Origin of the sequence: Streptomyces sp. ID05-39B (assembly GCF_033794725.1) — a bacterium.
In the GTDB taxonomy this organism is placed as follows: Bacteria; Actinomycetota; Actinomycetes; order Streptomycetales; family Streptomycetaceae; genus Streptomyces; species Streptomyces bobili.
Window position 1 is genome coordinate 1 of sequence record NZ_JARGEF010000038.1, and the last position, 44,882, is coordinate 44,882.

39 protein-coding genes are annotated in these 44,882 nt (G+C 73.1%); 18 read left to right on the plus strand and 21 right to left on the minus strand.

Annotation, left to right across the window (positions count from 1 at the left end; translation table 11 throughout):
• The first annotated feature begins 67 nt into the window (after window positions 1-67).
• Genes P1P75_RS11595 through P1P75_RS11605 form a run of 3 tightly spaced genes read left to right on the plus strand, consistent with a single transcriptional unit; the run spans window position 68 to window position 3,300 of the window.
• Complete coding sequence (locus tag P1P75_RS11595) at window positions 68-1,537, plus strand: APC family permease (RefSeq protein ID WP_319254322.1); 1,470 nt, start codon at window positions 68-70, stop codon at window positions 1,535-1,537.
• Window positions 1,538-1,548: 11 nt separating this feature from the next.
• Window positions 1,549-2,508 carry a hypothetical protein gene (locus P1P75_RS11600; RefSeq protein ID WP_319254253.1) on the plus strand — a complete coding sequence of 320 codons (960 nt, stop codon included), beginning with the start codon at window positions 1,549-1,551 and terminating at the stop codon, window positions 2,506-2,508.
• A 60-nt stretch (window positions 2,509-2,568) separates the two neighbouring features.
• Entirely contained in the window at window positions 2,569-3,300 is a 732-nt protein-coding gene (locus P1P75_RS11605) for a peptidase E (RefSeq protein WP_319254255.1), read from the plus strand.
• 9 nt (window positions 3,301-3,309) lie between these two features.
• Here P1P75_RS11605 and prcB read toward each other — a convergent pair whose 3' ends face one another.
• The 6 genes from prcB to P1P75_RS11635 all read right to left on the minus strand — a co-directional run bounded on the left by prcB (window position 3,310) and on the right by P1P75_RS11635 (window position 10,363).
• The gene (gene prcB, locus P1P75_RS11610) at window positions 3,310-4,164 is read right to left on the minus strand and encodes a proteasome subunit beta (protein WP_319254257.1); all 855 of its coding nucleotides are present in this window, start codon (window positions 4,162-4,164) and stop codon (window positions 3,310-3,312) included.
• A gap of 79 nt (window positions 4,165-4,243) precedes the next feature.
• Window positions 4,244-5,188 (minus strand): lysylphosphatidylglycerol synthase domain-containing protein, encoded by a 945-nt coding sequence (locus P1P75_RS11615; protein WP_319254259.1) that lies wholly within the window; start codon window positions 5,186-5,188, stop codon window positions 4,244-4,246.
• A complete protein-coding gene (locus tag P1P75_RS11620) occupies window positions 5,185-6,690 on the minus strand; it encodes a hypothetical protein (protein ID WP_319254261.1) in 1,506 nt (501 codons plus the stop codon). Before P1P75_RS11620 ends, P1P75_RS11615 begins: the two co-directional genes overlap by 4 nt.
• A gap of 106 nt (window positions 6,691-6,796) precedes the next feature.
• Complete coding sequence (locus P1P75_RS11625) at window positions 6,797-9,142, minus strand: glycosyl hydrolase family 65 protein (RefSeq protein WP_319254263.1); 2,346 nt, start codon at window positions 9,140-9,142, stop codon at window positions 6,797-6,799.
• A complete protein-coding gene (locus tag P1P75_RS11630; RefSeq protein WP_319254265.1) occupies window positions 9,139-9,900 on the minus strand; it encodes a beta-phosphoglucomutase family hydrolase in 762 nt (253 codons plus the stop codon). Before P1P75_RS11630 ends, P1P75_RS11625 begins: the two co-directional genes overlap by 4 nt.
• 67 nt (window positions 9,901-9,967) lie before the next feature.
• Window positions 9,968-10,363: an SgcJ/EcaC family oxidoreductase gene (locus P1P75_RS11635; protein WP_319254267.1), complete on the minus strand. Its 396-nt coding sequence runs from the start codon at window positions 10,361-10,363 to the stop codon at window positions 9,968-9,970.
• 58 nt (window positions 10,364-10,421) lie between these two features.
• Here P1P75_RS11635 and P1P75_RS11640 point away from each other — a divergent pair, with 58 nt between their 5' ends.
• Window positions 10,422-11,057: a nucleoside/nucleotide kinase family protein gene (locus tag P1P75_RS11640; RefSeq protein ID WP_319254269.1), complete on the plus strand. Its 636-nt coding sequence runs from the start codon at window positions 10,422-10,424 to the stop codon at window positions 11,055-11,057.
• Between the two features lie 33 nt (window positions 11,058-11,090).
• Here the strand turns inward: P1P75_RS11640 and P1P75_RS11645 are convergent, their stop codons facing one another.
• From P1P75_RS11645 to P1P75_RS11665, 5 genes are all read right to left on the minus strand, one after another.
• Complete coding sequence (locus tag P1P75_RS11645; RefSeq protein WP_319254271.1) at window positions 11,091-12,917, minus strand: hypothetical protein; 1,827 nt, start codon at window positions 12,915-12,917, stop codon at window positions 11,091-11,093.
• A gap of 6 nt (window positions 12,918-12,923) precedes the next feature.
• Window positions 12,924-13,802, minus strand: coding sequence for a carbohydrate ABC transporter permease (locus P1P75_RS11650; protein ID WP_319254273.1), 879 nt, complete (start codon window positions 13,800-13,802; stop codon window positions 12,924-12,926).
• A 33-nt stretch (window positions 13,803-13,835) separates the two neighbouring features.
• A complete protein-coding gene (locus P1P75_RS11655) occupies window positions 13,836-14,813 on the minus strand; it encodes a sugar ABC transporter permease (RefSeq protein WP_319254276.1) in 978 nt (325 codons plus the stop codon).
• A gap of 74 nt (window positions 14,814-14,887) precedes the next feature.
• Window positions 14,888-16,219, minus strand: a complete 1,332-nt coding sequence (locus tag P1P75_RS11660; RefSeq protein WP_319254278.1) for an extracellular solute-binding protein — start codon at window positions 16,217-16,219, stop codon at window positions 14,888-14,890.
• A gap of 270 nt (window positions 16,220-16,489) precedes the next feature.
• On the minus strand, window positions 16,490-17,623 hold the full coding sequence (locus P1P75_RS11665) for an ROK family protein (RefSeq protein ID WP_319254281.1): 1,134 nt from the start codon (window positions 17,621-17,623) through the stop codon (window positions 16,490-16,492).
• A 347-nt stretch (window positions 17,624-17,970) separates the two neighbouring features.
• Here P1P75_RS11665 and P1P75_RS11670 point away from each other — a divergent pair, with 347 nt between their 5' ends.
• The 5 genes from P1P75_RS11670 (at window position 17,971) to P1P75_RS11690 (ending at window position 25,568) form a co-directional block, all read left to right on the plus strand.
• Window positions 17,971-18,879, plus strand: coding sequence for a BadF/BadG/BcrA/BcrD ATPase family protein (locus P1P75_RS11670; RefSeq protein WP_319254283.1), 909 nt, complete (start codon window positions 17,971-17,973; stop codon window positions 18,877-18,879).
• 439 nt (window positions 18,880-19,318) lie between these two features.
• Entirely contained in the window at window positions 19,319-21,229 is a 1,911-nt protein-coding gene (locus tag P1P75_RS11675; protein WP_319254284.1) for a phosphatase PAP2 family protein, read from the plus strand.
• A 170-nt stretch (window positions 21,230-21,399) separates the two neighbouring features.
• Window positions 21,400-22,323, plus strand: coding sequence for a MurR/RpiR family transcriptional regulator (locus P1P75_RS11680; protein ID WP_319254286.1), 924 nt, complete (start codon window positions 21,400-21,402; stop codon window positions 22,321-22,323).
• A 316-nt stretch (window positions 22,324-22,639) separates the two neighbouring features.
• Entirely contained in the window at window positions 22,640-23,020 is a 381-nt protein-coding gene (locus tag P1P75_RS11685; protein ID WP_190046534.1) for a hypothetical protein, read from the plus strand.
• Window positions 23,021-23,120: 100 nt separating this feature from the next.
• On the plus strand, window positions 23,121-25,568 hold the full coding sequence (locus P1P75_RS11690; RefSeq protein WP_319254288.1) for a SpoIIE family protein phosphatase: 2,448 nt from the start codon (window positions 23,121-23,123) through the stop codon (window positions 25,566-25,568).
• A 13-nt stretch (window positions 25,569-25,581) separates the two neighbouring features.
• On the opposite strand, the gene P1P75_RS11695 is transcribed toward P1P75_RS11690, so the two are convergent.
• Together P1P75_RS11695 and P1P75_RS11700 are read right to left on the minus strand one after the other, a co-directional pair.
• A complete protein-coding gene (locus tag P1P75_RS11695) occupies window positions 25,582-26,217 on the minus strand; it encodes a peptidoglycan-binding domain-containing protein (protein ID WP_319254290.1) in 636 nt (211 codons plus the stop codon).
• Window positions 26,218-26,308: 91 nt separating this feature from the next.
• The gene (locus tag P1P75_RS11700) at window positions 26,309-27,136 is read right to left on the minus strand and encodes a hypothetical protein (RefSeq protein ID WP_319254292.1); all 828 of its coding nucleotides are present in this window, start codon (window positions 27,134-27,136) and stop codon (window positions 26,309-26,311) included.
• A 213-nt stretch (window positions 27,137-27,349) separates the two neighbouring features.
• On the opposite strand from P1P75_RS11700, the gene P1P75_RS11705 reads away from it, so the two are divergent.
• From P1P75_RS11705 to P1P75_RS11720, 4 genes are all read left to right on the plus strand, one after another.
• Window positions 27,350-28,198, plus strand: coding sequence for a bifunctional methylenetetrahydrofolate dehydrogenase/methenyltetrahydrofolate cyclohydrolase (locus P1P75_RS11705; protein ID WP_319254294.1), 849 nt, complete (start codon window positions 27,350-27,352; stop codon window positions 28,196-28,198).
• 87 nt (window positions 28,199-28,285) lie between these two features.
• Complete coding sequence (locus P1P75_RS11710; RefSeq protein ID WP_319254296.1) at window positions 28,286-29,029, plus strand: TetR family transcriptional regulator; 744 nt, start codon at window positions 28,286-28,288, stop codon at window positions 29,027-29,029.
• A 195-nt stretch (window positions 29,030-29,224) separates the two neighbouring features.
• Window positions 29,225-29,641, plus strand: a complete 417-nt coding sequence (locus P1P75_RS11715) for a zinc ribbon domain-containing protein (RefSeq protein ID WP_319254298.1) — start codon at window positions 29,225-29,227, stop codon at window positions 29,639-29,641.
• A 203-nt stretch (window positions 29,642-29,844) separates the two neighbouring features.
• Window positions 29,845-32,619: a hypothetical protein gene (locus P1P75_RS11720; protein ID WP_319254300.1), complete on the plus strand. Its 2,775-nt coding sequence runs from the start codon at window positions 29,845-29,847 to the stop codon at window positions 32,617-32,619.
• A 91-nt stretch (window positions 32,620-32,710) separates the two neighbouring features.
• On the opposite strand, the gene P1P75_RS11725 is transcribed toward P1P75_RS11720, so the two are convergent.
• A complete protein-coding gene (locus tag P1P75_RS11725; protein ID WP_086770292.1) occupies window positions 32,711-33,091 on the minus strand; it encodes a PPOX class F420-dependent oxidoreductase in 381 nt (126 codons plus the stop codon).
• A gap of 30 nt (window positions 33,092-33,121) precedes the next feature.
• Window positions 33,122-34,300: an aminotransferase class I/II-fold pyridoxal phosphate-dependent enzyme gene (locus P1P75_RS11730; protein WP_319254303.1), complete on the minus strand. Its 1,179-nt coding sequence runs from the start codon at window positions 34,298-34,300 to the stop codon at window positions 33,122-33,124.
• A 171-nt stretch (window positions 34,301-34,471) separates the two neighbouring features.
• Between P1P75_RS11730 and P1P75_RS11735 the strand changes: the two genes are divergently transcribed.
• Both P1P75_RS11735 and P1P75_RS11740 read left to right on the plus strand, forming a co-directional pair.
• On the plus strand, window positions 34,472-35,302 hold the full coding sequence (locus tag P1P75_RS11735) for an SAM-dependent methyltransferase (RefSeq protein ID WP_319254306.1): 831 nt from the start codon (window positions 34,472-34,474) through the stop codon (window positions 35,300-35,302).
• A gap of 118 nt (window positions 35,303-35,420) precedes the next feature.
• Window positions 35,421-36,830 carry a S1 family peptidase gene (locus tag P1P75_RS11740; RefSeq protein WP_319254308.1) on the plus strand — a complete coding sequence of 470 codons (1,410 nt, stop codon included), beginning with the start codon at window positions 35,421-35,423 and terminating at the stop codon, window positions 36,828-36,830.
• A 116-nt stretch (window positions 36,831-36,946) separates the two neighbouring features.
• Here P1P75_RS11740 and P1P75_RS11745 read toward each other — a convergent pair whose 3' ends face one another.
• From P1P75_RS11745 to P1P75_RS11765, 5 genes are all read right to left on the minus strand, one after another.
• Window positions 36,947-37,120, minus strand: a complete 174-nt coding sequence (locus P1P75_RS11745; RefSeq protein ID WP_086770288.1) for a hypothetical protein — start codon at window positions 37,118-37,120, stop codon at window positions 36,947-36,949.
• Window positions 37,121-37,239: 119 nt separating this feature from the next.
• Window positions 37,240-37,935, minus strand: coding sequence for a L,D-transpeptidase family protein (locus tag P1P75_RS11750; protein ID WP_319254324.1), 696 nt, complete (start codon window positions 37,933-37,935; stop codon window positions 37,240-37,242).
• 374 nt (window positions 37,936-38,309) lie between these two features.
• Window positions 38,310-39,242 (minus strand): SDR family oxidoreductase, encoded by a 933-nt coding sequence (locus P1P75_RS11755; protein ID WP_319254310.1) that lies wholly within the window; start codon window positions 39,240-39,242, stop codon window positions 38,310-38,312.
• Window positions 39,243-39,385: 143 nt separating this feature from the next.
• A complete protein-coding gene (locus tag P1P75_RS11760; RefSeq protein WP_319254312.1) occupies window positions 39,386-40,015 on the minus strand; it encodes an MBL fold metallo-hydrolase in 630 nt (209 codons plus the stop codon).
• Window positions 40,015-41,103, minus strand: a complete 1,089-nt coding sequence (locus P1P75_RS11765; RefSeq protein WP_319254314.1) for an S-(hydroxymethyl)mycothiol dehydrogenase — start codon at window positions 41,101-41,103, stop codon at window positions 40,015-40,017. The genes P1P75_RS11760 and P1P75_RS11765 overlap by 1 nt, the downstream gene beginning before the upstream one ends.
• Window positions 41,104-41,299: 196 nt before the next feature.
• Here P1P75_RS11765 and P1P75_RS11770 point away from each other — a divergent pair, with 196 nt between their 5' ends.
• Complete coding sequence (locus tag P1P75_RS11770; protein WP_319254316.1) at window positions 41,300-43,054, plus strand: ABC transporter ATP-binding protein; 1,755 nt, start codon at window positions 41,300-41,302, stop codon at window positions 43,052-43,054.
• A gap of 57 nt (window positions 43,055-43,111) precedes the next feature.
• On the opposite strand, the gene P1P75_RS11775 is transcribed toward P1P75_RS11770, so the two are convergent.
• Window positions 43,112-43,411 (minus strand): hypothetical protein, encoded by a 300-nt coding sequence (locus P1P75_RS11775; RefSeq protein WP_319254318.1) that lies wholly within the window; start codon window positions 43,409-43,411, stop codon window positions 43,112-43,114.
• A 171-nt stretch (window positions 43,412-43,582) separates the two neighbouring features.
• Here P1P75_RS11775 and P1P75_RS11780 point away from each other — a divergent pair, with 171 nt between their 5' ends.
• Together P1P75_RS11780 and P1P75_RS11785 are read left to right on the plus strand one after the other, a co-directional pair.
• Window positions 43,583-43,942: a nuclear transport factor 2 family protein gene (locus P1P75_RS11780; protein WP_319254320.1), complete on the plus strand. Its 360-nt coding sequence runs from the start codon at window positions 43,583-43,585 to the stop codon at window positions 43,940-43,942.
• Between the two features lie 114 nt (window positions 43,943-44,056).
• On the plus strand, window positions 44,057-44,882 hold an 826-nt coding region (locus P1P75_RS11785; protein ID WP_319254326.1), incomplete at its 3' end, for a glycosyltransferase.

Genomic DNA, 44,882 nt, shown 5'->3' on the forward strand with positions numbered 1-44,882 from the left:
CCACCCCCCTCTACGCCGGCGGGCCTCCCCTGCCCCGTCGGTGTGCACGACGGAAAGCGGCACGACCATGAACAACAACGGCAGAGGGCTTCAGGCGAACGCCCTCGGCATGTTCGACACGGTGGTGATGGCGGTCGCGGGCAGCGCACCCGCGTACTCGATCGCCGCCACCACCGCGGTGCTGGCCGGAGCGGTGGGGATGGCGGGTCCGGCGGCGCTGCTGTACTGCGCGATACCGATGCTGGGCATCGCGCTGGCGTTCCGCAATCTCGGCCGGATCGACGTCAACGCCGGGGCCGGCTACTCCTGGGTGGCCCGCACCCTCCACCCGTTCCTCGGCTTCGTCAGCGGCTGGGCGCTGGTGATGTCCACGACGATCTTCATGGTGGCGGGTTCGCTGCCGGCCGGGTCGATGACCCTTTCCCTGTTCGACGAGGGCCTGGCCGACGACACGGCGCTGTCCACGGTGGTGGGCGCCGCCTGGTTCCTGCTGATGCTGGGCGTGGTGCTGGGCGGCGCCCGGCTCACGGTGCGGGCGCAGCTGGTCATGTCGGGGGTGGAACTGGTGATCCTCGCGCTGTTCGCCGTCCTCGCGGTCTTCCACACCGACCACGCCCGCGCCTTCGACTGGTCCTGGCTGGGTCTCGGCCAGTTCGACGGCGTGTCAGGGTTCGCGTCGGGTGCCCTCGTGGCCGCCTTCTACTACTGGGGCTGGGACGTGACCAGCAACCTCAGCGAGGAGACCCGCGACAGCCGGCGCACTGCGGGGCTCGCGGGCCTGATCGGGGTGGGCGTCGTCTTCCTTCTCTTCGAGGTGTTCACCATCGCGGTGAACGTCATCCTCAGCGCCCGTCAGGTCGAGGAGAACGGCGCGAACGTGCTCGCGGTGCTCGGTGAGGAGGTGTGGCCTGGCTGGGGCGGCAAGCTGCTGGTCGTGGCCGTGCTGCTGTCCACCGTCGCCACGTTGGAGACGACCCTCATCCAGGTCACCCGCTCCCTGTTCGCGATGGGCCGCGACCGGACGATGCCGGCCGCGCTGGGCCGGGTGCACGGCACGTGGAACACACCGTGGGTGGCGATCGCCGTGGTCGGCGCGGTGGCGCTGGGCATGTTCGTCGCCTCCAACGCGCTGGGCTCGGTGGGCGACATCCTCTCCGACGCGATCTCGGCGATCGGGCTCCAGATCGCCGTCTACTACGGCCTGGCCGGGCTCGCGGCCGTCGTCGCCTACCGCAGGACGCTGCTCAAGTCGCCGTCCGCCTTCCTCTTCGGCGGGCTGTGGCCGCTGGGCGGCGCCCTGTTCATGTTCTGGATCTTCGTGGAGTCGCTGGGCGAGCTGAGCACGGCGGCGATCACGATCGGCCTCGGCGGGCTCGTGGCGGGCCTGGTGCCGATGCTGTGGTACTGGCGCAAGGGCAGCGACTACTACCGGCCGGCCCGGCTGGACGCCTCCCGGACCGTCCGCGCCGACTACCTGCCGGGAGGTACCGTGCCCGCGCACTCCGCCGCCCACGAGGGTCTCCCCACCGACTTCTAGAGGGGGACCCGATGGCGCGGATCCGTTTCGCTCCCGACTTCGACCCCGACTGCGGGGACACCGCCCTCTCCTCCGCCCGGCAGGACATCGTCATCGGACGCTGGCAGGGCCTGCGCGAACTCCTGCGGGTCACCGGCCCGCACTGGACGGCCCGCGGACACCGGATGCGGCTCCTCGCGCAGGCCTGCGCGGGGAGTTCGACGGTGGAGACCTGGCTGGCGGCCGAGCCGCACAGCGCGGACGCGCTGGTGCTGCGCGCGGCCACCGAGACCACCCGCGCGTTCAACGTGGCCATCGCGGCGGGCCGGGGGGTGCCGATCGGCCAGCACCGGGTGGACGCCGCGGTGCTGGCCTGCCTCGCGGCGGCCGAGGCCGCTCCGGACGATCCGACGCCGTGGATCTCGCTGATCTCGGTGGCGCGGCTGTACCCCTCGGGCGTACGACGGCAGGAACTGGCCCGCTGGTGGGACGAGTTGCACCGGCGCGACCCGCAGAGCATGGAGGGCCACCTCCAGGTGCTGCACTACTACTCGGCGCGCTGGCACGGCACGCACGGACTGATGTACGACTTCGCGCGGGACGCGGCGGGCGCGGCCCCGGCGGGCTGCGCGCTGCCGGTGCTGGTGCAGTACGCGCGCGTGGAGGAGTACCGGCACGCCGTCGACACGGCCGGCGACAGTTCCACGTCGGTGAGTCTGGGCCGGCACTGGAACCACGACGGCGCCCTCGGTGACGTCCGCCGCACCTGGGAGCGCTGGATCATGGCCCGCGCCGGTTCCGAGGTGGCCCCCGGCGAACTGCGCGACGTCAACTACCTGGCGCACGCTGCCTGTCTGGCGGGCGCTCAGGAGGTCGCGGACCCGCTCCTGCGGATGCTGGGCCGCCGCTTCACCCGCGCCCCGTGGTCGTACACCGGGGATCCGGTGCAGCAGATCGTGCGCCGGCGAGCGCAATGGACGCCGCACGCCTGAGCGACTCCACGGCCCACGGCCCACGAGTCACGAGTCACGGCCCGCGAGTCACACTGGACCATGCCCCTTTCCTCCGACGCACCCGTGTCCGACCTGCCCGGCGGCCCTCGCCGTATCGCCCTCCTCGGAGGCGGTTTCTCCACCGACGCCGACGCGGTGCTCGACACCTGGGTGCTGAGCCGTGCCCGCGCAACCCGCCCGAAGGTCTGCTTCGTGCCGACGGCGAGCGGCGACGCCGAGGGGTACGTCGACCGGTTCCTGACGGCGTTCGGCGCCCTCGACTGCGAGCCGTCCGTGCTGCGCCTGTTCCGCCGCGAGCCGGACGACGCGTCCCTGCGCGCGTTCCTCCTGCGGCAGGACGTCGTCTACGCGGGCGGGGGCAACACGGCGAACCTGCTGGCGGTGTGGCGCACGCACGGCGTGGACCGGCTGCTCACCGAGGCCTGCGACCGTGGCACGCTGCTCTGCGGCATCAGCGCCGGCGCCAACTGCTGGGCCGAGGGCTCCCACACCGACTCCTTCGGCCCGCTGACCCATCTCCCCGACGGCCTGGGCCTGCTGCCCGGTTCGGTCTGCCCGCACTACGACAGCGAGCCGGGCCGCCGCCCCTCCTACCGCCGGGCGGTGGCCTCGGGGGCCCTGCCCGCCGGCTGGGCCCTGGACGACGGTGCCGGCGCCCTGTTCACGGACGGCACACTGACGGAGACGGTCGGCCGGACGGCGGCCGCCCGCCTGTACCGGGTCGAGGCGGACGGCCGGGGCGGCACCACCGAAGTGCCCGTCACGGCCTGAGAGATCCGGTCACGGAGTCGTGCGGGGACCGTCCGGCAGGCTCTGCCGCTGCTCGATCATCTCGTGGCTGAGCGCCGCCGTCTCCGACTCGGGGAGGCGCTCGAAGCCGTCCTCGGTGATGACCGACACGATGGGGAAGATCCGCCGGTTGAGGTCCGGGCCGCCGGTAGCGGAGTCGTCGTCCGCCGCGTCGTACAGCGCCTGGAGGGCGGCCAGCGCGGCCTCGCGCCGGTCCATGCCCGGCCGGAACAGCTTCTTCAACGCGCCCCTGGCGTACGGTGATCCGGAGCCCTCGGCGTGGAAGTCCCGCTTCTCGTACAGGCCCCCCACGACGTCGTAGCTGAAGATGCGGCCCCTGCGGCCCTCGGGCGCCGAGGCGTCGAAGCCCGTGAGCAGCGGGACCACGGCGAGGCCCTGCATGGCCTGGCCGAGGTTTCCGCGGATCATGCCTGCCAGGCGGCGCGCCTTCGCGTTCAGCGTCATCGCGGTGCCCTCGATCTTCTCGAAGTGCGCCAGCTCGACCTGGTAGAGCTTCACCAGGTCCAGCGCGAGTCCGACGGTGCCGGCGAAGGCGACGGCCGTGTGGTCGTCGGCCGGGTGCACCTTCTCCAGGTCGCGCTGGGCGATGACGTTGCCCATGGTGGCCCGGCGGTCGCCGGCGATCAGGACGCCGTCGCGGAAGGTGAGCGCCAGCACGGTGGTGCCGTGCGGGACCTGGTCGGGCGCGGCGCGTACACCGTCCGGGAGGACGCTGCGGGTGCTGAGCAGTCCGGGGCGGTGGGCCGCCAGGAAGTCGGTGAAGGATGCGGTGCCGGGAGTGAAGAACTCCGCCCCCAGCCGTCCGCCGTCGTCGTTCCACGCCATGGCACTCCCCCTCGTCCGCCGGGCCGTCCCGCATCGGAGTCCTACCAGGTGCGGGCGCCCCAGAAACGTGCGAGGCCGGTCACAGGGTCCTGCGCCGCACCAGGACGCCGAGCACCAGCAGGCCGGGCAGGAGCGGCAGCCACAGCGTGAGGAGCCGGTAGCCGAGCACGGCGGAGGCGGCCCCCTCGGACGGTGCCCCGGCGGTGACCAGGGCGAGTCCGAGGGCCGCGTCGAGGGAGCCGATGCCGCCCGGTGTGGGCAGCAGGGCGGCGGCACCGCTCGCGGCGAGATAGAGCAGCGCCACCTCCGGCGCGGGCAGTGGCAGGGCCACGGCCCGGGTGACGGCGATCAGCACGCACGCGTGCAGCGCGGCGAACGCCAGCGAGCCGCCCCACAGGGCCGCGGCCCGGCGCGGAACGGCGTGCACGGCCCTGACATCGGCCCACACGGCCGTCAGGGCGGCCCGGCAGCGGGCGTGGTGGCGCAGGGCCGCGACGAGCGCCGCGCCGACGGCCACGACCGCGAGTGCGGCCCAGCCTCCCCAGCCCGACGGAAGCCGCAGCAGGCCCGGACAGGCCGCGGCGAGCACGGCGAGGAGGGCGGCACGCGCGAGCGCGGCGGCCGTGGCCTTGACGGCGACGGCGGTCGTCGCGCGCCCCGCGGTCAGTCCGCGGCGCATCAGGAAACGCACGTTGACGGCCCCCGCGCCCAGCCCGGCGGGCAGCAGGTGGTTGGCGGCGGACGCGGCGAACTGCGCGGCCACCAGCGGCCCGCGGGGCAACCGTGGGACGACGGAGCCCTGCTGGGCGACCGCCGCGCACAGCCAGGTCCCCGACGCCGCCACCGCCCCGGCGAGCAGCCAGCGCCGGTCGGCCCCGGCGAGCCGCACGGCTGCGGTGTGCAGGACGGGCCAGTGCCGGTGGGCGAGCCAGACGGCGGCGGCCAGGACGGCGAGGCTGAGCGCGGTCCGCCAGTAGGTGCCGTGCGCGCGGCCGGCCCTGACGGTGGTCCGCTCGGCCGTCATCGCGCCCTGTCCCCGGGCGGTGTCGGCGCGAGGTGCACGTCGAGCCCGGCGGACGGATGGGTCCGCCAGCCGCGGGCGTACGCCGGCGGCGGGGCGCCCGGCAGGGAGAGGGCGGCGGTCGGGACGCGGCCGGCGGTGCGCAGGATGCCCGCCTCGGTGATGTTGGCGTTGTGGCCGCGCGGGTTGGCCGAGGAGCAGCCGGCGTAGTAGGCGATGGGGATGGCCTCGGTGCCGGTGAGCAGACAGGGCGGGCGGACGCCGAGCCGGTGCAGGTCGGCGACGGTCCGGGTCCAGTCGCGGCGGTCGGCGGCGGTGCGGTCCACGGTGCGGTCGAGGACGACGTACTGCACCGCCAGATGTCCGGCGAGGCCGAGCGCGACCGCCGCGGCGGCGACCGGGCGCAGACGGCCGCGGGGCGCGGTGACCAGGCGGCACAGGGCGTCGGCGGCCGGGAGTGCGAGCAGCGCGTAGAAGGGGAGCAGGAAGCGGGGGGCGGCGTAGCCGATCAGGAAGAGGTACGGCACGGCGGCGGTCGCGGCGCAGGCCAGCGGCAGCAGCGTGGGCCTGGTGCGGCGGGCCCCGGCCGCCACCGCGAGGCCGGCGAGGGCCAGCAGCGGCAGCGCGAACCACCAGGCCACGATCACCGGGTGGGGCATCTCGGCGGTGCAGGGGCGGCACAGGGTGCGGCCCACCAGGCTGCGCAGCTGGTCGTCGACGGCGAGGTTCCAGCCGAGGCCGCCCTGGATGCGGGAGGCCTCGGAGAGCCGTTCGGCGAGGCCGCCGTGGCTGAGGTACGCCTCGATGATCCACTGGCCGCCGCCGGTCGCGAGGCCCGCCAGGAGGGCGAGGGCCAGCCGCAGGTTGCGGGCCGGGACCAGCAGGACGAGGAGGGGCAGCGTGGTCCAGACGGCGTCGGTGGGGCGCATCCAGGCCATGAGGGCGGCGCCCGCCGCGACGCCCCACAGGGCCGCCCGGTCGGCACGGTCGGCGCGGTCGGCGCGGACCCGCAGGAAGCAGCCGACGCAGATCAGGGCGCCGAGCGCGACCCAGTGGTTGGGCATGGCCGCCGGGCCGTAGAACAGCGTCATCCACAGGGAGGCGAAGAGGGCGCCTCCGGCGGCCAGGACGCGGGGCGGGAAGAAGGGGCGCCACACCCTCAGGGCCAGGTAGAGGCCGAGGCCGGACAGGACGGCCAGGTAGACGCGCAGCAGTTCGGTCGACGTCGACCAGGAGGTGACCGGCGCGACCAGCAGGGGCACCCCGCGGGCGCGCGGCGCGCTGAAGAAGGCGGGCGGGGCCTGGGCGGAGATCTGGCTGACGTACACGGTCTCGTCCCAGCCGAGGCCCAGGCCCGGTCCGACCAGGACGAGTTGTGCCACGGTGAAGGCGCCGGCGACGGCCGCGAGCAGCCAGGAGCCGGGCGCCCGCCAGGGTACGCCGGGCACGGTCGCCGGCTCGCCCCGCCGCGCGCCGGCGAGTGTCGCGTTCGTGCCCTCCGCCATGCTCCACCCCTTGCCCGTAAACGGAAAAACATGGCCAAACTAACGCGTGAGGGCCGGGCACGCAGGGTGATATACGGCCAGCTGTGCGGGCGGGTGCCCGCGGCGGTCAGCGGACGTGGGGCTTGCGGTGCCTCGGCTGCTCCGGTTCGGGGCGCACGGGTGCGGCCGGGACGGGCCGCACCGCGGGTCCGTCGCCGTTGAGGTGGACCGGCGTCCCGTGGTGAGCGATCGTCAGCGGCGGCCCGGAGAGCAGGGTGTACGTGGCCTTGTCGGGGCCGACCTCCACGTGCAGGCGGCGGCCGAGGAACTGGAGGGAGAAGGCGAGGCGGCTGAACGCCTCCGGCAGGCGGGGCGAGAAGTACAGGGTCCGGTCGCCGTCGCGGCGCAGCCCGCCGAACCCGGCGACCAGCGCCATCCAGGTGCCGGCCAGCGAGGCGATGTGCAGTCCGTCGCGGGTGTTCTGCTCCAGGTCGGCCAGGTCCATCAGGGCGGCCTCGGCCGTGTAGGCGTAGGCCAGCCGCAGATGGCCCGCCTGGGCGGCGACGACGGCCTGGCAGCACGCCGAGAGGGAGGAGTCGCGGACGGTGAGCGGCTCGTAGTAGGCGAAGTTGCGGGCGACCTGCTCCTCGTCGAAGAAGTCGCCGCAGGTGTACATCGCCAGCACCAGGTCGGCCTGTTTGACGACCTGTTTGCGGTAGAGGTCGAAGTAGGGGAAGTGCAGCAGCAGGGGGTACTGGCCGGGTCGGGTTCCGTCGAAGTCCCAGCGCTGGTAGCGGGTGAAGCCGGCGTGCTGTTCGTGCACTCCGAGTTCGTCGTTGTACGGAATGTGGACGGCCGCGGCGGCGTCCCGCCAGGCCGCGGACTCCTCCTCGTCGACGCCGAGCCGGGCGGCCTCCTCGGGGTGCCGCTCGACCGCCTCGGCGGCGGACAGGAAGTTCGCCCGTGCCATCAGGTTGGTGTACGTGTTGTCGTCGGCGACCGCGCTGTACTCGTCGGGGCCGGTGACGCCGTCGATGTGGAAGACGCCGTGCGCGTCGTGGTGGCCGAGGGAGCGCCACAGGCGGGCGGTCTCCACCAGCAGTTCGACGCCGGTGTCCCGCTCGAAGTCCGTGTCGCCGGTCGCCGCGACGTAGCGGACGACGGCGTCGGCGATGTCCGCGTTGACGTGGAACGCGGCGGTGCCGGCCGGCCAGTACGCCGACCCCTCCGAGCCCCCGATGGTGCGCCAGGGGAACGCGGCGCCGCTCAGTCCGAGCTGGGCGGCGCGCTCGCGGGCCGCGTCCAGGGTGGCCTGCCGCCAGCGCAGGGCCTCGGCCACGGCGCCGGGCGCGGTGTAGGTGAGGACGGGCAAAACGAAGGTCTCGGTGTCCCAGAAGGCGTGGCCGTCGTAGCCGGAGCCGGTGAGGCCCTTGGCGGGGATGGCACGCCGTTCGGCGCGGGCGCCGGCCTGCAGGACGTGGAAGAGGGCGAAGCGGACGGCCTGCTGGATCTCCTCGTCGCCGTCGACCTCCACGTCCGCGCCGGCCCAGAAGTCGTCGAGGTAGGCCCGCTGGTCGTCGAGGAGTCCCTGCCAGCCGCTGTGTCCGGCCGCCGCGAGAGCCGCCTCCACCTGGTCGCTCATCGCCGGCCGGGAGCGGGCGCCGGACCAGCCGTGCGCGACCAGCTTCTCCACCCGGAGCGTCTCGCCGGGCTCCAGCACGGAGGTGACGGTGAGGCGGGCCACGTCCACATTGCTCTCGCTGCCGGTGGTGGTGCGCTCGGGGCCGGTGACGGTGTGGTCGGCGGCGACGGCGACGCGCAGTCCGCTGCGCCGGGTGCGGTGCACGAGCCGCAGCCGCTGTCCGACGGCGACGTCCTCCTCCGGTTCCAGCGGCGACTTCAGCGCACGGGCGGCGCGCGGGTCGGTGTCGGGCTCGGGCAGGCTCTCGTTGGCGACGAGTTCGGACTGGATGACGACGCGGGAGCGGCTGCCGACGGCCTCCACCTCGTAGGCGATGGCGGCGACGGCGCGCTGGGTGAGGGAGACCAGCCGGGTGGAGCGGACCCGGACCGTCGAGCCGGCCGGCGAGGTCCACTCGCAGGTGCGTTCCAGGACTCCGCGGCGCAGGTCCAGGACGCGTTCGTGGGAGACGAGCCGGCCGTAGCGCAGGTCGAACGGCTCGTCGTCGACGAGCAGCCGCAGGATCTTGCCGTTGGTGACGTTGATGACGGTCTGGCCGGACTCCGGATAGCCGTACCCCGCTTCCGCGTAGGGCAGCGGGTGCAGTTCGTGGACGCCGTTGAGGTAGGTGCCGGGCAGGCCGTGGGGTTCGCCCTCATCGAGGTTGCCGCGCCAGCCGATGTGCCCGTTGGACAGGGCGAACACCGACTCGCTCTGGGCGAGGACGTCGAGGTTGAGGCGCGTCTCGCGCACGCACCAGGGCTCGACGGCGTAGGACCGGTCGGTGATCACTCGTGCTCCCCCAGGTCGGCCGGGTCGGCCAGTTCGGCCAGGTCGCTCACGACGACGTCCGCGCCGTGGGCGTACAGGGCGTCGCTCTGCCCCACCCGGTCAACGCCCACGACGTACCCGAAGTGCCCGGAGCGTCCCGCGTCCATGCCGGCCAGCGCGTCCTCGAAGACGGCGGCCCGCTCCGGTGCGACGCCGAGGTCGCGGGCGGCGGCGAGGAAGGTGTCGGGGTGCGGCTTGCCGGGCAGGCCGCGCTCGGCGGCCACCAGGCCGTCGACGCGTACCTCGAACAGGTCCTCGGCGCCGATCGACCGCAGCACGTCACGGGTGTTGGCGCTGGAGGAGACGACCGCCGTGCGCAGGCCCCGCGCGCGGACGGCCCGCAGATAGCCCAGGGTGCTGTCGTAGGCCTCGACGCCGTCGGTGCGGATCCTCGCCAGCAGCAGTTCGTTCTTGCGGTTGCCGAGTCCGTGGACCGTCGCCGCGTCCGGCGGGTCGTCCGGGCCGCCCTCGGGCAGGTGGATGCCGCGGGAGTCCAGGAAGGTGCGGACGCCGTCGGCGCGCGGGCGGCCGTCGACGTACTCGTCGTAGTCGTGGGAGGAGTCGAACGGCCGGTACCGCGCGCCGTCGCGTTCGCGCAGGAAGGCGTCGAACATCTCCTTCCAGGCGGCCGCGTGCACCACGGCCGTCCGGGTGACGACCCCGTCGAGGTCGAAGAGGCAGGCCTGGATCGTGTCCGGGAGACCGAGCGTCGTCGTCATACAGGACCCGTTCCCCGTCCGCCGGGTCCCCACCGGGTGGCGCGCGCCACATGGCGGCGGCGTGGGGTCAGTCGTGCGGGAACGAATGGTGCTCGTGGGTGATCAGCCAGTGGCCGCGCCGCTTGCGCAGGCCGAACGTCAGCCGCAGCCGCAGCGTGGGCCGCTCGGCCAGTTCCTCGGGCGTGCCGCAGCGCAGCAGGGCGTGCGCGAAGGCGACCTCCGGGCCGGAGGCGACGTCCAGGACGTCGATCTCGAACAGTGCGCCCTGCGCCTGCCACGCGAAGAACGGCGGCCAGAGCGCCCGGTAGGCGGCGAGGCCATGCAGCCCCTCGTGGGGCGGGGTCACGTAGTACAGCCGCAGGTCCTCGGCATGGTCGGCGAGGACGGCCTCCAGGTCGCCGCGGTGCACGGCGTCGGCCCAGCGCGTGATCAGCGCGCGGATCCGCCTCTCGTCCTCCGACACGTCGTGCCCTCCCTCTCTCGCCGTCCGGGTTCCCTTCAAGACTGCGACACTCTGCTGTGTGCTGACCTACGACGATCTGCTGCCCCGCGCGCGTGCCCTCGCGCGCGGGCGGAGCCGCGCGATCCTCGGCATCGCCGGCGCGCCGGGCGCGGGCAAGACGACGCTCGCGGAGCACCTGGTGCGGGAGCTGAACGGCGCCGGGGAGCCCTGGGTGGCGCGGGTGCCGATGGACGGCTTCCACCTCGCCGACGCCGAACTCGGCCGGCTGGGCCGCCGGGACCGCAAGGGCGCTCCCGACACCTTCGACGCGGCCGGGTACGCGGCCCTGCTGCGCCGGCTGCGGGAGGAGGCCGACGGCGACGACATCGTGTACGCGCCCGGTTTCGAGCGGGACCTGGAGCAGCCCCTCGCGGGCGCCGTCCCGGTGGCGCCGGCCGTCCGCCTCGTGGTGACGGAGGGCAACTACCTGCTGCTGGGCACGGGCGCGTGGGCACGCGTGCGGGCGGAGCTGGACGAGGTGTGGTTCTGCGAGGTCGACGAGGAGGAGCGGGTGCGCCGGCTCGTCGCCCGCCACGAGGAGTTCGGCAAGGATCACGCGGCGGCCAGGGCCTGGGTCCGGGGCACGGACCAGCACAACGCCGACCTGGTGGCGGCGACGCGGGACCGGGCGGACCTGGTGGTGCGAGGCCAATAGGGTGCGCGGCAGGGCGGCTGCCCCCGCGCGTGCTCAGGTCTCGCGCAGGGTCAGCTCCGGTTCCCCGTGCGCGTCGTCGCCGCCGAGTACGGCCGTGAAGGCGGCCGTGCTGATGACGAGGTCCGTTCCGTCCCGGGTGACGGACACCGTCAGCGGGTCCGGTGAGCCGTAGCGGACCGCGAAGACGTGCAGGTCGTCGGGGGCGTCCGGGACGGGGCCGGCCTCCAGGGCCGTGGAGCTGACCAGGTGGCGCCAGCCCTCGTCGGGGTCGCCGTAGCCGCGCGGGTCGGCGGCGAGGGCGAACGCGGCCTGCTGCTGGGTGAGTTCGGCGCGGGCGTCGAAGTGTTCCGCGCCCCCGGCCGCCGGATGGGTCAGGCGCAGGGTGCCGGCCGAGGCGGCCTCGCCGCGTGCCGTACGGCGCACCCGGTCGCCGTCGTCCTCGGCGTACGGCAGGCCCGCCAGCAGGTACGGCGTGCCGGCGAGGCGTTCGACGGCGACCGTCGTCCACAGCAGGGTGCCGTCGGTGACGTACAGGGAGCGCACGTGGCGCAGGACGTGGTCGCGGCCGACGACGGGTTTGGTGACGAGCTTGGCCGTCAGGGTGGCGGTGCCGAGGTCGCGGACACGGACCTCGCCCATGGGCCGGCAGAGCAGGAAGCCGTCGGTGACGGGGCCGAAGCCGTGCTGGCGGCTGACGGCGGCGGGCAGGTAGTAGGTGCCGCCCGCCTCGATCACCGAGGGGGTCATCCGGTCGTCGAAGGCCACCGAGACGGTGCCGGCGCGCAGTTGGTGGCGGGCCGGGTGTCCGGCGGGCGTGCGGTGCCAGCGGGTGGTGTCCTGGATCTGCCAGACCAGCATCCACGCGAAGTGGCCGTCGACGCCGCCGTCGGCCTTCACCGCGTGCCGGCCCCAGCGGGTGTCGCCCCGGTAGCGGCCGAGGTCGGAGCCGATCCGGTGGCCGAAGTAGCGCAGGCCGAGGACCGATTCGAAGCCGGAGTGCTGCTCGCTGTAGCGGGGGCCGCCCTGGTCGAAGCCTCCGTTGGTCAGCCGCGCGTCGATGTACCGGGCGAGCGCGTCGCCGTCGCGGGCGAAGACCTCCTCACCGCTGACGCGGTGGGCCTGGGCGAGGAAGGACAGGGAGATCGGGCCGTAGTTGTTGTCGTAGGCGCCGCCGTGCTCGGGGGGCAGGAGGGCGCCGCGGTCGCGCACGCGGTGGGCGCGGATCTCCTCCTCGTACAGGCTCATGGCCCGTGCGCGGACCGACTCGCCGTCGGGTCCCTGGAGCTGGCGGGCCAGCATCAGGCCGCCGACGACACAGCCGAGGGCCTGGTTGCCGGCCTCCTGCGGGTTGAAGAAGGTCGCCTCGGTCAGCCAGCGCCAGTAGCCGTGGGCGACCTGGAGCAGCTCGTGGCGCCGTTCGTCGTCGAGCAGACCGGTCGCGGCCGCGGTCACGTCGACCGTCTGGAGCAGCGCCCAGACCGTGCTCGGCCAGTCCCCGATCGGGTGCGCGCCCGGCGCGAGGGTGTAACGGGCGTACGGCAGACCGGAGTCGCGGAGGCGCAGGTTCGGGTAGCCGGGGTTGTCCTCACGGTAGACGCGCTCGCGCAGATGGAAGTCCACGCTGCGGCGTACGGCCTCCGGCAGGCGCGGGTCCCTGGAGCGCTCCCAGGCCAGGGCCAGCAGGGAGGTGATACCGAGGGAGGTGTCGCCGATGTCGTCGACGCAGTCGGGGTGTTCGAGGCTGCCCTCGGGCGTGAGCCGGGCGAGGGCCTGCTCTGTGACGTCGGCGAGGACGGCGTCGTAGGCGTCCGGGGTGTCCGCGAGGTCGTGCAGCGGGGCGCGCTGGTGCGGGAGGTACACGTCTGCTCAGCCCTTCATGCCGGAGGTCGCCAGGCCTTCGACCAGCCTCTTCTGGAAGATGAGGAAGCAGATGAGGGTGGGCAGGAGGGCGAGGGTCGACATGGCGAGCATGGGGCCGTAGGACGAGCCGCTGGTCTGGTCCATGAACAGCCTCAGGCCGAGGGGGACGGTGAACTTGTCGTTCTGCTGGAGGTAGACGAGCTGGTGCAGGAAGTCGTCGTAGGTCCAGATGAAGGTGAAGATGGTGGTGGTGATCAGCGCCGGCTTCATCAGCGGCAGGATGATCTTCCAGTAGATCTGCCAGGGGTTGGCGCCGTCCATCATGGCCGCGTGGTCCAGCTCGCGCGGGATGGAGCGGATGAACTGGACCATCAGGAAGATGAAGAAGGCGTCCACCGCGAAGAACTTGGGCACGATCAGCGGCAGGTAGGTGTTGATCCAGGTCAGGTTGTAGAAGATCGTGTACTGCGGGATGAGGACGGCCTGGGTGGGCAGCATCAGTGTGCCGAGCATCAGGCCGAACCAGATCTTCTTGCCGCGGAACTCGAAGCGCGCGAAGGCGTAGGCGGCCAGCGAGCAGGAGATGACGTTGCCGACGACCGCGCCGATCGTGACGATCAGCGAGTTGGTGATGTAGAGGGAGAAGGAGTTGCCGGAGCCGCTCCAGCCCTCGGAGTAGTTCTCCGGGCGCACCTCGTTCGGGATGAGTCCGGGGTGGGTGAAGATCTCGGTGTCGGGCTTGAGCGAGCTGCTCAGCATCCACAGCAGCGGGTACAGCATGACGACCGCGACGCCGATGAGCACGGTGTGGATGAAGATGCGGCGGGCGCCGGTGGCCGTGCGGAGCTTGTGCAACGGCGACGCGTTGGGGGTGATGGCGGACATGGTGGGAAGGACTCCTCGCTCGGACGTCAGGCGTCAGTCGTCGTAGTGGACCCAGTAACGGCTGGCGATGAAGTTGACCGCCGTGAAGCCTGCGATGACCAGGAACAGCACCCAGGCCATGGCCGAGGCGTAGCCCATCTCGAGGTCGGTGAAGCCCTTCTTGTACAGGTAGAGGGAGTACAGCATCGTCGAGTTGAGGGGCCCGCCGCTGCCGTTGCTGATGACGAAGGCGGGGGTGAAGGTCTTGAACGCGTCGATGATCTGCAGGATGACGTTGAAGAAGACGATCGGGGTCAGCAGCGGCAGGGTGATCTTGAAGAAGCGGGTGGCCGGGCCGGCGCCGTCGATGGCCGCCGCCTCGTACACGTCCCTGGGCAGCTGCTTGAGGCCGGCCAGGAAGATGACCATCGGGGTGCCGAACTGCCAGACGGCCAGCAGGATCAGCGTGTAGATCGCCGTGTCGGGGCTGGAGATCCAGTCCTGGCCCTTGATGCCGAACCAGCTCAGGAAGTCGTTGAACAGACCGTCCCCGCCGAAGACCTGGCGCCACACGATGGCGACGGCCACCGCCCCGCCGAGCAGCGAGGGCAGGTAGAAGGCGGCCCGGTACAGGCCGATGCCCTTGAGGTCCCGGTTGAGCAGCATCGCCACGCCGAGCGCGAGGGCGAGCTTCAGCGGGACGGACACGGCGACGTACAGGAGCGTGGCGTGCACCGAGTCCCAGAAGACCGGGTCCTCGGCGAACATGTGCTCGTAGTTCTTCGTGCCGACCCACTCCGGGGGCGTCAGCAGGTCGAAGTCGGTGAAGGACAGGTACAGCGAGTCGAGCATCGGATAGATCGTCAGGCCGGCCAGGCCGACGAACCAGGGGGCCAGGAAGACGTACGGCCACCAGCCTCCGCCCCGCTTTCTGGCGAGGCGGCGCCGCATGCGATCGCGCTCCCGCTGGTCGGGCGGGGTCGCCGCGGCCGGCGCCTCCTTCACGACCTCGTCGGTCTTCGCGGTGGTCATACTCATCTCCCTGGCCTCTCCCGGTGTTTCCACGTGCGCCGCTCGTGAGGGCCTGTCCGAACCGACAGGCCGCCCTACGCGGACAGAATTCCTGCCGCCTGGTCGAAGAACGCGCCGAGCTGCGCCTTGATGGACTTCTTGCCGAAGGCCACGGCGAGGTTGGACTGGAACAGCAGGTCCCAGACCTGGTCGGCGCCCTGCGGCGGGGGGACCGGGTTGGGCAGCGCGTTCGTCGCCTTGGCCACGCGCTGGGAGATGTAGTCGGCGTTGGCCATGTTCAGCTTGTCCGTCTCGGACAGGCCGGAGGAGATCAGGTTGCGGGCCTTGTCCGTCGGCGGGATGCCGCGCAGGAGCTGGAAGTCCTTGATCGCGCTGTCGTTCTGCGCGATGAACGAGATGATCTTGACGGAGTCCGCGATCCGCTTGCTCTTCTTCGTCGCGCTGAGCAGCACGCCGCCGTTGACGAAGTTGCCCTCGCGGGCTCCCGACCAGTCGCCCTGCGGGGTGGGCAGGAAGTCGAGCTGCGCGTCGGTGATCGAGCCGCCCGCGCCGTAGACGCCGGAGTCGAAGGTGAACAGCGACTTGCCGATGACGACCGCGTTCTTGGTGAGGTCGTTGTGCGCGGCGGAGGTGATGGCCGGCGGCGGGGAGGCGTTCAGCTTGCGCATCTCGGCCCAGTACTCCCACCACTCCTGGAGGGTGTCCGCGGTGAAGCCGACCTTCTTGCCGTCCTCGGAGAAGAAGGTCTGGCCCTTCTCCCGGGCGAAGATCTCGAAGCACTGGAGGGTGCCGCCGCCGCCGTCGTCGACGCCGTAGGTCTTGCCGCCGCTCTTCTTGTAGACCTCCTGGGCGATCGACTTGAGGTCGGTCCAGGTCCACTCGCGGTCGGGCAGCTTCAGGCCGAGGGCCTCCAGGCCGCTGCGGTTGACGGTGAGCTGGTTGACGCCGATGCCGGACGGGACTCCGTACAGCTTGCCGTCGACGGTGCCGTTCGCCAGGAGGGTCTTGGCGAAGCCGGTGAGGTCGAGGCTCTTGCCGACGTACTCGTCGAGCGGGGCGAGGACCCCCTTGCGGGCGTACTGGGCGACGAGCGCGGTGTCCATCTGCATGAGGTCGGGCGCGCTGCCGCCGGCGACGTTGGTGTTGAACTTGTCGAAGTACCCGTCGTAGCCGGAGTAGGTCGGCTGGACCTCGATCTTCGGGTTGTCCTTCGCGAAGGTCGCAAGCGCTTTCTTGTACGCCGCGTGACGCTCGTCGCTGCCCCACCAGGTCATGGTCAGCTTGCTGGTGCTGCTGCCCGCCCCGGTGCCGCCGGAGCAGGCCGCGAGCGAACTGCCGAGCGCGCCGGCTGCGGCGAGACCGCTCGCGGTGCGGAAGATGGTTCTGCGCGAGATGTGGTGACCCACCGGGTCCTCCCTGAGGTGCGTGACGGGTTTCCCGGCCGGTCGATGCGGCACGGGGATGCTGCTCTGGATGGCGCCTTCCGGTGGAGCGGCCTCGCCCGGCCGCGCCATCCTGACGGGTGCGTATCCCCGGCCGCCATGGCCGTCGTCACACGAGCACGCCCTCGTGCGGCTGCCGTACCTCGGGTACGGGCGGGACGCCTGCCCCAAGTCGACGTCCCGGCCGACTTAGAAAGCGCTTGTCCGGACATTGGCAGACCGAGTCCGAGGCCGTCAATCCTTCACCCGAGCCGCCTCGGTCACGGTTTGGACTCCCCGGGCCACCGCGAGCCGGGCCGCGCCGACGACCGTGCCCAGGTCACCGACGGTGCTGCTGACCACCTCGGTGGGCCAGCTCAGCCGCTCCACCTCGGCCCGCACACCCGGCAGCACCATCGGATCGGCGCCGGTGCTGCCGCCCAGCACGACCAGCCCCGGATCCAGTACGGCGATCACGGCGGCGGCGAGCCGGCCCACGTCCACGGCATGGCGGTCCAGGACGGCACGGGCCGGGGCGCTGCCCTTGCGGGCCAGGGCGAGCAGCCGGTCGGTGGTGCGCGGACAGGGCCCGTCGGCCTTCTGCCAGACCTCGGCGGCCCTGCGCAGCAGGGAGCGGGCCCCCATGTAGTCCTCCAGGGCCTCGTGCCCGGGCTCGCTGCCGTCCGCCCAGGGGTAGGGCAGCCGGGCCAGCTCTCCCGCGGCGCCGTTCGCCCCGCGCAGGACCCGCCCGCCGACGACGATGCCGAGGCCGATGCCCACGCCGATCCGCAGATAGCCGAAGGTGTGCCGGCCCCGCGCCGCGCCCTCGTGCAGCTCGGCCAGCGCGGCACAGTTCACGTTGTTCTCCAGGTGGACCGGCACCCCCGGCGGCAGCGCGACGGCCACGGCGTCGAAGACGGGACCGGCCTTGGCGGTCGCCGGGCGCATGCCGGTGCCCCGTTCCCCCTTCGCGGTGACGTCACCCACGGCGACCACGATGGTCCGCAGCGGGGCATCGGCGGGCAGCGCGACCAGCGCCTCCCGTACGACGTCGGCGGCGCCCGCCCGCGAGCCGGTGGCCTCGGCGAGCAGCGTGCCGTCCAGGGCGCAGCCGCGCACCCGGGTGAGGGCCGGGCCGAGATCGACGGCGAGTACGGACCCGGCGGCGGGACCGAGGCGGTAGACGGCCGCCGTCCGTCCCGTACCGCCGGAGGAGGTGCCAGAGTGGGCCGCGAGGCGGACGCCCTCCAGCTCCGCGACGGCGGAGGACACCGTCGGCTTGGACAGGCCCGCCAGGGTCGCGAGCTGCGGCCGGGTGGCACTGCCCGCCTCGGCCAGTACGGCGAACACCGCCCCCGCGCTCTCGGTCAGCCGGGGGGCTCTTGCCACGACGTGTTCCACGGTTCCCCCATTTCAGATCACGGGGCCGCACCCGCACGACGGCCGGCCGTGCCGGCCGGCTCCGCGGAGTACGGCGTCGGAAGAGGGCCGGCGTCAAGCGTTTCGCGCGCGTTCCCGGCCCGGCCGGAACGCACTCGTGGCCGAGTGCGCGACGACTCTTGACGCACTGTACTTCGTTAGTTAACTTCCTAACGAACATCACGGTACTCGCCTGCCGTGCTCCGTCAGAGGCCCGTCCCGGGGCTTCGTTCATCCCCTTCTCCTGTTCCCTCCTGTCCTTTCAGGAGCACGGTTCGCCCGCCGTCGCAGCCCAGCGCAACGACGAAAGAGGATCCGTGCAGGACTCCCCTCCCACGCGCCCCCTGCTGGTCGGCATCGACGTGGGCGGCACCAAGACGCACCTTCGCGCGCTCGCGGGGGGCGACCTCGTCACCGACCACGTCCGCGCCAGCGCCGGCTGGCGGCCGCACGACCCCGCTGCCGCCGCCGGCTGGCTGGCCGCGCTGGTGCGCGACGCGCTCCCCGCCGGGGCCCGCCCCCACGCCCTCGCCGTCGGCGCGCACGCCTGCGAGACCCCCCGCCAGGGTGCCGGGATCGGCTCCGCCGTCACCGCCCTCCTCGACATGCCCGCCCGGGTCGTGGGCGACGCCGAACTCCTCGTCCCCGCCGCCGGTCTCGTCCAGGGCGTCGGCCTGGTCGCCGGCACCGGCTCGGTGGCCGTGGGCCGGCTGCCCGACGGCACCACCGTCCAGGTGGGCGGCTGGGGCGCGGTCCTCGGCGACGAGGGCGGAGCCGCCGGTCTGGTCCGGGAGGCGGCCCGCGCCGTATGGGCCGCCCACGACCGCGGCGAGCGGCCCGACCGCCTCGCGCTCGGGCTGCTCGACTCGCTCGGGGTGCCCGAGGTGCCGGCCCTCGGCGCCGCCCTGGAAGGCGCCGGTGACCTCTCCGCCGAGTGGGGCCGGCACGCTCCCGCGGTCTTCGCGGCCGCCTCCGACGGTTCCCCGCTCGCCCGGACCGTGATCGCCGAGGCGGGCGAGGCGCTCGCCGCCCTCGTCACCCGGCTCGCCGTCCGCGGGGTCCCCGTGGACGACGTCGTCGTCGCGGGCGGCACCGTCCTCGCCCAGCCCGCGCTGTACGAGGCGTTCACCACGGCACTGGCGAAGACGCTGCCGGGAACACGGGCCAGGGCCCTGCGGGTCCCGCCGGTGCAGGGCGCGATCGCACTGGCACGGGGGCTGATGTGAACGGGCGCCCGCTCAGACCCTCACCGCGCCGCCCGCCGCCGCCCGCCGGGCCCGCGACTGCAGCGGCCGCGGCCGCCATGGTGTCCACGGCCGCGACGGTGACGCGGCACCCCGTCCCGGGCCGGCCCCTCCCCGGCCCGACCGTCCGTGGCCCGGCCTCACCGGCTCTCCCCGCCGCGACGCACCGGCACCCCGTTCACCCGCACGACATGTCCCGGTCGCCGCTCCCTCGCCGTGGGGACACGACACGGCCGTAGATCTTCGCACGTCGGCACTATTCGACTCACGGCTCGTCAGAACCGCTCAGAGTCGCACCCGGCCGCACCCAGCCGCAGACACTCGCATTCCGTCGCACCCAGCCGCAGTCACTCGCATTCCGTCGCACCCGATCGCACGACCTCCCCGGCCGCACGGCCGAACAACTCGAGAGAGGCACCTCATGCCGTCAACCGCCGTGAACCGACGAGGCTTCCTGAAGGCGTCCCTGGGCGGCTCCGCCGCGCTGGTCGCCGCGCCGACGCTGGTCTCCTGGCTGACCGCCGCCGACGCGAAGGCCGCCACGGCGGCCACCGCCCCGCTCGCGTTCGTCGACGACTACAAGACCAACGTCATGGCGAACCTCACGCCCGAGACCAACGCCGTGGTGCGCGTCCTCGGCGGCATGGCGCAGGTCTGGAAGACCGGCGCGGACTGGAACACCGGCACCGCGCTGCGGCCCGACGTGCTGCGTGCCAACATGCGGTACTGCGCCCGCGTCACCACCGCCCGTACGGAGGCGCAGGCCAGGGAGGCGTTCGTCCACGACCGCCAGCACCAGAGCTACGCGATGATCGGCGCCCTGGGCCCGCTCGCCGGCCTCTACCGCACCGGAGCCAAGGCGGTCACCTCGATCACCGCCGCCCCCGACACCACTCCCCCGACCACGGTCAGCGACGCCGTCCCGGCCGACGCCCCGGCCGGTTCCGCGCTCGGCGCCGGGTCGTACACCTCGGACCTCGGGCTGGTCGCCAAACTGGTCGACACCGTGCGCGGCCCGTTCGCGTCCGGCAACCCCGGCAAGTACGCGTTCCAGTACCCGCGGCCGTGGCGCATGAACGAGGACAGCGAGGTCGTCGACACGGGGCGCACCGACGCGCTCGGCTACCCGGTCTACGACTCCGAGGTGGTCGTCGTCACCCAGCTGCTGCGTCAGCGCAGCGCCTCCCCCGTCGACGACGGCGGCTTCCCCAGCGGGCACACCAACGCCTTCCACCTGGCGGCCCTGGCGTTCGCCCACGCGGTGCCCGAGCGGTTCCAGGAACTGGTGACGCGCGCCTTCGAACTGAGCCACACCCGGATCGTCTCCGGCATGCACTCCACCGTCGACGTCATGGGCGGGCGCGTCATGGCCACCGCCCTGGCCGCGGCGGCGCTGGCCGACCCGGCCAACGCCGAGCTGAAGAAGGCGGCGCGGGCGCAGGCCCTGGCCTACTTCACGGAGCACACCGGCACCACGGCCGACACCCTGAACGCCCACGCGCACTCCGACGCCGGCGACCGCTACGCCGACCGTCGCGCCAACTACCGTTCGGTCCGGCCCCGGTTGACCTATGTGCTCCGCCGCGAGGGCCGCGACGAGCCCCTCAGCGTGCCCAAGGGCGCCGAGGTGCTGCTGGAGACCCGGCTGCCGTACCTGAGCGCGGACCAGCGCCGGGAGGTACTGCGCACGACCGCGCTGCCCGCCGGATACGTCCTGCTGGACGGCTTCGAGCAGTGGGGCCGCCTCGACCTCTTCACGGCGGCCGACGGCTACGGCTCCTTCGCCTCGGACGTGACGGTCACGCTGGACGCGTCCGCCGGCGGCTTCCGGGCGGCCGACGCCTGGCGCAACGACATCGACGGGCGGGGCGCGCTGACGAAGAAGGGCACCGGCACCCTCACCCTGACCGGCCACAACCGCTACACCGGCGGGACCGTCGTGGAGGACGGCGTCCTGGTGTCTGCGTCCGCGCACGCGCTGGGCCACGGTGACGTGCGGGTGCTGGGCGGGACCGTCCGCGTCGACGAACCGGTCCAGGTGCACGGCCTGTTCGCCCAGGAGTCGGGCACGCTGGAGCCGACGCTGCGCGCCGGCCGGCGCAAGGCGGTCCTGACCGTGACGCGCCGGGTGGTGCTGGGCGCGGACAGCGTGCTGTCCCTGCGCCTGGACGAGGAACACCCGCCGGCCGTGGGCAGCACCGTCCGTGTGATCGACGCCCCGGCGCTGCGCGGCCGCTTCGGCCGGGTCGAGCTGCACGGCGGCACGGACCGTCTGCGGGCGGTGCCGCTGTACACGGCCGAGGGGCTGTCCGTGCGCATCGTGCGGCGATGACCTCGTGACGGGCCGGGGCGGTCCGCCGGCGGGCACGGGCCCGTCGGCGGACCGCCCCGGCGCGCACCCCTCCCCCCGCTCACCAGGCAGGAGCCCGCCCGCTCGCGCACCCGGCCGGGCACGGTCCGTGAGCTATGTTGAGCTTCGTGGGAGAACACGGAGGAGGACCGGTGCCATCGCCTCAGCAGGCACGCGCACAGGCGACCACGATCACCTCGGGCAAGACGGATCCGGAGGCGGAGGTGTCCGCGACCTCCCGGCTCAGGGCGCTCTTCGACGGGCCTCATCTGTCGCCGGGACAGCGGCGCATCGCCCAGTACCTGATCGAGCACATCACCGAGGCGGCGTTCCTGTCGATCACCGACCTCGCCGACCGGGTCGGGGTCAGCCAGCCCTCGGTGACCCGGTTCGCGGCGGCGGTCGGGTTCAGCGGGTATCCGGCGCTGCGCGAGAAGCTCCAGTCGATCGCGCTCGGCACGCTCGCGGGCGGCCCGGCGGCGGCCGAGGAGAACGGGAGCAACGAACTCCAGGCAGCGGTCGACGCGGAGATCGAGAACCTGGAGAACCTGCGCCGCGACTTCGCCGACCCCGACCAGGTCATCGACGTCGGCCGGCGGCTGTCGGCCTCCACGCCGCTGACCGTCCTGGGCCTGCGCATCTCGGTCTCGCTGGCGGAGTACTTCGCCTACGCGGCCCGCCGTATCCACCCGGACGTACGGCTGGTGACGCGGGGCGGCAGCGTCGCCTACGACGCTCTCCTGCAGTCCCGTGAGGCGGGCGGGACCTGGGTGCTGGCCTTCTCGATGCCCCGGCACGCGCAGGAGACGCTCACCGCGGTACGGGTCGCGCGCCGCGCCGGTCTCAAGGTCGCGCTGGTCACCGACCTGGCGCTGGGGACACTGGCCGACGAGGCCGACGTCACGTTCGCCACCGGGACCGGCTCCCGGCTGGTCTTCGACTCCTACGCGGCGCCCGGGGTGATGGCCGCGGCACTGCTCCAGGCGATGACGGACGCGGGTCCCGAACGCACCCAGGCGCGGCTGGAGGAGTACGAGCAGATCGCCGAGCAGCACCAGTTCTTCCTGCCTGAATGACCCGCCGCGGGCCGCCGGCCACCGCGCACCCCCCGCCCCGGTAGATCACACAGGGATCATTGCGAACAAATCGCGCATGAATGTTTTCATACGTCTTGCAAAGAAGACGGCATATATAAATACTGCTCACGGTCGCACCCGCCCGCCAAGGGCACCAGAACGGGCCCCCGAAGCCGCCGTCCCCTACCCGCGTCGGCGCCGAGGGTGCTCGGGGCCTCGCCCGGAGCGAGCGCCCGCGGCGGCCCCGGTCATCCCCTGGATCGGGGCCGCCCAGAACCGTCGGACCACCCGTCACGACGCCACACACCCGGAAGCGATGATCATGCCCCTGACGACGACGCGCATCAGCCCGGACTGGCCGTGCCAGGTCAAGACCCCCGGCAGCTACGACTGGGAGCGGTCCGCTGCCAAGTGGCTGCGCGAACTGGTGCCCGCGCGCTACGCGAGCTACCCCGCGCTGCTGCGCCACCCGGTGCTGCTCGCCCGCCATGCGCAGATCCAGGTCCAGCACGAGATCCGGGTGGCCCGCACCGCCCTGCAGACCGCTCGCGCCGACCTGCCCCGCCTCGGCCTGCCCGAGTCCGTCATCGAGCACACGATCAAGATGTACGCCGCCGAGGTGCTGCAGCTCCAGCACATCGCCCGCAGCGTCCGCACGGTCTCCGAGGCGCTCGTGGAGGGCGGCCCGGGGCGCTGAACCGCACCCTGGGCCCGACCGCCGCGGCAGCCATCGCCACTGGCCGGAGCCATGACACAAGACCGTGCCCGGACCCCGGCCGGTGTGCCATGCTCAAGGCGTGACGAGCGAAGCCCCCCGGCCCCCGGAGCCCGGTGCCGTACCCGACCTGGCAGCCCTGACCAAGGTCGTCGCCCGCCAGCGTGCCGAGCTCGACCGGCTCCACGAGTCGGCCGCCGCCTCGGTGGTCCTGGAGCGTGCCAAGGGCGCCGTCATGGCCCGCACCGGCTGCTCCTCCGATGCCGCCCACGAGGAGCTCCAGCGGCGGGCCGAGGACGGACGGCGCACGCTCCTGGAGGAGTGCTGGATCACCCTCGCAGACCTCGGCCCCCAGGAGCACACGGTCGCGCAGCCGCCCCCGGCCGCCGAGGTCACCGACGACCCGCTGCGGTCCGCCCCGCTCCCGGCGGAACCCGACGGCGCGGCACTCGCCCGGTTCGGGCGGGCGCTGGTCCGGGCCGGCGGACCGCGGGACCTCGCCCGCTGCCTGCTCGACCACCTCCCGCCGGACACCGGGGCCGACGCCGTCCTGATCTTCGCGCGGCAGCCCGCCGGCGGACTCGAACTCATCGGGCACGCGGGCGTCGACGACCTGCTCGTCCAGCAGTGGAGCCGGGTGCCACCGCTGACCGGGCTCGCCGCGCTGGCCGCCCTCGACGCCGGCGAGGCGCGCTGGCTGGAGGACCTCCAGGAGGACCGGCGGCACCACGTGCTGATCGGGGACCACCGGTGGCGGACCCGCGCCTGGTTGCCGGTGACCACCGGCAGGCCGGCCGACGTCGTCATCGGCGTACTCCGGCGCCGCGAGGGACCGTTCAGTCCCGAGGTCCGCCGGCACCTGCTGGCCGCGGCCCGGTTGTGCGCGGGCCCGCTGCGTATGTTCGGCATCCGGCAGGACCGCGCGGTCGGCGCGCCGACCGAGGCGGTACGGACGGTGTTCGAACGGCTGCCGGGAGCCGCGGTCCTGCTCACCCCGCTGCGCGGCCCGTCCGGGGACGTCGAGGACTTCCGCGTCGACGCCGCCACCACGGACGCCTCCGACGCCGTCGGCCGCATCGGCCGCGAACTGGTGGGACTGCGCTTCCTGGAGTGCTGGCCGGTGACGGCCGAGGAACCCCTGTGGCAGGGCTGCCTGAGCACGCTCGACTCCGGACAGCCCTACGAGAGTGAACCGTTCGCCCGTCAGGACATAGTGGCCGGGGTCGCCGAACTGGCCACCTACTCGACGCGGGTGGCACGGCTGGGCGACGGACTGGTCGTCAACTGGAACCGGCACGACCCCTCGGACCGGCAGGAGCAGCGCCTCGCGGACGTGCAGCGGCTGGGCAACCTGGGCTGGGCCAACTGGCACCTGGTCAGCGGCGAGGTGAACTGGTCCTCCCAGGTCTTCGCCATCTTCGACCGCGACCCCGCGCGGGGTGCCGTGCCTCTGGAGGGGCTGCCGGGCCTGGCGCTGCCCGAGGACGAGCCCGCGCTGGCCCGCGCCGTCGCCGGCCTGACGCGGCAGGGCCGGCCCTGCGACGTGCCGTTCCGGATCGCCGCCCGCGACGGGATCCGGCATCTGCGGGCGGTCGCCGAGGCCGTGCCGGACGACCGGGGCACCCCGGTGGAGGTGCACGGCTTCGTCCAGGACGTGACCGCGCAGCGCAGTGCCGAACTCGCCCTCGTCGTCAGTGAACGGGCCGTCCTCACCCAGCACGGGGTGCTCCAGGCCGAGCGCACGGTCGCAGCCAGACTCCAGGACGCGCTGCTCCCGCTGCCCAAGCAGCCCGTGCGGCTGGCCGGGCTGCGGGTCGACATCGCCTACCTGCCCGCCCAGTCCGGGCTCAACGTCGGCGGCGACTGGTTCAGCGCCATCGAACTGCCCGACGGCGACGCCCTGTTCGTGGTCGGCGACGTGGCCGGGCACGGCGTCGACGCCGTCGCCGCGATGGCCCTGCTGCGGTTCACCGCCAAGGGCATGGTCATCACCGGCTCCTCACTGACCGGGGCCCTCGGCCGGCTCAACGCCCTGCTGCTGCACTCCCGCGACCCGCACGGCACGGCGACCATGGTCCTGGCCCGCTACAACCCGCGCGAACGGCGGCTGGTGTGGGCGCAGGCGGGCCATCCGCCACCCCTGCTGCTGCGCGACGGGAAGGCCCGCTACCTCGACCGGCCCTTCGGGATACTGCTCGGCGCCGGCGACGGCGCGCGCTACGAGGAGGCGGAGTGCCGCCTCGCGCCCGGCGACCGGCTGGTGCTGTACACCGACGGCCTGGTCGAGCGGCCCTCGGAGAGCATCGACCGCGGCCTGGACCGGCTCGCCCGCGCCGCCGCGGTGCCGGACGCGGGCGGCTCCGCCTCGCTGGACGGGCTGCTCGGTGCGCTGCTGGAGCCGGAGCGGCGGGACGACGTGTGCGTGCTGGACATCCGGGTGCCCGCGGAAGGCGAACAGAGCGAGGACGAGCGGAGCGAGGACCGACAGAGACAGACCGGACAGAGCCAGGACGGACCGGCGGCACGGTGAACCCGCGGTCCCGTCAGCCGGTGCGGGACTCCAGGTCGCGGCGGGTGTCGTCGCCGTAGACGCCGTTCTCGTCGCCGCGGATGCCGTACCAGAGCTGGAAGCGTGCCACGGCCTCGGTGAGGGCCGGGTCGTAGCGGCCGTCGGTGGCGCCGTCGTCGTAGACGTTCGGGATGCGCCGCAGGCGCTGCTGGAGGTCGGTGACCTCGGGGCCGGCGGCGCCCTCGCGCAGCGTGCCGGAGCCGTCGGGTCCGGCCTGGGGCGCGGCGGCGGTGGGCGGGGCGGCCGGGAGGGTCCGGTCGGCGCTCTTCCGGTCGCCGTCCGGCAGCAGGAGGGCGCAGCCGAAGCCGACGAGCGCCGCCGCGAGCACAGTGCCCGCGGCGACGGCACCACGGCGGATACCGCTCCCGCCGGGCCGTCTCACCGGCGGGACCGGTGGAATCGGCGGGACAGGCGGGAGTTCCCGCGTCCGCGCTTCGGGCCTCGGCAGGGGGACGCTCTCGTAGCCCTCGGCGTTCTCCGGGTCCCCGGTGAGCTCGGTCAGCTCGCGGAACAGCGCCGCGAGGGCGTCGGTGTTGCGCGGCCGGAGGACCCGGATGGGTTCCAGCACCGGGCGTTCGTGCGGCTTTGCGGGCTCGTCCGCTGTCGGCACGCTGCTCTCCCCTCTCCCTCGGTACCGGGATCCGTCGGTCCCTGGGTCCTTGGATCCCTCGGGAGAGATACGGGCGCGGGGGCGGCGCGGTTCAGTCCGCGAGGAAGCGGTGCAGCGACCGGGCCATCGCGGTGACGAAGCCGTCCCGCGTCCTGTCGTCCACGAGGTCCAGGGACAGGTAGGGGTTGAGGTCCTCCAGCTCGACCAGCAGCAGCTCGCCGTCCGGGGCGCGGCAGGCGTCCACGCGCTGGATGCCGTGCGCGAGGCCGTTCCACTCGACGAAACGTCGGGCGAACTCCAGGTCCCGCGCGGTGGCCTCGTACGGCTCCAGCTGCCAGCGGCGGTCGGGGTCCGGGGCGTAGAGGGCGTACCGGAAGTCGTCGTCGACGAAGTAGAAGGAGATCTCGTGGACGAAGTCGACGCACGGCTGGATCAGGGTGGCGCCGTCGGCCAGGGCGGGCAGGGCGTCGCGGGTGACGATCCGCAGGCCGATGGAGTCGGCGCCCTGCCTGGGCTTGACGACATAGCGGTCGGCCGCGGGCAGCAGGTGCAGGTCCTCGGGGCGGTCGACGGTGGGGATGACCGGGAAGCCGGCCGCGCTGAGGTCGAGGAGGTACTGCTTGCCCGCCATGTCGGCGCGGCCCGTGAGCGGGTTGTAGACGCGGGTGCCGGCGCTCAGCGCCCGCTCGCGGAAGGCCTCGTACTCCTCGCTGTAGCCGAGGACGGGACCGCTGTTGCGGACGACGACGGCGTCGAAGGCGTCCATCAGCGCGACCGCGTCCAGCGGGTGGCACAGGGCGAGGTCGAAGTGGACGCGCAGCCGGGAGGTGAGGAAGACGTCCTCGTCGCCGTAGCGGCGCCCGCGGGCCTCGTAGGCCAGGTCGGTGACATAGAGGAGGCGGGGACGGGCGGCGGACATGCGGGACTCCTCGGCGGTGCGGAGCGGCGTGATGGCGGTCGCGGTCGCGTGGAGGGCAGCGTACGTGGGCGCTCCGGGCGCGGCGGGCGTGGGGCGGGCGGGACGTACGATGACAGGGTCGGGTATCGGATCGTCCGACCGGTCCGGGACAGCGTCGTCTCTCCCCGTCGTCTCTTGTACGTGTTCTGTACTCCCGAAGGGCTCGCGACTCCCGTGACCACCGCAACACTCCTGGACGGCAAGGCCGCCGCGGCCGACATCAAGAGCGAACTCGCCCTGCGCGTGCAGGCGTTGAAGGAGCACGGCGTCACGCCGGGGCTCGGCACGATCCTCGTCGGCGACGACCCCGGCAGCCGCTCCTACGTAGGCGGCAAGCACCGCGACTGCGCCCAGGTCGGCATCGCGTCGATCCGCGTCGAGCTGCCCGCCACGGCCTCGCAGGCCGATGTCGAGGCGGCCGTGCTCCGCCTGAACGCCGACCCGGCGTGCACGGGGTTCATCGTGCAGCTCCCGCTGCCCGCGCACATCGACACGCACGCCGTGCTGGAGCTGATCGACCCGGTCAAGGACGCCGACGGTCTGCACCCGGCGAACCTGGGCCGCCTCGTGCTGGGCATACCGGCGCCGCTGCCCTGCACCCCGCGCGGCATCATCGACCTGCTGCGCCGCAACCACGTGGCCATCACCGGCCAGCAGTTCTGCGTCATCGGCTGCGGTGTCACGGTGGGCCGGCCGCTGGGCCTGATGCTGACGCGCAGCTCCGAGCACGCCACCGTGACCCTGTGCCACGAGGCCACGCAGGACGTCGCCGCGCACGCGCGCGTGGCGGACGTGGTCGTGGCGGCGGCCGGTGTCGCGCACATGGTCATGCCGGACTGGATCAAGCCGGGCGCGACCGTGCTGTCCGTCGGCCTCACGCGCACCGTCGAGGGGATCCTCGGGGACGTCCACCCGGACGTGAGCGGTGTCGCGGGGTCGTTCGCGCCGCCGGTCGGCGGGGTGGGTCCGATGACCCGGGCGATGCTGCTGACCAATGTGGTCGAGGCGGCCGAGCGTTTCTGAGGGCACACCCCACGGGCGGCTGCACTCAGTTCCCCGGAGGAGGGAACTGAGTGCCGTCGCCGCCCGGTCGGTGTTACGTTCCCTGGCATGAGCTCCAGTGACAGCGCCGAGGCGGCCGGCACCAAACCGCCCATGCGGGACGCCCTGGTCGCGGCGGCCTTCCGGCTGTTCCTCGAGCGCGGCTACGAGCAGACCACGGTCGACGACATCGTGGCGCTCGCCGGGGTGGGACGGCGGTCCTTCTTCCGCTACTTCCCTTCCAAGGAGGACGTGGTCTTCCCCGACCACGAGCGCTGCCTGGCCGACATGACCGCGTTCCTGGCCGCCGGCGACGAGGGACACGAGCCGGTGCCCCGGGTGTGCGACGCGGCCCGCCTCGTCCTGCGCATGTACGCCGAGAACCCCTCCTTCTCCGTGCAGCGCTACCGCCTCACCAAGCAGGTGCCCGGACTGCGCGCCTACGAACTGTCGGTGGTGTGGCGTTACGAGCGCGCTCTCGCCGAGTACCTCCGGGGCCGCTTCGCCGGCCGGCCCGACGGAACCCTGCGGGCCGACGTGATCGCGGCCGCCGTGGTCGCCGCACACAACAACGCGCTGCGCTCGTGGCTGCGTTCGGACGGCGGGAGCGACGCGAGCACCACGGTGGACCACGCGCTCGGGTACGTACGGTCCGCGTTCGGCACCCCGCCCGCCACCACCGCCTCCGGGGAACACCCCGGGCACCCCGCGGACCCGGAGCACGCGGACGACGTGGTGGTCGTCGTGTCGCGGCGGGGAGCGCCGCTGTGGCGGGTCGTGCAGGAGATCGAGACGACCCTCGGGCGCTGGTGAGCGGCCGAGTTCACCCGGCTTTTCCGCCCCACCCCAGCCCCCGCTCCCCCAGTTTTGGGGTACGCAGTGCCTTTACTGGTGGCACTGAGTGCCATACCCTGTGGGCGTGCACGGTGGCACGGCGAACCGCGCACACCCGTGCCCGGGTGAGCCGCGCACGAGGGATTCCGGCCGGAGTGCAGGGAGTTGACCAGCGTGTACCACCACTCAGGAAGCGCGGTTCAGCAGGCGGCAGGCTCCTCGGCGGGTCTCCTCGACCGGCGGGCCACCACGGACACCGACGCGATCCTCTTCCAACGCTGCACCTGGTGCGGCACCGCCATGTACCACCGGCTGCTGTGTCCGGTCTGCCAGGGCAGCGACCTGCGCACAGAGCGCAGCCAGGGCACCGGCACCGTCCGCCACACCACGGTCGTGCACCGCAACACCCCCTCCGCGCGCAATGTGTCCCTGGTCGAGATGGCCGAGGGCTTCGTGGTGCGCGGCCGGGTGATGGGCCCGCTCATCGGCATCCACAGCGGTGACCGGGTCCGGCTGTCCACGGCCAAGGACCCGGTGCGGGGCGAGCCGGTCTTCCAGATGGTCGACGAGCCGTACCGGGCCTGGCACTGACCCGACGGCTGCTCTGCGGCCAGGACAAGTCCACGTACGGCAAGGGCAGTTGACGGTGTCCGGATTCTTGTCCCGGGTGGGCAGGATCCGGCACGGATCCGTCTCCGAAGGCAACCCACAGGTCCCTTTTCGCTTCCTTCGTGACGCGAGGGGCTCCGGATACGGACGGGGCTCCCGCGCTCCGAACGTTGAGGAGTGGACCCTTGATCCGTGCCCGGCGAATAGGTGTCACCGCCGTGGCCGCGCTCGCGGCCCTGGCGGGAACACCGGGACTGGCACAAGCCCAGCAACCGTCCGAGACAAGACCGTCGACCACCTCCTTGGGCAGTGCCCTGCCGCCCGGCTGGCAGATCGGCGGGGAGGACCACGCGCGCGAACTGGTGTGGCGCTCGCCCCGGCACGTGCCCATGGGCGACGCCCGCGTGGAGTTCCGCGCCGGCGACAGGGCGCTCGGCGTCCCGAAGGCGGAGAACGACGGCCGTACCTTCCGGCTGTCCCTCGACACCGTCGGTGACGCGCCCCTGAAGGACCTCCAGGTCCTGGCGGGCGGACGCCGGCTGGACGCGCCCGCAGGCGACACCGGGCGTGAACGGCGCGGCGCGCTGTCCGCCGCCGAGCCCCCGGCCGCCCTCCCGGCCAACTCCGTCGACCCCGGCCGGCCGGGCGCGTACCGCACGGTCACCGGCGAGTACGGCCTCGACCCGGTCAAGCTGCCAGGTTTCGCCCAGCCGGTCGAGATGGAGGCCGTGGTCGTCGCACCCCGGGGCGCCTCGGGCAAGCGCCCTCTCGCGCTCTTCCTGCACGGCCGGCACAGCACCTGCTACAAACCCGGCGCTGACGACGTCACCGGCGACTGGCCCTGCCCGGCCGGCCTGAAGGCGATACCGAGCCACCGGGGCTACCTCAAGGACCAGCAACTCCTCGCCTCTCAGGGCTATGTGACGGTGTCGATCTCCGCCAACGGCATCAACGGCCAGGACTGGGAGGCCGAGGACGGCGGCGCGCAGGCCCGTTCCTCGCTCGTGCGGCAGCACCTCGCGAAGTGGGCCGGCTGGGCCGCCCAGCCCGGTAGCGCCCCCGCCGCCGTACGCGAAGCCCCGAGGGCCGACCTGTCCCGCGTCCTGCTCGTCGGGCACTCGCGCGGCGGCGAGGGCGTCAACCGCGCCGCGATGGACAGCCTGTACCCGCCGCCGGCCGCCGAGGACGGCTACCGCGGTCCGGTGCGCTGGAAGATCCGCGGCACCGTCCTCATCGGACCGACGATCTTCGGCCAGAATCCCGTGGCCGACGTACCGTCCGCGACGATCCTGCCGGGCTGCGACGGCGACGTCTCCGACCTCCAGGGCGAGGTCTACGTCGACGGCACCCGCGGCATCAGCCGTGGCAGCGCCCTGCACAGTGCCGTGTACGTGGTCGGCGCCAACCACAACTACTTCAACTCCGAGTGGACGCCCGGCCTGTCCGAGGCACCCTCCTCCGACGACTTCTGGGACGACGAGGAGCAGCCCGACCCGGTGTGCTCCGCGGGCACCCCGACCCGGCTGACCGCCGAGGGGCAGCACCAGGCCGGCGCCACCTACATCGCCGCCGCGGCCCGCCTGTTCGTCGCCGGTGACGACCGGGTGCGCCCGCTCCTCGACGGCTCGGGGCGGCGCGCCCCGTCCGCGGACCCGGCCCGGGTGCTGACCCACGCCGTCGGAGCCCGCCGCACGGCCGGGTTCCTGCCCGACGGCGGAGTGACGGTGACCGGCGGCAGGCTGTGCGCGGCGATCGACCCCGACCCCGCGCAGGCATGTCTGCCCCCTGACACCAAGGGCTCGTCACCCCACTTCGCGTGGTGGCAGACCGACAAGGAGGCCGGCCGCGGCGCGGTCGCGCTGAACTGGACCGAACCGGGCACCGCGACCCGCGTCCGCCCCGCCGCGCCGCTCTCCCTCACCGGCGCGAAGAGCCTGGCGCTGCGCGTGATCGTGCCGCCGAACACGACCGGCACCCAACTCGACGTCTTCGTCACCGACTCGGCCGGCCACCGCGCCCGGCTCGGCCGTGTCACGGTCGACGGCCTGCCCGGCAGCGAGCGCACCGCCTCCTACTGGGCCCGCGAAATACGCGTCCCGCTGACCGCCGCCACCCGCGCCGGACTCGACCTCAGGCACGTCACCTCCCTCGAGCTGACCCCGCGTTCGGGGTCCGGGCAGGCCTGGCTGATGGACGCCTGGGGCTGGGCACCCGGCACCCCGGCGGTGGCTCCGGCCGCTCTGCCGCGCGTCGACATCGGCCGCCTCACGGTCGAGGAGGGCGACTCCGGAACCCTGACCTACCACGTCCCGGTGCGGGTCTCCGGGCACGGCAGCGGCCAGGTCCGCTTCTCCGTCCTGGACCCGGACACCGGCGAGACCGTGGACAAACTGGTCACGGTGCGGCCCGGCGCGACCCCGGTCGATGTGCCGGTCGAGGTGAAGGGCGACACCCGCTTCGGCTACGACAAGCAGCACGACGTCCTCGCCAAGGCCGTGCACGGCGCCGTCGTCGGCTCCTACCGGGGCGGTGTCACCGCGCGGAACGACGACCCCGCGCCCGAGGTGTCCGTCACCCCGGTCACCGACCGGGTCACCGAGGGCGGGACGCTGACCTGGCGGATCTCCCTGTCCGAGCCCGCCGACGTGGTGTTCTGGCAACCGGTGCTGGTCGTGCCGGTCAGCGAGGGCGCCGAGCTGTCCACCAAGGACGTCGACCCGCAGTGGCTCCTGGACCACGCCGGTGCGGAACCCGACCCGCAACGCCCGCTGTCCGAGGCGAACATGTGGGCGTGGATGAACATCCCCGCCGGGACCACCACCGCCGACTTCACCGTGGTGACGGTCGGGGACCAGGTGACGGAGCCGGCCGAGTCGGTACGCCTGGCCCTCACCGACGAGGAGGCCCGGCCGCTGCCCGGCCACCCCGTCCTGACGGGAACGGTGACGGACGCGTCATAGCGTCCCGGCGCCCGGCGTCGTCAACCGCACGGGCGCGGTGAGAGGGGGCGGGGACCATCCGGTCCCCGCCCCCTCGTCTTCTCGCTCCGGTTCACAGGGTCACGCGGATCCCGACCGTGCCCTCCAGGCCCCGGCGGAGCCTGCTGCCGAGCAGCGTCAGGCGGCCGACGACACCGTATTTACGGGCGATCATCGTGCGGTAGCGGGCGGTGGTCTGCGCGTCGCAGATCTCGGCGGTCGCCGGGATCTGCTCACCGGTGGGGTTGCCGCGGACGTCGCAGGGCCCGACCATGACGTCGCCGCGGGCCCGGATCCGCTTCACCTTCCAGGAGTCGGCGGCCGACCACGCCCCGAGCGCGTCCCCGTCGCGCACCACCCACACGGGGGTGGCGACCCCGGTCCCGTTCTTCCGATAGCTGGTGATCAGCAGGTACTTGCCCGCTCCGAGCCGGTCGAGCGCCTTGTCGTCCATGCCCGGCAGTCTAGGCACCCCGGCGCGCGGTCAGCACAGGGCCGACGCCATCCGCCGCACCCCCTCCGCGAGAATCTCGGGCGAGGTCGCGAGGTTCAGCCGTACGTGCCCGGAGCCGCCCGTGCCGAAATCGGGGCCGGGACTGAGGGCGACCCGGCCCCGCTCCAGGAAGACTTGGGCCGGATCGTCGCCGAGGTCCAGCGCCCGGCAGTCCAGCCAGGCCAGATACGTGCCCTCGGCGGGCCGGAGCACGACGCCGGGCAGGTGGTCGGCGAGGAGTGCGGCGAGCAGGCGCCGGTTTTCGTCGAGGCCGCCGAGCAGCGCGTCCAGCCAGGCGGTGCCCTCGCGCAGGGCGGCGGTGTGGGCGATGACCCCGACGTGGCTCGGACCGTGGCCGACCTCCTCCGGCAGCGCGGCCAGGTCGGCTTCGGCCGCGGGGCCCGCGACGGCGAGGGCGGCCTTGAGCCCGGCCAGGTTCCACGCCTTCGACGCCGACATCAGCGACAGGCCGCTGTCCGCGCCGGGCACGCTGAGATACGGCACGAAGTCGACCCCGCCGGCCGTGAGCGGGGCGTGGATCTCGTCGGCGACCACACGGACGCCGTACCGGTCGGCGAGGGCGGCCACGGCGGCGAGTTCCGCGGCGGTGTGGACCGTGCCGGTCGGGTTGTGCGGGCTGCACAGCAGGTGCGCGGCGCGCCCGCCGCCCGCGACGGCCCGCCGGTAGGCCGTCTCCAGCACATCGAGGTCGAGCCGCCCGTCCGCGCCGAGCGGCGCCTCGGCGATCCGCCGGTCCATGTGCTCGACGAACTGGAAGAACGGCGGGTACACCGGCGGGTTGACCACGACCGGGTCGCCGGGCCCGGTCACGAGCTTGAGCATCTCGACGACGCCCAGCATCACGTCGGGCACGATCGCCGTCCGCTCGACCGCGAGAGCGTGCCACCCCCACCGTTTGGCGGCGAACGCGGCCAGCGCCTCCGCATAGCCGCTGCCGGCGGGATAGCCGGTGTCGCCCAGGGCGAGCGCGTCACCGACCGCCCGGACGACGGGCTCGGCGAGGGGGACGTCCATCTCGGCCACCCACAGCGGCAGGACGTCGTCGGGATAGGTGCGCCACTTCATGCTCGTACGGCGCCGGAGCCGGTCGAGGCCGAGGGCGCGCAGCGGATTCGGTTCACCGGACGATTCGTGCGGGATCCTGGTCATGGGCACAAGATAGGCGGCCGGGGCAGGAGCTGGGGCGACGTGCACGGGACAGCGGCCGGCGTCACGGGGTGCGGCCGAATGCGGGGGACCGCGCACGGAGATCAACTCATCGGTCTACATTGCTCCTTGACCCGAAATATCGCACGCACCAGGCATCCCAGGAGCACCTCCGTGACCGAGAACCCCCCGGCCGTGGACGAGGCGGCGCAGTCACTGCGCGACCGCATCAACACCAGCCAGCCGCACACCGCCCGCATCTGGAACTACTGGCTGGGCGGCAAGGACAACTACGAGGTCGACCGTGCGGCCGGCGACCAGATCCGCCAGCTGCACCCGGGCATCGGCGAGTACGCCCGCGCCGACCGTCTCTTCCTGGGCCGCGCCGTGCGTCACCTGGTCCACGACGTCGGGATACGGCAGTTCCTCGACATCGGCACCGGTCTGCCCACCGCGGACAACACCCACGAGGTCGCCCAGGCCGCCGCCCCCGAGGCGCGGATCGTCTACGTCGACAACGACCCGCTGGTCCTGGCGCACGCGCGCGCCCTGCTCACCAGCTCGCCCGAGGGCCGTACCGACTATCTCGACGAGGACCTGCGCAACGTCGACGCGATCCTCGAGCACGCCGCGAAGACACTGGACTTCAGCAAGCCGGTGGCGCTGATCCTGCTCGGCGTGGTCATCTTCGTCGGCGACGACGAGGACCCGTACTCGCTGGTGCGCCGGCTGGTCGACAGGCTGCCGGCGGGCAGCCATCTGGTGCTGTCGCACACCATCACCAGCCCGTCGATGCCGGACGTGGACGAGGCCGTGAAGTTCTGGAACGAGCACGGCACGCCGAAGCTCACCCAGCGCACGCCCGAGGACGTGGCCCGGTTCTTCGACGGCCTGGAGCTGCTGGAGCCGGGTGTGCTGTCCTGCTCGCGCTGGCGTCCGGAGGGCGCCGACGCCTCGGAGCCGGAGGAGGTCGCCATGTTCGGCGGGGTGGCCCGCAAACTCTGAGGTGATCGTTTCCGGCCTGAACGCGGCCGGGTCCCGGCACGTAAGGGAGTGAGGGTTCTCAACGACGGGAGAACCCCGCGGTGTTGGGACCGCGCGTTCGCTGTTTCGGGAGCCATGCATGAGGCACGTACGACGACGGACCGTCCGGCGAGCGACACGGCTGGCGGCCGTCGGCGGGCTCCTCCTCGGAGGCGTGATGGTGACGCAGGCCGCCATGGCGAGCGAGACACCCGCCACCGGCACCGCGGCGGGGGGTGCGGCGCAGTCCGTCGCGAGCACCGGCGCGGACCTGGTGAAGCGGCTCGGCACGGCCCGCACGGCGGGCGCCTGGGTCGACTCCGAGGGCCGTCCGGTCGTCGCGGTCACCGACGAGAACTCGGCCGCGGCGGTCCGTGCGGCGGGCGCCGAGGCGAAGGTCGTCGGGCACAGCATGAACGAGCTGAAGTCGGCCGCGCAGGCCCTGCGTTCGGCACCCCGGGTGGCCGGAACGGCCTGGGTGATGGACTACAAGTCCAACCAGGTCGTGGTGCGCGGCGACCGCACGGTGTCCGCCTCCGACTGGGGGCGGATGACGGACGTGGCGTCGGGCATCGGCAGTTTCGTCCGCATGGAGCGCACCGAAGGCACCTTCACCACCCGGCTCAACGGCGCCCAGCCCATCCTGTCGACCGGCGGGCGCTGTTCGGCGGGGTTCAACGTGACCAACGGGTCCAACGACTTCATCCTCACCGCCGGGCACTGCGGCCCGGCCGGGTCCAACTGGTTCGCCGACAACCAGGGCGCCCAGCAGGTGGGCCAGACCGTCAACTCGACGTTCCCCGGCTCGGACTTCTCGCTCGTGCAGTACGCCGGAGGGAAGGCCGGCGCGGGGGCGGACATCGTGGCGATCGGCGACGGGAACGGGGTGCGGATCACGGGGGTGGGCGACGCGGCCGTGGGGCAGCGGGTGTTCCGCAGCGGCAGCACCACCGGCCTGCGCGACGGCGAGGTGACCGGCCTCGACGCCACGGTCAACTACCCGGAGGGCACCGTCTCGGGCCTGATCGAGACGAACGTGTGCGCCGAGTCCGGCGACAGCGGCGGCCCGATGTTCTCGGAGGGCGTCGCGCTCGGCGTCACCTCGGGCGGCAGCGGCGACTGCACGACGGGCGGTACGACGTTCTTCCAGCCGGTGACGAAGGCGCTGGCTCAGCTCGGGGTGCAGCTCGTCGTGGCGGCGCCCTCGGACGGCGCCGGCGCCGCACGCAACGGTGCCCCGCCGGCGCCGTCCGAGGGCTCCCCCCAGCCGTCCTCGTCGCCGACACAGGCCGCGGTGGCCCCGGGTTCGGTCACGCCGGGCTCGACCACGCCGGTGACGGGCGGCACGGCGGCCGTGTCACTGGCGGCGCGGCTCACCGATCCGCGCAACATCGGCCCCGGCCTGCTGGTGATCGCGGGCAGTCTGGTGGCGCTGGTGGCCACCCGGTACATCCGGGCGGAGCAGGACCGCAAGGCGTACCAGCGGCACTACTCGGCGAACTGGGGGTGAGGTGACGTCGGACACGGCGGCGTGGCCGGACAACGAGAAGGGCACCCACGCGGGGTGCCCGGACGGTGTAGCGGGTGGGGAGGTGCGAGGCGGAAGGCCCCGCGGCCGGAGGGCTGTCAGGCCGCCTCGACCGATTGCGGGGCCACGGCGGCCCACTCCAGGACGAGCCGCCGGTACTCCTCGCGCTGCTCGCCCGTCAGTGTCCCGCCCGACCGGAGCCACAGGGCCCTGATCTCCTCGTTGACCTCTGCGGCCGATCGCTCGGAGAGGGGTTCAACAGTGGTGGACATGGTGTGAATCTTACGGGGCCCGAGGTGAAGGCACCGTGAGTAATACACGAATTAAACGGACAAAACGGACGTGTCACTGATCACGTCCGTCTGCCCGTGTGCGACCGTCCCGCTCGCTGTCAGGTGCCCGGCTTGCGGCCGTACACGAAGACGTCGTCGCCGGTCTTCAGCATCGACCAGTAGGTCTTCGCCGCGGTCCTCGTCATGTTGACGCAGCCGTGCGAGCCGGGCGGGTTCCACATGCTGACGCCCACCGAGTGGAAGGCCTGGCCGCCGTCGAAGAACTGGCTGTACGGCATCGGCACGTTGTAGATGCTCGACACGTGGTCGATGTTGCGCCAGTAGACCTTCTTCAGGCCGGTGCGGGTCTCGTAGCCGTTGCGTCCGGTGCGGACCGGGACCGGCCCGTAGACCAGGCGGCTGCCGTCCTGGATCCAGCTGATCTGGAGCGTGAGGTTGACGCAGGCGATGCGGCCCTTGTTGGTCGGGCACTTGCCCGCCTTGTTGGGCGTCCTGCCCACCGCCTTCTGCTTGTTCATGAGATCCATCACACCCCAGGTGACGGGTCCCGCGTAGCCGATGTTCGGCCTGATGCCGTGCTTGTTCTGGAAGGCCTGGACGGCCTTGCAGTCGGTCGACGACTGCCTGCCGTCGACCGGCCTGCCGAGGAACTTCTCGACCTGCTTCTGATACGGCCCGGCCTGCGTGGTGCAGCTCGCGGCCTGTGCGGGCGCCGCGCCCAGCGCGAGCGTCAGCGGCGCGATCAGCCCCGCGACCCCCAGAGCGACTGCCCCTCGTCTGCGTATCTCCCCCATGACTGCCACTGCCCTCTCCCTGGCCCGAATTCCGGCGACTCCACCCACTAGACCCGTCGGCGGGGGCTTCGGTTGCAGGGCAGAACAGTACTGTGACGAAACCGTGAATCCTCCCCCTCGGGCGCTGGGGGATTTCCGGCTCGGGCTGCCTCCTGCAGCGCTCCAGGAGGTTCTGCGTCCATCGGCACCAGCCGGGTCGAGACCGGTCCGCGGCAGAGGCTCCACGGTCGCGGACACCACCAACGAGCAGCACCAGTGCCCCAGGGGGCGCCACCACGATGCCCGGCCAGGTGCAGCCGGCCCTCCCCCAGCCGGAACCCGGAAGACCTACCGACGTTGTCGGCCGACGTCAGGACGTCGCACCGGTGGACCGCTCACCGGTACCCGGTCGTGTCCGCCGGCTTCCCCGCGTCCTGGACCTCCACGAGGTAGCGCCAGGCGTCGGGGCGGCTGCCGTCGAGGTCGGTGAAGCCGTACTCGGCGGCGAGAGCGCCGCTGGACAGCGACTGCCCGTTCCTGCGGGCCACTTGTGGGTCGGCGGCGAGGGCGGCGACGGCACGGCCGACATAGCGGGGCGTCTCGGAGATGGCGAAGTGCGGCACCTTGTCGAGGGCGTCGCGCCAGTTGTCCTCGCGCACCCCGAACTGTTCGAGCATGATCTCGGAGCGCAGCCAGCCGGGGGTGAGCGCGAGGGCGGTGGCGCCGCGCGGGCCGAGTTCGTGGGCGAGGGCGAAGGCCATCCGCAGGACGGAGGACTTGGCGAGGTCGTAGAAGAAGCTCACCCGGTAGGTGTCTCGGTTGTACTCGGCGGTGCCGTCGGTCATCTCGACGACCAGGCCGCCCGGCCGGCGCAGCAGGAGCGGCAGGGCGTGGTGGCTGGTGATCGCGTGCGTCTCGACGGCGAGGCGCAGCAGCCGCAGGCCCTTGTCGAGGTCGTGCTCCCAGACGGGGGCGTCCCAGGCGAAGAGGTTCTCGCCGCCCCAGATGTCGTTGACGAGGACGTCGAGCCGGCCCTGCTCGGCGGCGATCCGGTCGACGAGCGCGCGGACCTGGACGGGTTCGAGGTGGTCGGTGGGGACGGCGATGCCGTGGCCGCCCGCCTCGGTGACCAGGTCGGCGGTGTCCTCGATGGTCTCGGGGCGGTCGTACTCGGAGCGGCGGGCGCGGGTGGTGCGGCCTGTGACGTAGACCGTCGCGCCGGCCGCACCCAGTTCCACGGCGATGCCGCGCCCCGCTCCCCGGGTCGCCCCGGCGACCAGGGCGACCCTGCCTTCCAGCGCGGCGTTTCCTGCCGACGGACCGGACATGTGCGACCTCCTGTGGTGTTCCTTCGATGCCTTCGTCGAGGATCACGCGGAAGCCGGACATCTCCTGTCACCTTTTCCGGCGAGGTGACGTTTTCCTGCCGCGTCACCCGGCCGGCCCAGGGGCCCGCCGGGCACGGCGCCGGTCAGTGGCCCCGCGTGATCCACTCGTGGAGGTGGGGGGCCTCCGCGCCGATGGTGGTCGGGTCGCCGTGGCCGGTGAGGACCTTCGTCTCGGGCGGGAGGGTCAGGAGGCGGTCGCGGATGGAGTCGATGATGGTCGGGAAGTGGGAGTAGGAGCGGCCGGTGGCGCCGGGACCGCCCTGGAAGAGGGTGTCGCCGGTGAACAGGACGCCGAGCCCCGGCTCGTACAGGCAGACCGCGCCGGGCGCGTGGCCGGGCGTGTGCAGCACGGTGAGGTCGGCGCCCGCGGCCTCGATGACCTGGCCGTCGGCCAGGTGGGCGTCGGGGTCGCGGTCGGGGTGGGTCATCTTCCACAACGGCAGGTCGTCGGGGTGCAGCCAGATGGTGGCACCGGTCGCGTCGGCGAGGGCGGGTGCGGCACCGATGTGGTCGTTGTGGGCGTGGGTGCACACGATGGCCGTCAGCCGGCGGTCGCCGACTGCGGCGAGGATGGCTCCGGCGTCGTGAGCGGCGTCGATGACGACGGCCTCGTGGTCGTCGCCGACGATCCAGACGTTGTTGTCGACGTCCCAGGTGCCGCCGTCGAGGCTGAACTGCCCGGAGGTGACGAGGCGTTCGATGCGGGCGGCCATCACAGCACCACCACCGAGCGCAGCACGTCACCGTGGTGCATCCGCTCGAAGGCCTTCTCGACCTCGTCGAGCTGGATGGTCTCGGAGACGAACGCACCGAGGTCCAGACGGCCTTGCAGATGCAGGTCGATGAGCATGGGGAAGTCGCGGGAGGGCAGGCAGTCGCCGTACCAGGAGGACTTCAGCGCGCCACCGCGTCCGAAGACGTCCAGCAGCGGCAGTTCCAGCTTCATCTCCGGCGTGGGCACCCCGACCAGCACGACCGTGCCGGCCAGGTCGCGGGCGTAGAAGGCCTGCTTGTACGTCTCCGGGCGGCCCACCGCCTCGATGACGACGTCCGCGCCGAAGCCGCCGGTCAGCTCGCGGATCGCCTCGACCGGGTCCGTCTCCTTGGAGTTGACCGTGTGGGTGGCGCCCATCGTCCGCGCGGTGGCGAGCTTGCGGTCGTCGATGTCGACGGCGATGATCTTCGCCGCGCCGGCCAGGTTCGCCCCGGCGATGGCCGCGTCGCCGACCCCGCCGCAGCCGATCACGGCGACGGTGTCGCCGCGGCCGACCTTGCCCGTGTTGATCGCCGCGCCGATGCCGGCCATCACGCCGCAGCCCAGCAGGCCGGCGACCGCCGCCGAGACGGACGGGTCGACCTTGGTGCACTGACCGGCCGCGACCAGCGTCTTCTCGGCGAAGGCCCCGATCCCGAGGGCCGGGGACAGCTCCTGCCCGGTCGAGGCGAGCGTCATCTTCTGCTTCGCGTTGTGGGTGTCGAAGCAGTACCAGGGGCGTCCGCGCAGACAGGCCCGGCACCGGCCGCACACGGCCCGCCAGTTCAGGATGACGAAGTCGCCGGGGGCCACGTCGGTGACGCCCGCGCCGACGGACTCCACGACGCCGGCCGCCTCGTGGCCGAGCAGGAAGGGGAAGTCGTCGTTGATCCCGCCCTGCTTGTAGTGCAGGTCCGTGTGGCACACCCCGCAGGCCTGGATCTGCACCACGGCTTCCCCGGGTCCGGGATCCGGCACGACAATCGTCTCCACCCGCACCGGTTCGTTCTTCCCCGGTGCGATCACTGCGCGCACTTCCTGCGCCATGGTGCTGTTCCTTTCGTCGGCGGCCACCGTCCGCCTTCGACCCTACGCGTGACTGATCGGTAGCGGACGCACGTCGGGCCAGGTCACCGCCCGCGAGGCGGTCCCCGGCCGGGCCCCGGGAGCGTCGACGTAGCCTGAACGCCTTAGACCCCCCATTTGCCGGTCGGTCTCAACCCGACCGCCATCGAGGAGCCTCGTGAGCATCGCAGAGACGGCCGCCGTCCAGCCCCCGTGGCGGCAGCTGCTCGGATACGTCAGACCGCACCGCTGGACGCTGCTGGCGGGGGCGCTGCTCTCGCTGGTCACCGGGGCGACCGGGCTGTTGCTGCCGCTGGTGGCGCGCGGGCTGATCGACGATCTGTCCCACGACCGGGCTATCACCGGCGCGTTGGTGCTGCTGTCGGTCCTGGTGATCACCAACGCGGCGGTCGGCGCGCTGGGTTCGTACGTGCTGCGCCGCACGGCCGAGTCGGTGGTGCTGGGCGCGCGCAAGGCGCTGTCGTCGTATCTGCTGCGGCTGCGGATCGCGGCGGTGGACCGCAGCGAGCCCGGTGACCTGATGGCCCGCATCACCTCGGACACGACCCTGCTGCGGGAGGTCACCACCGACTCGCTGGTCGGGCTGGGCACCGGCGGGCTCACCCTCGTCGCGACGGTCGTGCTGATGGGGGTCGTGGACCCGGTGCTGCTCGGGGTCACCCTGGCGGTGATCCTGGTGGCCGGCACGGTCATCGGGGTGATCGTGCCGCGCATCAACCGGGCCAGCCGCCGGGCGCAGGACGCGGTCGGGGTGATGGGCGCCTCGCTGGAGCGGGTGCTGGGCGCGCTGCGCACGGTGAAGGCGGCGGGCGCCGAGGACCGTGAGGAGAAGGCGCTGCACGCGGCGGCGGAGGACTCCTGGCGGCAGAGCGTGTCGGCCGCCAAGTGGTCGGCGGCGGCGGGCAACACGGCCGGGCTGGCGATGCAGACCGCGTTCATCACGGTGCTGGCGGTGGGCGGCGCGCGGGTCGCCACGGGCGCGATCGACATCGCGACCCTGGTGGCGTTCCTGCTGTACGTCTTCTATCTGATGTCGCCGATCCAGCAGGTCATCGGCGCGGTCGTGCAGTACCAGGCCGGTTCGGCGGCGCTCAGCCGCATCCAGGAAACGCTGCTGCTGCCCGCCGAGCCGGCGTCCGGCCCCGCGCCGCTGCCCTCGCCGACGGCCGAGCCGGCCTCGCTGGCCTTCACCGGCGTCCGCTTCCGGTACGCCGACGACCTGCCGTACGTCCATCACGGGGTGACGTTCGACGTCCCGCCGCGCGGCATGACCGCGTTCGTCGGCCCGTCCGGCGCCGGCAAGACCACGGTGTTCTCGCTGATCGAGCGGTTCTACGACCCGGACGCCGGGGCCATCACCCTCGACGGCCGGCCGCTGCCGGAGTGGGAGCTGGGCGCGCTGCGGTCCGCGATCGGCTATGTCGAGCAGGACGCCCCCGTGCTGTCGGGGACCCTGCGCGACAACCTGCTGCTGGGGAACGCGGAGGCCGACGAGGACAGCGTGCGGCGGGTGCTGAAGACGACCCGTCTCGACGCGCTGGTCGGCGGGCTGCCGGACGGCCTCGACACGCTGGTCGGGCACCGCGGGACCAAGCTGTCCGGCGGGGAGCGCCAGCGGGTGGCGATCGCCCGCGCCCTGTTGCGCAGCCCGCGGCTGCTGCTCCTGGACGAGGCGACCTCCCAGCTGGACGCGGTGAACGAGGCCGCCCTGCGCGACACCGTCGCGGACGTGGCGCGGACGACGACCGTCCTCGTGGTCGCGCACCGGTTGTCGACCGTCACCTCGGCCGAGCGGATCGTCGTCATGGAGGCCGGGCAGGTCCGTGCGGTGGGCACGCACCGTGAGCTGGTGGCGGCCGACCCGCTCTACGCCGAGCTGGCGGCGACCCAGTTCCTGGCCACGGCGGGCTGAACGCGCGTGGGGGCCGCCCGGAGTCCGGGCGGCCCCCACGCGGGAGCGGTGAACGGGTCAGGCCTCGATGGCCGGGAGCAGCCCGGTGACGGGGGCGACGAGGTCGGTGACCTGGTGCAGTTCGTTCAGCTGCTGGAGCCGGCTCACCTGGTTCAGTTCGCCCAGCCGGCCCGAGACCGGCGGCAGTTCGCCGCGCTGCCCGGCGGGGATCTGCGCCTCGGCGAGCGAGTCCAGTGCGGTGATCGGGTTCAGCTTGCCGGCGGCCGGGGCTTCGGCGGCGCTCGCCAGGGGCGCGGCGAGGCCGGTGACCCCGACGGCGAGAGCGGCGACGGCGACGATGCGACGAGTGGAGATCATGCCCGGAGCAACGCGCCGGACCACCCCGCGGACACGGGTACGGGGCACCGCTCACCCGACAGGCGCAGCACGCGGTCCGCGCTTGCCGAGCGCGGCCCCGCGGAGGAGTCTCTAAGGGTGAGGGCCCGCCGGGCCGTTCCCCTCGGCCCGCGGTCCTCGAAGGAGGTCACCATGGGCACCGCGACAGGCTTCGACACCGAGACCCTGCGCAGAGCCGTAGAAGGCGACACACCGGAGACGCTGCTCTCGCTGTACGCGGACGACGCGGAGATGCGCGTCGTGGACCACAACAGCCAGCCCAGCCGTCCGACGGTCCTGCACGGCCGGGACAGGATCGCCGAGATGCTCGCCGACGTGTACAGCCGCGACATGACGCATCACCTGGAGGACTGCGTCGTCCAGGGCGACCGTGCCGCCTTCAGCGAGTCCTGCGAATACGCGGACGGCGTCCGCGTCCTGTCCGAATCGATGATCACTCTGCGCGACGGCAAGATCGTCGAGCAGACGATGATCCAGGCGTGGGACGAGTAGAGGGAAGATCGCCACCGGGTTCGGCTCGCACATCGCGCGAAAGTCGCGCATCCCGCGAAAAAGGCCCGTCCCGTTCCCCGCGGTCGCATACTTGCCGTCGTGAGAGTGGCGATCATGACGGCCGGGTCCCGGGGCGATGTGGCCCCGTTCACCGGGCTGGGGCACGCGCTGGTGCGGGCGGGGCACGAGGTCACGCTGGTCACGCATGAGCGGTTCGCGCCGCTCGTGGTGGGGTCGGGGGTGGGCTTTCATCCGGTGCCGGTCGATCCGCGGGCCGAGCTGGAGTCGGAGCGGGGGCGAGGGCTGCACCGCAGTTCCACGGGCGTGGGCAAGCTGGTGCGGGTGGCGCGGCTGGCGCGCGCGGTCGTGGGGCGGGTGACGGACGATCTGGTGGCCGCCGCCCGCACCAGTGACGTCCTGCTGCTGTCCGCCTCGGTGGCGCCGCTCGGGCACGTCATCGCCGAGGGGCTGTCGCTGCCGAGCCTCGACCTGGCCCTCCAACCCGTCGCCCCGACACGGGAGTTCGCGCCGCCGATGCTGGGCGGCGGCTCCTGGGGCGGGGTCGCCAACCGGCTCACCGGGCACGGGGTGGAGTGGGCCGTGGAGCAGGTCTTCGCCCCGGCCCTGCCGGGGGTCCGTGCCCGGCTGGGGCTGCCCGCCGGCCGTCGGGTGGGCCTGCGGCGGGCGGGGCCCGTGCTGCACGGCTTCAGCCCGCGGCTGGTGCCCCGGCCCCGCGACTGGCGGCCGGACCTCGCCGTCACCGGTTACTGGTGGCCCTACGACGGTGCGCAGCGGCTTCCGGCCGGGGTGCGGGAGTTCCTCGACTCGGGGCCGGCGCCGGTGTTCGTCGGCCTGGGCAGTGCGACCGTGCCCGATCCGGGGCGGCTCAGCGGTGAGATCGTGAGCGGCCTGCGGCGGGCGGGGCTGCGGGGTGTGATCC

Bases quoted from the DNA above. Each gene is read 5' to 3' on its own strand.
- prcB (WP_319254257.1), bottom strand. From the start codon at position 4,164: ATGGCGTGGAACGACGACGGCGGACGGCTGGGGGCGGAGTTCTTCACT.
- P1P75_RS11630 (WP_319254265.1), bottom strand. From the start codon at position 9,900: ATGACGACGACGCTCGGTCTCCCGGACACGATCCAGGCCTGCCTCTTC.
- P1P75_RS11775 (WP_319254318.1), bottom strand. From the start codon at position 43,411: ATGATCTCCACTCGTCGCATCGTCGCCGTCGCCGCTCTCGCCGTCGGG.
- P1P75_RS11675 (WP_319254284.1), top strand. From the start codon at position 19,319: ATGCCGTCAACCGCCGTGAACCGACGAGGCTTCCTGAAGGCGTCCCTG.
- P1P75_RS11745 (WP_086770288.1), bottom strand. From the start codon at position 37,120: ATGTCCACCACTGTTGAACCCCTCTCCGAGCGATCGGCCGCAGAGGTC.
- P1P75_RS11685 (WP_190046534.1), top strand. From the start codon at position 22,640: ATGATCATGCCCCTGACGACGACGCGCATCAGCCCGGACTGGCCGTGC.
- P1P75_RS11615 (WP_319254259.1), bottom strand. From the start codon at position 5,188: ATGACGGCCGAGCGGACCACCGTCAGGGCCGGCCGCGCGCACGGCACC.
- P1P75_RS11605 (WP_319254255.1), top strand. From the start codon at position 2,569: ATGCCCCTTTCCTCCGACGCACCCGTGTCCGACCTGCCCGGCGGCCCT.
- P1P75_RS11725 (WP_086770292.1), bottom strand. From the start codon at position 33,091: ATGGACGACAAGGCGCTCGACCGGCTCGGAGCGGGCAAGTACCTGCTG.
- P1P75_RS11730 (WP_319254303.1), bottom strand. From the start codon at position 34,300: ATGACCAGGATCCCGCACGAATCGTCCGGTGAACCGAATCCGCTGCGC.
- P1P75_RS11620 (WP_319254261.1), bottom strand. From the start codon at position 6,690: ATGGCGGAGGGCACGAACGCGACACTCGCCGGCGCGCGGCGGGGCGAG.
- P1P75_RS11750 (WP_319254324.1), bottom strand. From the start codon at position 37,935: ATGGGGGAGATACGCAGACGAGGGGCAGTCGCTCTGGGGGTCGCGGGG.
- P1P75_RS11595 (WP_319254322.1), top strand. From the start codon at position 68: ATGAACAACAACGGCAGAGGGCTTCAGGCGAACGCCCTCGGCATGTTC.
- P1P75_RS11655 (WP_319254276.1), bottom strand. From the start codon at position 14,813: ATGACCACCGCGAAGACCGACGAGGTCGTGAAGGAGGCGCCGGCCGCG.
- P1P75_RS11765 (WP_319254314.1), bottom strand. From the start codon at position 41,103: ATGGCGCAGGAAGTGCGCGCAGTGATCGCACCGGGGAAGAACGAACCG.
- P1P75_RS11740 (WP_319254308.1), top strand. From the start codon at position 35,421: ATGAGGCACGTACGACGACGGACCGTCCGGCGAGCGACACGGCTGGCG.
- P1P75_RS11780 (WP_319254320.1), top strand. From the start codon at position 43,583: ATGGGCACCGCGACAGGCTTCGACACCGAGACCCTGCGCAGAGCCGTA.
- P1P75_RS11710 (WP_319254296.1), top strand. From the start codon at position 28,286: ATGAGCTCCAGTGACAGCGCCGAGGCGGCCGGCACCAAACCGCCCATG.
- P1P75_RS11600 (WP_319254253.1), top strand. From the start codon at position 1,549: ATGGCGCGGATCCGTTTCGCTCCCGACTTCGACCCCGACTGCGGGGAC.
- P1P75_RS11755 (WP_319254310.1), bottom strand. From the start codon at position 39,242: ATGTCCGGTCCGTCGGCAGGAAACGCCGCGCTGGAAGGCAGGGTCGCC.
- P1P75_RS11760 (WP_319254312.1), bottom strand. From the start codon at position 40,015: ATGGCCGCCCGCATCGAACGCCTCGTCACCTCCGGGCAGTTCAGCCTC.
- P1P75_RS11650 (WP_319254273.1), bottom strand. From the start codon at position 13,802: ATGTCCGCCATCACCCCCAACGCGTCGCCGTTGCACAAGCTCCGCACG.
- P1P75_RS11700 (WP_319254292.1), bottom strand. From the start codon at position 27,136: ATGTCCGCCGCCCGTCCCCGCCTCCTCTATGTCACCGACCTGGCCTAC.